The organism is Paenibacillus qinlingensis (assembly GCF_013204845.1).
GTDB lineage: Bacteria > Bacillota > Bacilli > Paenibacillales > NBRC-103111 > Paenibacillus_E > Paenibacillus_E qinlingensis.
The window spans coordinates 288,358-346,028 of record NZ_JABMKY010000007.1 but is presented as its reverse complement, the minus strand read 5'-3'; the positions used below and the strand labels follow the sequence as shown (position 1 = coordinate 346,028).

The 57,671-nt window shown below is 44.2% G+C and carries 65 protein-coding genes (1 of these 65 running past the window's edge); 7 read left to right on the top strand and 58 right to left on the bottom strand.

Going from position 1 to position 57,671, the window contains the following annotated elements; translation table 11 throughout:
• Positions 1-465 precede the first annotated feature (465 nt).
• The 4 genes from HQN88_RS16275 to HQN88_RS16260 all read right to left on the bottom strand — a co-directional run bounded on the left by HQN88_RS16275 (position 466) and on the right by HQN88_RS16260 (position 3,693).
• Positions 466-699 carry a DUF1128 domain-containing protein gene (locus tag HQN88_RS16275; RefSeq protein WP_420794129.1) on the bottom strand — a complete coding sequence of 78 codons (234 nt, stop codon included), beginning with the start codon at positions 697-699 and terminating at the stop codon, positions 466-468.
• Positions 700-814: 115 nt separating this feature from the next.
• A complete protein-coding gene (locus HQN88_RS16270; protein WP_173113932.1) occupies positions 815-1,471 on the bottom strand; it encodes a TetR/AcrR family transcriptional regulator in 657 nt (218 codons plus the stop codon).
• 59 nt (positions 1,472-1,530) lie between these two features.
• The gene (locus HQN88_RS16265) at positions 1,531-2,172 is read right to left on the bottom strand and encodes a YigZ family protein (protein ID WP_173113930.1); all 642 of its coding nucleotides are present in this window, start codon (positions 2,170-2,172) and stop codon (positions 1,531-1,533) included.
• A gap of 165 nt (positions 2,173-2,337) precedes the next feature.
• Positions 2,338-3,693: a glucose-6-phosphate isomerase gene (locus HQN88_RS16260; RefSeq protein ID WP_173113927.1), complete on the bottom strand. Its 1,356-nt coding sequence runs from the start codon at positions 3,691-3,693 to the stop codon at positions 2,338-2,340.
• A gap of 123 nt (positions 3,694-3,816) precedes the next feature.
• On the opposite strand from HQN88_RS16260, the gene HQN88_RS16255 reads away from it, so the two are divergent.
• Positions 3,817-5,103: an NAD(P)-binding domain-containing protein gene (locus HQN88_RS16255; RefSeq protein WP_173113924.1), complete on the top strand. Its 1,287-nt coding sequence runs from the start codon at positions 3,817-3,819 to the stop codon at positions 5,101-5,103.
• A gap of 83 nt (positions 5,104-5,186) precedes the next feature.
• Here HQN88_RS16255 and HQN88_RS16250 read toward each other — a convergent pair whose 3' ends face one another.
• From HQN88_RS16250 to HQN88_RS16165, 18 genes are all read right to left on the bottom strand, one after another.
• Positions 5,187-5,768: a glycoside hydrolase family 73 protein gene (locus HQN88_RS16250; RefSeq protein ID WP_173113921.1), complete on the bottom strand. Its 582-nt coding sequence runs from the start codon at positions 5,766-5,768 to the stop codon at positions 5,187-5,189.
• Complete coding sequence (locus HQN88_RS16245) at positions 5,765-6,163, bottom strand: phage holin family protein (protein WP_173113918.1); 399 nt, start codon at positions 6,161-6,163, stop codon at positions 5,765-5,767. Before HQN88_RS16245 ends, HQN88_RS16250 begins: the two co-directional genes overlap by 4 nt.
• Before the next feature lie 72 nt (positions 6,164-6,235).
• On the bottom strand, positions 6,236-6,772 hold the full coding sequence (locus HQN88_RS16240; RefSeq protein ID WP_173113915.1) for an XkdW family protein: 537 nt from the start codon (positions 6,770-6,772) through the stop codon (positions 6,236-6,238).
• Between the two features lie 13 nt (positions 6,773-6,785).
• Entirely contained in the window at positions 6,786-10,100 is a 3,315-nt protein-coding gene (locus tag HQN88_RS16235; RefSeq protein ID WP_173113911.1) for a pectinesterase, read from the bottom strand.
• A gap of 17 nt (positions 10,101-10,117) precedes the next feature.
• A complete protein-coding gene (locus HQN88_RS16230; RefSeq protein ID WP_173113908.1) occupies positions 10,118-10,684 on the bottom strand; it encodes a YmfQ family protein in 567 nt (188 codons plus the stop codon).
• The gene (locus tag HQN88_RS16225) at positions 10,681-11,790 is read right to left on the bottom strand and encodes a baseplate J/gp47 family protein (protein WP_173113904.1); all 1,110 of its coding nucleotides are present in this window, start codon (positions 11,788-11,790) and stop codon (positions 10,681-10,683) included. Before HQN88_RS16225 ends, HQN88_RS16230 begins: the two co-directional genes overlap by 4 nt.
• Before the next feature lies 1 nt (position 11,791).
• Positions 11,792-12,277, bottom strand: coding sequence for a DUF2634 domain-containing protein (locus HQN88_RS16220; RefSeq protein WP_173113901.1), 486 nt, complete (start codon positions 12,275-12,277; stop codon positions 11,792-11,794).
• Positions 12,278-12,667 (bottom strand): hypothetical protein, encoded by a 390-nt coding sequence (locus HQN88_RS16215; protein ID WP_173113897.1) that lies wholly within the window; start codon positions 12,665-12,667, stop codon positions 12,278-12,280. It abuts the gene before it with no gap.
• Positions 12,654-13,667: an XkdQ/YqbQ family protein gene (locus tag HQN88_RS16210; RefSeq protein ID WP_173113894.1), complete on the bottom strand. Its 1,014-nt coding sequence runs from the start codon at positions 13,665-13,667 to the stop codon at positions 12,654-12,656. Before HQN88_RS16210 ends, HQN88_RS16215 begins: the two co-directional genes overlap by 14 nt.
• Entirely contained in the window at positions 13,667-14,299 is a 633-nt protein-coding gene (locus HQN88_RS16205) for a LysM peptidoglycan-binding domain-containing protein (RefSeq protein WP_173114051.1), read from the bottom strand. Before HQN88_RS16205 ends, HQN88_RS16210 begins: the two co-directional genes overlap by 1 nt.
• Before the next feature lie 7 nt (positions 14,300-14,306).
• A complete protein-coding gene (locus HQN88_RS16200; RefSeq protein WP_173113891.1) occupies positions 14,307-16,412 on the bottom strand; it encodes a hypothetical protein in 2,106 nt (701 codons plus the stop codon).
• 5 nt (positions 16,413-16,417) lie between these two features.
• Positions 16,418-16,570, bottom strand: coding sequence for a hypothetical protein (locus tag HQN88_RS16195; protein ID WP_173113888.1), 153 nt, complete (start codon positions 16,568-16,570; stop codon positions 16,418-16,420).
• A 23-nt stretch (positions 16,571-16,593) separates the two neighbouring features.
• Positions 16,594-16,986 (bottom strand): phage tail assembly chaperone, encoded by a 393-nt coding sequence (locus tag HQN88_RS16190; RefSeq protein ID WP_065857630.1) that lies wholly within the window; start codon positions 16,984-16,986, stop codon positions 16,594-16,596.
• A gap of 34 nt (positions 16,987-17,020) precedes the next feature.
• Positions 17,021-17,431, bottom strand: a complete 411-nt coding sequence (locus HQN88_RS16185) for a phage tail tube protein (protein WP_173113883.1) — start codon at positions 17,429-17,431, stop codon at positions 17,021-17,023.
• 13 nt (positions 17,432-17,444) lie between these two features.
• Positions 17,445-18,908, bottom strand: a complete 1,464-nt coding sequence (locus HQN88_RS16180) for a phage tail sheath subtilisin-like domain-containing protein (RefSeq protein WP_173113879.1) — start codon at positions 18,906-18,908, stop codon at positions 17,445-17,447.
• The gene (locus HQN88_RS16175) at positions 18,908-19,129 is read right to left on the bottom strand and encodes a YqzN/YkzM domain-containing protein (protein WP_173113148.1); all 222 of its coding nucleotides are present in this window, start codon (positions 19,127-19,129) and stop codon (positions 18,908-18,910) included. Before HQN88_RS16175 ends, HQN88_RS16180 begins: the two co-directional genes overlap by 1 nt.
• Positions 19,130-19,139: 10 nt before the next feature.
• Entirely contained in the window at positions 19,140-19,964 is an 825-nt protein-coding gene (locus tag HQN88_RS16170; protein ID WP_173113876.1) for a minor capsid protein, read from the bottom strand.
• A 203-nt stretch (positions 19,965-20,167) separates the two neighbouring features.
• Entirely contained in the window at positions 20,168-20,596 is a 429-nt protein-coding gene (locus tag HQN88_RS16165) for an ArpU family phage packaging/lysis transcriptional regulator (RefSeq protein WP_173113873.1), read from the bottom strand.
• Between the two features lie 165 nt (positions 20,597-20,761).
• On the opposite strand from HQN88_RS16165, the gene HQN88_RS16160 reads away from it, so the two are divergent.
• The 3 genes from HQN88_RS16160 to HQN88_RS16150 all read left to right on the top strand — a co-directional run bounded on the left by HQN88_RS16160 (position 20,762) and on the right by HQN88_RS16150 (position 22,236).
• A complete protein-coding gene (locus HQN88_RS16160; RefSeq protein ID WP_173113870.1) occupies positions 20,762-21,166 on the top strand; it encodes a helix-turn-helix domain-containing protein in 405 nt (134 codons plus the stop codon).
• 19 nt (positions 21,167-21,185) lie between these two features.
• The gene (locus tag HQN88_RS16155; protein ID WP_337995156.1) at positions 21,186-21,887 is read left to right on the top strand and encodes an ImmA/IrrE family metallo-endopeptidase; all 702 of its coding nucleotides are present in this window, start codon (positions 21,186-21,188) and stop codon (positions 21,885-21,887) included.
• Positions 21,888-22,041: 154 nt separating this feature from the next.
• A complete protein-coding gene (locus tag HQN88_RS16150; RefSeq protein WP_173113864.1) occupies positions 22,042-22,236 on the top strand; it encodes a hypothetical protein in 195 nt (64 codons plus the stop codon).
• A gap of 500 nt (positions 22,237-22,736) precedes the next feature.
• Here the strand turns inward: HQN88_RS16150 and ppnP are convergent, their stop codons facing one another.
• The 4 genes from ppnP to HQN88_RS16130 all read right to left on the bottom strand — a co-directional run bounded on the left by ppnP (position 22,737) and on the right by HQN88_RS16130 (position 27,401).
• Entirely contained in the window at positions 22,737-23,054 is a 318-nt protein-coding gene (ppnP, locus tag HQN88_RS16145) for a pyrimidine/purine nucleoside phosphorylase (RefSeq protein WP_173113861.1), read from the bottom strand.
• Positions 23,055-23,132: 78 nt separating this feature from the next.
• Positions 23,133-25,154: a transketolase gene (tkt, locus tag HQN88_RS16140; protein WP_173113859.1), complete on the bottom strand. Its 2,022-nt coding sequence runs from the start codon at positions 25,152-25,154 to the stop codon at positions 23,133-23,135.
• Between the two features lie 184 nt (positions 25,155-25,338).
• Entirely contained in the window at positions 25,339-26,238 is a 900-nt protein-coding gene (gene purU / locus HQN88_RS16135; RefSeq protein ID WP_173113856.1) for a formyltetrahydrofolate deformylase, read from the bottom strand.
• 35 nt (positions 26,239-26,273) lie between these two features.
• Positions 26,274-27,401 (bottom strand): deoxyribonuclease IV, encoded by a 1,128-nt coding sequence (locus HQN88_RS16130; protein WP_173113853.1) that lies wholly within the window; start codon positions 27,399-27,401, stop codon positions 26,274-26,276.
• Positions 27,402-27,525: 124 nt separating this feature from the next.
• Between HQN88_RS16130 and HQN88_RS16125 the strand changes: the two genes are divergently transcribed.
• Entirely contained in the window at positions 27,526-27,954 is a 429-nt protein-coding gene (locus tag HQN88_RS16125; RefSeq protein ID WP_173113850.1) for a DUF2621 domain-containing protein, read from the top strand.
• 54 nt (positions 27,955-28,008) lie between these two features.
• Here HQN88_RS16125 and HQN88_RS16120 read toward each other — a convergent pair whose 3' ends face one another.
• The 16 genes from HQN88_RS16120 to HQN88_RS16045 all read right to left on the bottom strand — a co-directional run bounded on the left by HQN88_RS16120 (position 28,009) and on the right by HQN88_RS16045 (position 41,107).
• On the bottom strand, positions 28,009-28,563 hold the full coding sequence (locus HQN88_RS16120) for a serine O-acetyltransferase (protein WP_246320270.1): 555 nt from the start codon (positions 28,561-28,563) through the stop codon (positions 28,009-28,011).
• Positions 28,564-28,603: 40 nt separating this feature from the next.
• Complete coding sequence (locus HQN88_RS16115) at positions 28,604-29,812, bottom strand: polysaccharide pyruvyl transferase family protein (RefSeq protein WP_173113847.1); 1,209 nt, start codon at positions 29,810-29,812, stop codon at positions 28,604-28,606.
• Complete coding sequence (gene murJ / locus HQN88_RS16110) at positions 29,809-31,365, bottom strand: murein biosynthesis integral membrane protein MurJ (protein ID WP_173113844.1); 1,557 nt, start codon at positions 31,363-31,365, stop codon at positions 29,809-29,811. The genes HQN88_RS16115 and murJ overlap by 4 nt, the downstream gene beginning before the upstream one ends.
• Positions 31,346-32,536 carry a hypothetical protein gene (locus tag HQN88_RS16105; RefSeq protein WP_173113841.1) on the bottom strand — a complete coding sequence of 397 codons (1,191 nt, stop codon included), beginning with the start codon at positions 32,534-32,536 and terminating at the stop codon, positions 31,346-31,348. Before HQN88_RS16105 ends, murJ begins: the two co-directional genes overlap by 20 nt.
• 173 nt (positions 32,537-32,709) lie before the next feature.
• Positions 32,710-33,768: a glycosyltransferase family 4 protein gene (locus HQN88_RS16100; RefSeq protein WP_173113838.1), complete on the bottom strand. Its 1,059-nt coding sequence runs from the start codon at positions 33,766-33,768 to the stop codon at positions 32,710-32,712.
• Positions 33,769-33,779: 11 nt separating this feature from the next.
• Positions 33,780-34,262, bottom strand: coding sequence for a PssE/Cps14G family polysaccharide biosynthesis glycosyltransferase (pssE, locus tag HQN88_RS16095; RefSeq protein WP_173113835.1), 483 nt, complete (start codon positions 34,260-34,262; stop codon positions 33,780-33,782).
• Positions 34,262-34,717 (bottom strand): PssD/Cps14F family polysaccharide biosynthesis glycosyltransferase, encoded by a 456-nt coding sequence (gene pssD / locus HQN88_RS16090; protein WP_173113833.1) that lies wholly within the window; start codon positions 34,715-34,717, stop codon positions 34,262-34,264. The genes pssE and pssD overlap by 1 nt, the downstream gene beginning before the upstream one ends.
• 85 nt (positions 34,718-34,802) lie before the next feature.
• A complete protein-coding gene (locus HQN88_RS16085) occupies positions 34,803-35,495 on the bottom strand; it encodes a sugar transferase (protein ID WP_173113830.1) in 693 nt (230 codons plus the stop codon).
• Positions 35,496-35,507: 12 nt separating this feature from the next.
• Positions 35,508-36,401 carry a UTP--glucose-1-phosphate uridylyltransferase GalU gene (galU, locus tag HQN88_RS16080; RefSeq protein WP_173113827.1) on the bottom strand — a complete coding sequence of 298 codons (894 nt, stop codon included), beginning with the start codon at positions 36,399-36,401 and terminating at the stop codon, positions 35,508-35,510.
• Positions 36,402-36,451: 50 nt separating this feature from the next.
• Entirely contained in the window at positions 36,452-37,141 is a 690-nt protein-coding gene (locus HQN88_RS16075) for a CpsD/CapB family tyrosine-protein kinase (protein WP_173113824.1), read from the bottom strand.
• Positions 37,122-37,877: a YveK family protein gene (locus HQN88_RS16070; protein ID WP_173113821.1), complete on the bottom strand. Its 756-nt coding sequence runs from the start codon at positions 37,875-37,877 to the stop codon at positions 37,122-37,124. The genes HQN88_RS16075 and HQN88_RS16070 overlap by 20 nt, the downstream gene beginning before the upstream one ends.
• Positions 37,878-37,893: 16 nt before the next feature.
• Positions 37,894-38,661 (bottom strand): tyrosine-protein phosphatase, encoded by a 768-nt coding sequence (locus HQN88_RS16065; RefSeq protein ID WP_173113818.1) that lies wholly within the window; start codon positions 38,659-38,661, stop codon positions 37,894-37,896.
• A complete protein-coding gene (locus tag HQN88_RS16060; RefSeq protein WP_173113815.1) occupies positions 38,655-39,095 on the bottom strand; it encodes a hypothetical protein in 441 nt (146 codons plus the stop codon). The genes HQN88_RS16065 and HQN88_RS16060 overlap by 7 nt, the downstream gene beginning before the upstream one ends.
• 131 nt (positions 39,096-39,226) lie before the next feature.
• On the bottom strand, positions 39,227-39,379 hold the full coding sequence (locus tag HQN88_RS16055; RefSeq protein ID WP_173113812.1) for a hypothetical protein: 153 nt from the start codon (positions 39,377-39,379) through the stop codon (positions 39,227-39,229).
• A gap of 362 nt (positions 39,380-39,741) precedes the next feature.
• Positions 39,742-40,740, bottom strand: coding sequence for an LCP family protein (locus HQN88_RS16050; protein WP_173113809.1), 999 nt, complete (start codon positions 40,738-40,740; stop codon positions 39,742-39,744).
• A gap of 175 nt (positions 40,741-40,915) precedes the next feature.
• Positions 40,916-41,107 (bottom strand): hypothetical protein, encoded by a 192-nt coding sequence (locus HQN88_RS16045; protein ID WP_173113806.1) that lies wholly within the window; start codon positions 41,105-41,107, stop codon positions 40,916-40,918.
• A 230-nt stretch (positions 41,108-41,337) separates the two neighbouring features.
• Here HQN88_RS16045 and HQN88_RS16040 point away from each other — a divergent pair, with 230 nt between their 5' ends.
• Positions 41,338-41,706, top strand: coding sequence for a helix-turn-helix domain-containing protein (locus HQN88_RS16040; RefSeq protein ID WP_082595196.1), 369 nt, complete (start codon positions 41,338-41,340; stop codon positions 41,704-41,706).
• A gap of 31 nt (positions 41,707-41,737) precedes the next feature.
• Here the strand turns inward: HQN88_RS16040 and HQN88_RS16035 are convergent, their stop codons facing one another.
• Positions 41,738-42,244 carry a tyrosine-type recombinase/integrase gene (locus HQN88_RS16035; protein ID WP_068666583.1) on the bottom strand — a complete coding sequence of 169 codons (507 nt, stop codon included), beginning with the start codon at positions 42,242-42,244 and terminating at the stop codon, positions 41,738-41,740.
• Positions 42,245-42,821: 577 nt separating this feature from the next.
• Positions 42,822-43,688: a metallophosphoesterase gene (locus tag HQN88_RS16030; RefSeq protein ID WP_173113803.1), complete on the bottom strand. Its 867-nt coding sequence runs from the start codon at positions 43,686-43,688 to the stop codon at positions 42,822-42,824.
• Between the two features lie 197 nt (positions 43,689-43,885).
• Here HQN88_RS16030 and HQN88_RS16025 point away from each other — a divergent pair, with 197 nt between their 5' ends.
• Positions 43,886-44,059 (top strand): anti-repressor SinI family protein, encoded by a 174-nt coding sequence (locus HQN88_RS16025; RefSeq protein ID WP_173114045.1) that lies wholly within the window; start codon positions 43,886-43,888, stop codon positions 44,057-44,059.
• Between the two features lie 19 nt (positions 44,060-44,078).
• Here the strand turns inward: HQN88_RS16025 and HQN88_RS16020 are convergent, their stop codons facing one another.
• The 14 genes from HQN88_RS16020 to HQN88_RS15955 all read right to left on the bottom strand — a co-directional run.
• Positions 44,079-44,420: a helix-turn-helix domain-containing protein gene (locus HQN88_RS16020; RefSeq protein ID WP_056608967.1), complete on the bottom strand. Its 342-nt coding sequence runs from the start codon at positions 44,418-44,420 to the stop codon at positions 44,079-44,081.
• Between the two features lie 153 nt (positions 44,421-44,573).
• On the bottom strand, positions 44,574-44,921 hold the full coding sequence (locus HQN88_RS16015) for a helix-turn-helix domain-containing protein (protein WP_056608965.1): 348 nt from the start codon (positions 44,919-44,921) through the stop codon (positions 44,574-44,576).
• Positions 44,922-44,929: 8 nt separating this feature from the next.
• On the bottom strand, positions 44,930-46,738 hold the full coding sequence (gene glmS, locus HQN88_RS16010) for a glutamine--fructose-6-phosphate transaminase (isomerizing) (protein ID WP_173113800.1): 1,809 nt from the start codon (positions 46,736-46,738) through the stop codon (positions 44,930-44,932).
• Positions 46,739-47,034: 296 nt separating this feature from the next.
• Positions 47,035-48,204, bottom strand: coding sequence for a DegT/DnrJ/EryC1/StrS family aminotransferase (locus HQN88_RS16005; RefSeq protein WP_173113797.1), 1,170 nt, complete (start codon positions 48,202-48,204; stop codon positions 47,035-47,037).
• Positions 48,205-48,225: 21 nt separating this feature from the next.
• The gene (locus HQN88_RS16000; protein ID WP_173113794.1) at positions 48,226-48,858 is read right to left on the bottom strand and encodes an acetyltransferase; all 633 of its coding nucleotides are present in this window, start codon (positions 48,856-48,858) and stop codon (positions 48,226-48,228) included.
• 16 nt (positions 48,859-48,874) lie between these two features.
• Positions 48,875-49,471: a sugar transferase gene (locus HQN88_RS15995; protein WP_173113791.1), complete on the bottom strand. Its 597-nt coding sequence runs from the start codon at positions 49,469-49,471 to the stop codon at positions 48,875-48,877.
• 16 nt (positions 49,472-49,487) lie between these two features.
• On the bottom strand, positions 49,488-50,459 hold the full coding sequence (locus HQN88_RS15990) for a glucosamine inositolphosphorylceramide transferase family protein (protein WP_173113788.1): 972 nt from the start codon (positions 50,457-50,459) through the stop codon (positions 49,488-49,490).
• Positions 50,460-50,544: 85 nt separating this feature from the next.
• On the bottom strand, positions 50,545-51,582 hold the full coding sequence (gene galE, locus HQN88_RS15985; RefSeq protein ID WP_173113785.1) for a UDP-glucose 4-epimerase GalE: 1,038 nt from the start codon (positions 51,580-51,582) through the stop codon (positions 50,545-50,547).
• Between the two features lie 23 nt (positions 51,583-51,605).
• Positions 51,606-52,679 carry an EpsG family protein gene (locus tag HQN88_RS15980; RefSeq protein ID WP_173113782.1) on the bottom strand — a complete coding sequence of 358 codons (1,074 nt, stop codon included), beginning with the start codon at positions 52,677-52,679 and terminating at the stop codon, positions 51,606-51,608.
• Between the two features lie 19 nt (positions 52,680-52,698).
• Positions 52,699-53,583 (bottom strand): glycosyltransferase family 2 protein, encoded by an 885-nt coding sequence (locus HQN88_RS15975; protein WP_173113779.1) that lies wholly within the window; start codon positions 53,581-53,583, stop codon positions 52,699-52,701.
• Positions 53,584-53,587: 4 nt separating this feature from the next.
• Positions 53,588-54,697 (bottom strand): glycosyltransferase family 1 protein, encoded by a 1,110-nt coding sequence (locus HQN88_RS15970; RefSeq protein WP_173113776.1) that lies wholly within the window; start codon positions 54,695-54,697, stop codon positions 53,588-53,590.
• A complete protein-coding gene (locus tag HQN88_RS15965; protein WP_173113773.1) occupies positions 54,682-55,836 on the bottom strand; it encodes a glycosyltransferase family 4 protein in 1,155 nt (384 codons plus the stop codon). Before HQN88_RS15965 ends, HQN88_RS15970 begins: the two co-directional genes overlap by 16 nt.
• Before the next feature lie 11 nt (positions 55,837-55,847).
• Entirely contained in the window at positions 55,848-56,723 is an 876-nt protein-coding gene (gene galU / locus HQN88_RS15960; protein ID WP_056608942.1) for a UTP--glucose-1-phosphate uridylyltransferase GalU, read from the bottom strand.
• A 16-nt stretch (positions 56,724-56,739) separates the two neighbouring features.
• On the bottom strand, positions 56,740-57,671 hold the 3' portion of the coding sequence (locus tag HQN88_RS15955) for a polysaccharide biosynthesis protein (protein WP_173113770.1). Its footprint extends 895 nt past the window's final position; the window shows 932 of its 1,827 coding nt (coding positions 896-1,827); its start codon lies off the right edge, out of view; its stop codon occupies positions 56,740-56,742.

Here is a 57,671-nt window from a genome sequence, read left to right as displayed (position 1 = left end):
AAGATCCCTATATGGTTTTATCGCCAAATAGAAAGATGTTTTCGGGATCCGAAAACTTATACTTTCTATTGTGGTCAGAAATGCAAAAGAGCACTTTTCGAATGGGTGCCCCCCACCGTTATTGGAAATTGATGCGAATAGGCATCAATTTGGACTGATTTCAAAAGATTATCCTTAAATACACTAAAAAGGTTGCCTTTTTGCACGTATTTATCAATTTCAACCCTAATTTAGTGAGAAAGGTTGTATTTTTGCATTTTTGAGGAAGGGGAGCAATGAGCGAGAGTGATCCATCCAGCCCCCGCGCTGTCCCCCGTAGTTCCACGTTCGGGCTTCGAGCTTCGAGCTTGTGGGTCGGCTATCGAGGCGAATACACAATAAAAAACCGCTCTTCCAACACAAGGTCAGAAACAGCGGCAAGCTTATGAGGTGAGGCGGTCTGCTTTTAGAATAAGTATGAGTCTACTATGCTTTACGAATTTTTCCAAGCTCGGTCGTGATCGCATCAATCTCGCTAATGCTGAAACGATCCTTGCTCGTAACCATATCATAAAGATCTTTCAAATCCTCGTACTTTTCTTCTTTCACGTTAGAGGCTTTAATGGATCCTCCTGTTGCCATACGCAGCTTTCTTGTAATACCTTCAAACATAAATTCAACGTTCGCTTCCGACCATATATTCAAATCCAATGTAATCATCCTTCCATCGCTGTCTTTTCATCATTTTAAAGCACATACAGGGTATTGTAAAATACAGTTTGTCTCATTATGCAAAAAAGAAGCAAAGACAGAACGTCTCGCTTCCATATTTCTTCTATATCACGATTGATTTAAGTACATTCGGCCCAACCATTTTGACTAACGGACGTTGCAATTCAGCGGAATCGACATCCAGACTAACACAGATAAGGCGAATATGCTCGTCAGCCAATTTGCGTGCATCCTCGTAGGATAGCTTAAACTGAATACAATAGGAGATAAAGCCATGTAAAGACATAAACAAATTCCAAGGAAGTGTAAACTTCCGACTCTCAGCTCCTGGCTGATCTACCATCACTTCACGAATCACAATGGCAAACATGTCCAAGCACTGCGCTTGTTCGGTACGCGAGTACTGCTGTAGTTCTGGCTCGTTAATCATAAACATCATTTCGTAGTGATTCGGATTACTTAACCCAAACCAAACGAATTCCATCATTAACTTTTGGAGCAAATTCACGCTAAACCCATGCTCACGAATAATCATTTCCCGCTGACGCTGCAGCAGTAAGGCGAAATCGTCTTTAATTAGTGCATAAAATAATTCAGCTTTCTCATTAAAATGGTAATATAACGCACCATGACTGTACCCCATTGCTTTAGCAATGCTTCGCATCGTTAAAGCGCGATAGCCGAAAGTAGCGAATAATTCCCGCGCCTCTGTAAGAATTCGTTCTCTGCTAAGCTCTTGCGCGACTGCTTTCCTAGCCATTCCTATCCCTCCGCATCCTCAGCTCATATGAAATTTGTTGGGTCTTCTGGGGAGCCTGCCTATTCAGGCAAGCTCTCATGAACGATATATTCGTTCCTACCCGCGACGATCAAGCTTTGACCTTGTGTAACATCAGTTGCCCAATTCATGAATGCTTCCGCTTCAGCTGCTAAGGGGTAACAAGGAACGGTTACTTTGTCCGTAAATCCAATATCCCCTAACAGCATCCCTTGATTTCTCAGTTCATTTTCCAGCTTGCCATACCATGTATAATCGACTTCAATCAGCACGAGCTGATGATTTACTTTATAAATCGGCTTTCCTGCTTCTATGCCTGCCACAGCCCCATCCGTATAAGCACGAATAAGTCCGCCAGCACCTAACATGATGCCACCAAAATAACGAGTAACAGCGACAACGGTATTCTTGAGCCCTTGATGCTTCATCACTTCCAGAATCGGCTTCCCTGCGGTACCGCTGGGTTCTCCATCATCGGATTGCTTCTGGATTTGATCCCGCTCACCAATGATATACGCACTGCAATTATGCGTCGCCGACCTGTGTTCCTTCTTGATCGCTTCAATAAACTGGATTGCTTCTTCTTCTGACTCTACGGGTTTAGCATGACCGATGAAACGTGACTTCTTGATGATAATCTCAGACGAACCATACGAATGGATTGTGCGATAATGTGCTAGCATAGCCAACCTTTCTCGGTAGAAGGAAACAACTGTTTCACTATATTCTACACACAACGTTAGACTTCGACAATATAGAAAGAAAATTTACCACATAAATAATGGAAAAAAAGGTGCAAAAAAACGACCTATCCGATAGGATTGATCGTTTTTTTTGTGAGATGCTAATTACTGCTGCAAACGAGCTTCAAGTTCTGCTTTTTCTTTCTCATAGCCAGGCTTGCCTAAGAGAGCAAACATGTTCTTTTTGTACGCTTCAACACCCGGTTGATCGAACGGATTCACACCCATCAAGTAACCGCTGATGCCGCATGCTTTTTCAAAGAAATAGACCATGTATCCGAAAGAGTAAGGCGTCATATCCGGCAATGTTACGATCAGGTTCGGTACTTGACCGTCTGTATGCGCAAGCATCGTGCCTTGGAATGCCTTCTTGTTTACGAAATCCATGGTTTTGCCGCTAAGGAAATTCAGACCATCCAGATCATCTGCATCTGTACCGATCGTGATATGATCAGCCACTTGATCAACTTGGATAACCGTTTCGAACAAAATGCGATTACCATCTTGAACGAATTGTCCCATGGAATGAAGATCCGTTGAGAAGTCTACGGAAGCAGGATAAATCCCTTTGTAGTCCTTCCCTTCGCTCTCACCGAACAATTGCTTCCACCACTCCGAAACGAAATGCAGGGATGGCTCATAGTTCACGAGGATCTCAATCGTTTTGCCTTTACGATACAAGGAGTTACGAACAGCTGCATATTGGTAGGCTTGGTTTTCGCTCAGTTTCGGATTCGAGAATTCTTGCTGCGCATCTGCCGCACCTTTCATGATTGCTTCAACGTCAATGCCAGCTGTCGCAATAGGAAGCAATCCAACCGCGGTTAACACGGAGTATCGTCCACCAACATCATCCGGAATAACGAACGTTTCGTAGCCTTCTGCTGTTGCTAAAGTTTTGAGCGCGCCCTTCTCTTGATCCGTTGTTGCGTAGATACGTTTGCGAGCGGCTTCCTTGCCGTACTTCTTCTCCAATAGTTCGCGGAAAATACGGAAAGCAATCGCTGGCTCCGTTGTTGTACCGGATTTGGAGATCACGTTCACGGAGAAATCTTTGCCTTCAAGCAATTGAAGCAAGTGTGTGACATATGTAGAAGAGATGTTATTTCCTACGAAATAAATCTCAGGTGTTTTACGTTTATCTTTTGGCAAAATGTTATAAAAAGAATGAGACAACATTTCTAGTGCCGCACGTGCGCCTAGATAGGAGCCACCAATACCGATCACAACAAGAACGTCGGAATCCGATTGAATTTGCTTCGCAGATGTTTGAATGCGGGCAAACTCTTCACGATTGTAGTTCTCAGGAAGATCTACCCATCCTAAATAGTCAGAACCTGCGCCTGTTTTGTTATGCAGTTGATCATGGGCTAGCTCCACTTGAGCCGACAAATAATCGACCTCATGCTGGGACAAAAAAGATAATGCCTTGCTGTAATCAAATTGTAATTTTTTACTCAATAGGTTCGCCTCCATCTCTATTTTTACCTTTTCCTAGCATACTTATTTGCTTGTCCAAAAGCAAGCGAGAAAGGAATTCACAGGTATTAATTCCCATGCTAAAATGAAGTCAGAGGTGAGGACATGAAACGTATCGGCTTTATTGGACTTGGCACAATGGGTAGGCCCATGGCTGCTAACCTTATTCAAAAAGGTTTTATGGTAACTGTATATAATCGTACTGCTGGAAAAGCGGACGAGCTTGGGCGATTAGGGGCTGAAGTTAGCCTCACACCTGCCGAAGTCGCTCGCAACTCCGATGTCCTATTTACGATGCTCAGCAACGATGCTGCGCTTCTCGAAACATTTTACAGTGAGCAAGGTATTCTGAGCGGAATTCATCCGGCACTCACCATTATTGACACCAGCACCGTATCTCCCCAAACAAGTCAAAAGCTCGCGGAAGAGCTCGCAGCACATTTCGTCGACTTCCTCGACGCGCCTGTTACAGGTACGAAGCCCGCTGCTGAAGCTGCTACGCTTACGTTCATGGTTGGCGGCAGCCGAGAAGTATTCGAGGAGCAGCAAGAATTGTTCCACGTACTTGGCAGCAAAGCTCTTTACCTAGGGCCGAGCGGTTCTGGTTCTTATGCGAAGCTCGCTCACAATACAATGGTCGGAATTAATCTTGCAGGACTTGCCGAAGGCTTGTCTATCGCAACGAAGGCTGGCATTCATCCTAGCCAATTCTTAGAAATCGTCCGCTCCGGCGGAGCCAATAGCAAGCAAGTCGAGCTCAAAGGCGATAAAATTCTCGATCGCGATTTCAGCAATCAATTCTCCTTGAAGTTGATGCTAAAAGATTTGCAGCTCGCACAAGAAATAACTGGTAAATTTCAATTGCCGACGCCAATGCTGCAATCTGCCACCAATCTATTCCAGATCGGCCTAAGCAAAGGCTTAGGTGAAGAAGATCTTAGCGCTGTCATTAAGTGCTATGAGGAATGGATGGGGCAAGAGGTTGTAAAGCCAAGTGAGCCTATTGCTACGGAACCGGTGAAAGTTGCTTCTCCGCTCTCGGGTCGCGAACGTCGTAAGAATACACGGGTACAGCTGGATATTAACTTGAAGCTGTCCATTTATCAGTGGGAGCAAGAAGGCTCTTTTTCCGGACAAAATATTGACGGAACTCTCTTCGATTTATCCGAGAGCGGACTGCAGATCACAACCGATGTGCTGCTTGCGCCGGATATGTTCGTCGTCATCCACTTCCCTCAGGAAGCTGGATTACCTCCAATCACGGGTCGCGTCATTCGCATCGTGACCGAAGGTCGCAGCTTCCGCTATGGTTGTATGCTGTCTGGTTTGCCGCCGTATGTGCGGATTAAGTTGGAGCAGTATATTGAGGATCATATTACGAGTGCGGTGTAGTATATTCTAATAGAAAAAGAACACTGTGTCTTCCTTCAATGGAAGAGGCGGTGTTCTTTTTAAGTTTCATTGCAATTGGTGGTTCACATCTGCCCTGACACTTTACGAAGCTCATTGGCTAGACGGTGAAACTCTTCCCTAGCTTCAACATCCTCCGTGCTCATCCAAGCAGCGGATAAAAAGTTAATAATTTTATTGGCATCATCCGAACTCATCATATACTCCCTTTCCTCTTCAACTTGATCAAAACGTGTCAGATCACTTCCCTCAATAATAGTAATTAGCTTGTCCGCATAGTGTGGATCTGTCGCATATCCTGCTTGCTGAAGTCCCCGACTAGCTTTTCGGTAGTCTTGTTCATTTACTATCTTGGCGTACCGTGGATTGTTCGTAAGTAGGATAGCGTGATCGCGTATACTGTCACTCCAACTTTCATATACACGGAACCCATCTACAATTTGCATCCACTTGCCGTTAATGAATTCCTGCGTAGTCTGCTGTTGCCCGCTCCCTTTAATCCCAAATAAATTATTGCCTGGGGCATATCGTCCCCAACCACTTTCCAGAATAGCCTGTGCTATCGTCACACTAGCCAAAATACCAAATGCCAGCATATTTGCTTGTGCGGCAGGTGCAATTTGCACAATAAATGCTTCCTTGTTCATAACCCTTCCCCCTTGCTTCGCAAAACTTGAATCATTTGCTTCAAAAAGACAGGAAGGGGCAGACCTAAACGTCCGTAATTTTCAGTAATTGAAATAAACTCATTGGCCAAGTAAAAATAGATCGCGCCTGTCATCATTAAGTCTGTGTCCAAGAGAATATCCATGCGATGAGCCAGCATAATGACAAGCAGCATCAGCCCTTTGCGTGCCAGGCCCCAAAAACCAACTTGACTGTTGAGGCCCTGCTGCTCTTTGATCGAAGCCGCAATACCTGTCACATAATCGACGAGTATCGCCATAAGGAAGAGGCTTATAAGTTCGTTCCATCCGCCGAAGGTGTAGGTTATAATGGCTCCGAAAGTTGCTGTAAGCAGGTTAAAACTGATTTGGTTCATGTTTTTGCTCCTTTCTTGAGGGGTGGGGGGGCTACCTGGATTATTGCTTCCTGGTAGCCCCAATATTGGGTTTCACCACGATATTGATGCGATATCCTCAGCATGAGTCGCGGATAGGACAGCGTCTTTTAGCTCCCAATACTTGCTTATGTTCGCGGTTTTATGAGCGATCCCGTCGGCGTACAGCACCTTGAATTGTTCGAACGTATGAGGCTGCGGAACGCCTGATGCTTTCCACATGACGTTTCCGGTAATAATCCCCGCTAAGATTGCATTAAATGTGCTTCCGAGATTAATCTGATCATTGTACCCAAAGTCATACGTGATATCTGTGCCGAGGGCGTCAGATGTGAATCCTGCGAGGATTGATTCATTACAAGCGGTGTTGAGTAGGTTAATTTTAGCGGTTCGGGCGTCGTTCAATGACTGTTCTGGCGTAGGTTGCATAGCGTTCCAGGTAGATTGAAGGACTTCTAGAGACGGCTGTTCCTCATCCATGTTCCATTGTGCGATGTACGGGCCGTTGCCGTCTGAATCGTCTTGGACAATGAAGTCGGTCATGGGTATGGATTGTGGGTAAAGATGCTTGATTGCTAGTGCTATGTTCATGTGGGTTCCTCCTTTAGGCGATTCTTGTAATGTCTAAGTATGCGGCTGTTGTCAAGACTGTAGTCGAACTTGTGATAATGTAAATTTCTAGGTAGTCGTTGGCTAGTAAATCGAAAGTGGCGTTAAATGGTATCGTCGGTGCCGCAAGTGATGTACCGTTGTTTATGCTTATAAACCTTGATGGCGAACCATTTTTATAGACAATAACGGATAGTGTATTGCTTGTACTCATGCCCGAACTGAATGCTAATGCACCTTTAATGTCGTAAGTCCCCGCATTTTTAGCTGTAAATCGACTAGATGAGAATTCCGCTAGATTGTCTATACTTACCGATTGAAATAGCACCTTTGTGTTAGTTCCCGCTGATATATTCTGCGTAGCATTAGGTACATAATATATACGGCTTCTACTTGCTTGTGTGTTATCTCCCCAAGGGTTAAGTACGCCACCTGAAGGAATGTTGATTCCTCCGTTTTGAGCAACGTCCGTCCCTCCTATCGGTTGTGTCCCATATCGAGAAATCATCCCACCATTTTGCGCTACCGTTGAAAATATATTACCTGTCCCTGAATTAGATTCAGACATAATCCTTCCGTTATTAGCTAAGAGTGAATATGCCCTGTTAGAAATTACCGAACTATTGATATATAAGTTAGATGTTTCTGAAACCACCCCTAAATACCCTGTCGCTGATGCTACTATATTCATGTACGAAGCCACAACCCTTGTACTACTAAATACATTCATAGCTGTATTTGTTGTGATTGTAAGATTAAATCCTCTCACTACAATGTTCGCTGAATTAGTAGATACTAATATTGAACTCAATGTTACATTTGTACTAACTACCGTATCGCCGTATAAATTAACCGTAGATTTCCCGCTAAATCCGTTTATTCTAATATCTTCCGCATACGTAGCTGACGCTACGTTTATCGTAACCAAATGATTGACAATTTGAGGAATACTATCAATTGCCCGTTGAATCGTCTTAAACGGCCTCCCAGCGCTACCATCGTTATTGTCCGAACCGTTTGTCCCGTCTACGTATAACGTCATTGCGGCACTTGTCTTTTGCGGGACGTTGTAAATTTGTCGCGCTAGAATTTCCGCAGCGCTGATACGTGCGTCCTGGTCTGCGCTGTTCGTTGCCAGTGTATCGACCACCGTTTTAAGGTTACTAGCTACTTCGCCAGCTACAGCCTGTACTGGGGTTGATAGTAGATATTGGTCTAGTGCAATATACGAGACTTCGTACGTTGCTGTTAGGTCGTAGTTTGACGAGTGTATGAGTGCCTTTGTTTTTCCATATACATTACTTGACCCTGTGTAAATATTCCATTTGTTATCAAGTTTACCGTTCTTGTAGATTACTAGTATTCTATCGGCTCTGTTTTTGAAAAGTGTAACAAGTACACCACTAACTAATAAGGCACTATCATTCACGTAATAGTAACTATCAGGGGTGTTAAAAGCAGGGTTCGCCTTCTCTCGAATTACTACCCCTTGTCCCACTTCAATCTGATTCAATCCCTCATGTAAACTCATACCTGCGTCTACTTGGATTTCCTCAAATACTGGTGTAGCTAGTTGATAGGTTAGTTTGTAAGGTGTCCACCCTCCCTGTCTGTTTGAGGTAGTCGGAAGTGTAGTGGTCGGTCCTGTTGGGGCTACTTTTTTCCCTGTTGGAAAAGTTGTATTACCACCACTTGCCCCGCACCATACTTCTGTCCAGTATTTTGTTCCTGAAGTGTAAAGCGCCCCAGTTACATCGCTCATAACCCAACCATAGAAATATGCTTGTATCTCTTGTGCTGTAGGTGTGTATGTCTCACCCCAACCACTGTCCGTGTCGGCAATAGATACGTAAAAATAGTTATCTGCACTGTTTGTTGCTTGTTCTGCCGCGTTAAGTCCAAGTAGATTACGTAATATCTTTCCATCATATTTTGTAGTTACCGAGGTATTGTTTGACCACAAAGGTAAGCCTGCAAGGGCTACTAATTTGTATCCGCTAGCTTCAACGGAAAAAATCCATGGTAAACTCCCGTCTAACAACACATCCTTAAAACGCTTCTCAACACAGTATTTCCCATCACGCTTAAACAACGTGTCATATACTGTCCCATCGACGGATGATGCTAATTGTACGTTAGGGAATGCAAGCATATCGTCGTTACGTGGCTTGAATGGTTTGGCGGTTGTGCCAAGGTTGAGCATGGGGTTAGTGAATGTGAATGTTCCTGCTCCCGCGCTCAAATTACCAACGTACACACTTATTTGCGTGTTATTTCCACTGTTGAATGTTCGATTGGCAGAACCCCAAGTCAACAATGTTCCACTGCTAGCTATAACCGCATAACCTGCCCCCGGAGATAACGTAGCACTGAAAGTGTAGTCTTGATTAGGTAAAACGGGAACCGTTAAATACATTTGTTCACCACTCGCCAATGCCCCAGACAATGTTATAAGTGTCGTGATGTACGGGGAATTAATAACCCATGAACCATTAGCTGTGACATTCTGTGTCCACTCGTTAGACGTAGGATGTAAGTTTTCCCCATACTTAATTACATAAGGTGCATTCACATGTTTTACATCGTCTACGTATGGATATTTAGCGGCGATTTGTGCGGCTGTCATACTGTCGATTGCGTTGTACTCTGACAATCCAGATAATTCGTAGACTCGAATACCATCTACAAAAGCATATTGACCTGCAACACCACCAACTAAATGTTGAATACTTAAAGTCGTGTCAGATCCTTTGGTTGTCTTAAAATACGACAGATTAAACTTGGTTGTATCTGTTACACTATTCCCTGAAACAGATATGTCTGATAATCGTATACTTGTGCTTGTAGCGTTTCCGTTCTTTACTTCTCCAAGAACAATATAATATTTACCTGCTTGGAAGGTTATTTGTGTGGTTGTTTGGGCTACTCCCGCGACAAATGTAGCAGAGATAGTAGATTTTATGGCGTTGTTTCCGTACTGCTTATTACTAGAGTCTAAGGCAATAGTTACTTGGGACGCTATAAATTTGCTCGCCCCCTCACAATTCCCATCCCTCCCCAACAAATTAACCAACGTACGCCCCTTAATACTCAAGTTGTTCAATGGCGAACTCTGTGGAACATTAACAACCTGCATCCCATTAACCAAATTAACAGCCGTTGGCGGTGGACTCACGCCAACTTGCGAACCAAGCTGCGCATCTATCCTATCCCAGTTATCATTCAACATGGTGTTAATATCGAATGTATCATTGCCGTCTGTGGACGGATTTTTCTTATACAGTCCTATATTCGTGGTGGTGCTGGACATATGTTTTTCCCTCCATTTTAAACGGGGATGAATGGCGCGAAGTCGGTCATTTTCCTCGTTTGAATTTCACTAATTTTTATCGTTTGGTGCAACTGGCTGAGTAAGAAATATTTGTACTTATAGATCACCTGTAAATGGGCTGGCTTGATTTCCTCGATAGCTGCTTGCAGGTCGTTTAGGTTCGGCGGCGTCCCCAACGTATCCACGAACCTCACCGTAAACTGGTACGAACCCGGCTGCTGCGTAACCTCCACCGCACCGCGGTCATAAGCCTCGGCCACGCTCTGAATCAAATCCACGGTGACGGTTCCGACACCGCGCAGCTTAGCATTGATCACCGACCGACGCTGATCGTCGGGCTTGGCCGGCACCGGCGCGATGCCGAGCTCGGCTTCCCACGCGTCCAGCCCCCACGTCGCGGAGCCCACGAAAAATTGCGCCAATGTCTCCTCCAAGGAGACACGCAGTTGATCGAGCTCCGCCCCTTGGGCTTGCAGGATAGAGCCCATGACGCGCGATGTCTCGTAGTAATCCGGCAAGTAGCCGAGCATCCGGTTGCCGCTTGTTGAAGTCACTTGCGTCATACTAGTGACACCGTCCCCACAACGGCAACTTGCCCAACGTTGATTGCGATGTTGGAGCTGCCGCCATTAATCAGCAGGTTGGCATAATCCTGCACGCCAGGCGTGTCGAGCAACAAGGAGCCGATGCGCACATAGCGTACCGCTGGATCACTAGAGAACGCCAGTTCGGATAAATAGGCGCGAACGGCCCCGGTGAAATCATTTTTCACCTGTGTCAACGTTCTTGATCCATTCAATGTCAGCACGGCTTGAACGCCAATTGCGACTTCCGCAGCGGCCACGACGGATACAACCGCCCCAATCGGAGCTTTTCCCACCAAGGGTGGAGCAGGGTAGATGTACTGCTGCGCGGCTGTAACGATAGGAGCAGCAACGCTCCTTTTATCCGTGCCAATGATGACGACTTTGACTGTACCAGGACCCTGCCATAACGGCACCACCTGTGCTGCTCCAACTCCCGCAACATCGAGCGCCCAGTTCAGATAGTCGGCTTTATTGCCACTTGTGCCAGGAGAACGGACTTTGGCGTAATAACGATTGAGCAACGCATCATCTTTCTCAACTTCCGCTCCACCTGTCATGGGCGCTGTATTCGTCACGCTCATAATTCCTGCAATTGGCGTGATCAAAAGACTGATCGCCCCGCTCGGCACATTGCCCTTACTCCCACCTTCCACTGCCGAAACGGACACCATGACATATCCCGAACTATCCACTACAGCCGCAGCCAATGTCTCAAACATCATGGATGAAGTCCCCAGAAGAGTATCTGCCAATGTACCAACACGCGTTCCTTGAGGGACGACCGTCCCAACAACGCCTGTGAACTTCACTTGACCGACAGCTTTCATCGCCTCTTTGCGAGTAACGCCTCTCTCCGCACACCGTAAGTCCAGATACGAACCAAAGGTCGTTCCCGCGAATCCCCGCCGCAAAACCTCCTGTGCTTGCAACGCCGCAAGTGCCAACTCAATCGAAGCTGGAGCCACTGCATCCCAGACATAAGAACCTTCTGACTTGTCCAAATCGGAAGGCAAGCTGCTTAACATCCGGCTCCGGATCGCTTCCTCGGTCTGTTCTACCAAATAATCGGGTAAACTTGCCATATTAACTGATCACCACACTTCCTTTTAAGTTTTTTTGCTCGCCTCGCACGTTCACGATTTCACATTGAAACGAACACCGATCTTTTTCCCATTCAAATGTAAAATGGCGAACGTCCGCTGTACGCGGGTCGACCTTCAAGGTCTCCGTCGTAATACGCAAAATCTCCATTTCATTCGCTTGACGCGACAAATGCCGGGCAATCAAATCATCGTACTCCTGGCCGTATGCCCGGGAATACACCAGATGTGTGTAGCGCCGCGAACGCAGCGCCTTTTGGCACCATTCGAGCCATGCGTCGGTGCTCACGCATTCCGCGATTTTACCAGTCGGGGTTGTTACAAACTCGCCCGCGGAATGGTCAAACTTCGGACTGCGTCCGAAGGGGATCGCCCCCTTTTTGCCAGCTGCCAAAAATGCCTCTGTTCTTGTTCCAACTCCAACCCCTGTCCCAGAAATCGCGCCCACTAACGGAAATAAATTCGGCATCTATTTCACCACCTTACACAGAATTACGGCATCGTTGCCGTCATCGATCGGAATCGCGAGCACGCGGTCCCCAGGCTTCAAACCATGCTGAAACTCCATCCGTACATCCTCGACGCCTGACTCTGCAAAAGCAAATGTGCCTTGCCCCGATACGGGAACTCCGCCGCTGTTCAAACCCGAAACCGTGCCCGTCAGGGAAAAATTAGGAAAATGTAGCTTAGCCATCCAATCGGCCACATAGTAATCAGCAATTTCATGTTTAAAACGATCCAACTTCAGCCCACCAGCCGTCATCGTACCTAGTTCCGCAGGCAAACCGGAAACCGCGGAAGCGGCATGCCCTGACATCCGACTATCCAAAAGTGAAGCCAGCTTGTTATACGGATTCATTCATGTAATACCTCCTTCTGACGAGCTCGGGACTGCCTAGTTCCAGCACCATTTTGCCAGGGTCACCCAACTCGTGTCTGACCGACATCGCAATGAGCTCCATCCCGCTTCCCGCCAAATCTACTTTATCTCCGGCGCGAATGGTGTTAATATCCAGCGATGTGACACTGATCGTCTCCTGCATACCCGAGAGCAGGGCATGCGCAGCCTCTTTGGCTTCGGAAACGGATTGGAAACTGCTGTCTTGGACAATTTTTTGCAGCGTGCCTAACTCCGCAATCTCCCCTTCTTCTACAGCCAACACCTGCGCTGCTTCGCCATCTCCTGCTGATTTCGTGCCGAGCACCTTCACCTTAGTCACGGCCCCTTCGAGTGTCCTCTTTTGCATAATGTTCATCACATTCTCACTCGGCTCCAAAGACCATACGGTTGCATTACTGCCTATTTCCACAAGCTCCAACCCATTGATTGTCATGCGCGGACGGTACATCGGGCCGCCTTTCTTGGCCGTTTCTTTGAGATCCTTCATCATCATCGCGTACATTGTGTCGGAGCGGTACATCGCTTTGACAAGCTTGACACCTGTATCCGGCAAATGGCCAAGAGGGATGTTCCAATCCTCTGCATACCTGCGTATGCGCTCATTCGCCGTCATTCCGCCCGAAAATACATACTCATCTTCCGATTTGGCCAAATAAATCGTACAATCATACATCGTTACCGTTAGCCGATCCATCCGTTCATAACTGTTTTCGCACTGCCACACAACAGCTGGATGCAGTAGATCCACTGGCTCTGTCCCGCCAAAAGGCGTGCCAATCACACGAACACCTTGACCCGGCTTCATCCCCGGAAAATCCGACGTCACCACGATCGTCGCTTGCGCCCGATAGGAAATTTCGTCGAGCGATTCCTCCAGCGTCATTTCATATATCAAATCCCGCAAAGCATATTGCTCATCCAGCCAAATATCATAAGATCCACTAACCCAGGCCGCCATTAGGGCATCACCAGCTCTTGTCCGACCTGGATAACATCGGAATTATCACCGATTAATTCACGATTCATATCATAAATTTCCCGCCAACGGTTGCCGGAACCGAGATTCATTTTCGCAATCGCCCAAAGAGAATCCCCCGACTTGACCGTGTATGTAGCAGATACAGGTTTAATATCAGGCCGTGCCTCTCCGACAGAAGTGCCTATGCGCTCCGCCAGTGTCCTCACTTTATAGTCCTGCCAAGTACGAAAAGTCACATCGAAATACACATCTCCAGGCTCACCGCCTTTGAAACTGCTGTTATGCGCCGAAAGCATGACAAGCACATTCACATCCGTCCCCGTAATTCTCAGGCGGAGCGGCTCACGACTTTCCATCCATGTATTCAGCTGGTTCATCGCTGTTTGCGGATTGGGCAACGGCTGGTACTTACAGTAACTAGCGTCATATTGCGCTGGAAAAAAGGAAGAGAAGGCAATTTCCTTCACCTTCACACCTTGCGGCACATCCAGTTCGCCTCCACTAATAAGCGTAATCGTTTCAAAGCTTTTGTCTCGGCGAATGTTCACTTCTGTCGGATTGACGGGGAAGTGTAGCAACAAACTGTTCGGATCTTCTAGTGTAAAATCCATAGCTTGATTAAGCATTAGCGCTGCCCCCGTTCACTGAGCGGTTTTGCATGGCTGCGTTCATTTGCGACACAATTTGATGCCCGATCGTGAAAGCTAGCTTCTCCTTATCAACTTCCTCTTTCGGAAAATGAACCGCTACGCCATCCACTTTGACTTCATACTGGTTCGGAGGGGCAGTTTGCGTTGCCGAAGACTTCATCGCAGAAACAGCTTGAGCGGGATCAGCTGCCAAGGACTCGCGCCCCTGAGGTACTAGCGAGGTTTTGGACTCTGTTTCCTCCACAGGCTTCTTTTTCCCTGAAAACCATTTATTCGCAATAAATGATCCTGCTTTATCCCCAAGCCATCCTCCCACCATTCCACCTAATGCCGTTCCTAATCCCGGCAAAACGACCGAGCCCAGCGCAGCACCTAGCGCAGCGCCACCCGCACCTGCGCCTGCTTGAATCGCCGCTCCCGCTTTGTTCTCGGAAGTAAGTACATCCACAGCTGCCATTCCAATGCCAAGCGGTGCTGCCACTCTGCCCGCTCCTTTCAGCAGCTTGGAGCCACCTTTAAGCAGTTTGGACAGTCGTCCCTTTGTGGAAGACGGTGGATGTCCGTCAGGTTGTCCCTGTACAGCGACTCTCCCTGAATTACTATCATCTTGCGTAACCTCTGCAGCAATGGGTCTCGTCCTCCTGTTACCTACTGGTTGTGTACGATCGGATTGCAAATTGGTTGTCGTACCCGTGTTGGACTCCGTTTTCTTGCCTGCATTAGATTTCGTCTTCGAACTCGCATTCGGGCAGCATTTCGTACCGTTCCCTTCGAGCTTGCCTTTTCCCGAGGATAGCCCCTTCAAAGATTTAATGCTTTCGACCATCGTTTTAACGCTAGTTGCAACTGATTTGAAGCTCTCTGAAATAGACTTGAAAATTGAATTCAAACTTTGCGGGATCGATTTGAAACTTTCAACGAAGCTTTTACATCCCTCGCCTACTGCTTTGATTCCGTCGCCGAAGTTTCTAATCCCATCGCCTATCCCCTTGATTCCGTCGCCAATGCTACTTAATCCCGTACCTATTCCTTTGATTCCGTCACCGATGCTTGTAATTCCGGCACCGATGCTAACAATTCCATCGCCGATATTTTTGAGTCCATCACCTATGCCTGTGCCGATGCTTTTGATTCCATCGCCGATACTGCCAATTCCCGCGCCTATTCCTTTGAGTCCGTCACGGATGCTGCCAATTCCCGCACCTATTCCTTTAATTCCATCTCCGATGCTGCCAATTCCTGCGCCTATTCCTTTGAATCCGTCGCCTATGCTGCCAATTCCTGCGCCTATTCCTTTGAATCCGTCGCCTATGCTGCCAATTCCTGCGCCTATTCCTTTGATTCCGTCGCCGATACTGCCAATTCCTGCGCCTATTCCTTTGAATCCGTCGCCTATGCTGCCAATTCCGTCACCGATGCCGCTAAATCCCGCGCCGATATTTTTGAGTCCGTCACCTATGCCTGCGCCGATGCTTTTAATTCCATCGCCTATGCCTGCACCTATGCCTTTGAAAGCATCGCCTATCCCTTGAAGTCCTTCACTTATACCTTTGAATCCATCACCGAAACCTTTAAAAGCTTCGCCAAATAGCTTCAGCGCCTCACCTATTCTAGCTAAGCGGTCAATCCAAACATCGATCGGACTTTTCTTCTCAGGCGCTGACTTCACAGTAACCATCGACACGGAAGCTGAGGCAGATGCTTTCGCTACTGCCGATCCCCCGCCGCCCTGTATGCCTACAGATAACGTGCCGCCAAGCCCTTGCAGCAATTGCCGCAGCTGTTTCGCTGCACCAATCACCTGATCGTTGATGATCAGCTTCACATCGACTTTCGTGTGACCCAAATCCGCCAGCTGCAGCAGCAGCCGGTCAATCACAAAGGAAAAATAATCCCGCACCGCAATCGTCGGTCTCGCTGTCACTTGACTGAGTCTTGCACCAGCTTCCCCAGCCTTATCAAATAAACCTGACAGCCGCCCTACAGCTGAACTAGTCCGATCCACAGCTCTTCGCAATCCATCTTGCGCAGCTGTCACTCTTGCTAAATTGCCTGCCATCGCCATGTCATTCATGGCTCTCACCTCCTTGCGCGTTCACGCTCTCGCTGCAGCGCTTGTTCCTGCTCCAGCTCAAGTTCCAAGCTGGCCAGCAGGAATAGCTGCTCCCCGCGAGGCAGCTTCCAGAATGCTCCGGGGCGCAAATGATGACGCGTCCACATCGCATGGAGCATCGCCGGGAGCCCCCCGGAGGCAATTAGTTTTTTACTTCATCCAGCGTTGTGTTGAAGCCGCTCAGATCAAGTACTTCGTCCCCCAGCGCTGACAGCTCGCCAGCAAGCAAAATTCGCTTGATCACTTCCTCGCCAGAGCTAGCTTGATACTTCGTCAGCAACCGGGAGTCCCCCCAATTGGGGGACACAGTTGCGGCTGCAATGAGTGCGACATTGAACTGCTCTTCGTCGAGCCGATCGGTTTGGACGCCTCGGCGATCCGATCTTTCCGTGCAGCGCTCACGCAGTGCAAACACTTGTTTACCTGTTAATCCACGCAGAATAATGGGGACGCCAACCCGGGAAAGGGTTAACGTCTTTTCTGGCAATTGATCCGCTTCAAGCAGTTTTTGCAAAATTTGTTCATCAGTCAACATTAGGTATGTCCTCCTTTAAAATGGTTAAGTCAGGTTAAATCGCCTTAATGGGGTCATTCAATGTGTAGCCTTCGAACGTAAACGAAACTTCTTCTTTCACTTCCTCACCAGCTGTCCAGTTCGCTAGTTGAAGCTTGTCCAGCATCACATTGTTCAGCGTAATCCGCTCAAAGCCATAGGCATCCGGATCACCAAGTTTGGAAACAAGACTAAATTTATCGAATCCACGAGCAATCATATCGCTTGTTACTTTGAAACCGCTAAGTGTACCCGTCCCTTTCATAGCACCTTTCTTATGGCGAACCCACGGATCACCAGCTAGGTTAAGCTCTTTCTTTTGAACCTCAACATTTGCTTCTAGATGGTTGAAATTCGTTTGCCAAACACCACCAATAAATACACTTCCATATGTGCCTAAAATAACTCTACTCGCATCTAAACTCATTATTATGCCTCCCTTAATTTACGATAAATGTTCCGAAAATTTGTTCCATGACATCCGTCAATTGCGCTTCCCACTTGATGTACACTTGGTCAGGGGCAGGTGTGAGTACAGATCCTTGGCCGTAATAGGCAGGGTTCAGATACACATCGAAGCCCTGTGTTTCAATGACGCCAGCTTGCGCCAGTGCCTGCATATATTGCTTGGCTGCTTCCACGAGCGCGAGACGGCCCTCTTCTGTGTTGTTCACTTTCCCGATGTAGTTATCTTCCGCTGTACGCAGCAAATCGTTATTGATCGTGTCCATGACGCGAATTGTACGGATTTTCTTCCAAGCCGCGTTCTGGCCTTGGCGCATAGAGATTAGAGCGTTCATACCGCGAAGTACCTTCACTTTCTGGCCGTCGTGAACCAGCAGGAACACGCCATTCTTTACGGCACTTTCTTGCTCGCTCCGAGTAGAGCGGCGCGTCACATCACTGAATGGCGAGACCGCGTAAGTCGTCGATTCGCTTAGCTTCTGACCCGCGATGAGGCCCGCCACATACGCGGAAATATATGCCGAGCTGTAGCTCGTGCCCGCTAGGACTGCTCCTGTTCCAACATTCACAATCGCTTCGTGATTGTATAACGCACTCCTCGTCGCAGCTCGGCTGATGCTATCTGCCGCCGTATCGTCGGCGGATGAACCACCGAGCACGGTCACAATCCCTTTGCCTTCGCTGCGCAATCTCGCTGTCCAAGCGACGACAGACGCTTGAATGCTCGTATCTGTAACGCCATCCAGCGCCAGCACGTGAAACTCCTTCGTTTCCATTGCACTCAAAGCATTTACATAATCGGTTGCGGCAATGCCGCTAACACCGGAATTCCCTCCCACAAGCGCGCTGCCTGCGACAGCAGCTAGAGTGCCATTACCTGGAGCAAGCACAGTTGCCGTCAACCAAGTGTTACTGGTATCTTGATTAATCGCATCAGCAGCAGCTTGAATCGTAGTGCCTGAGAAAGTAAATGTGCGCAGCACTGCTGTGCCTTCGAGCAGTTTTAGATCCTTTTTCGCGGAGTCCACGGCGTTCGTTTGTACAATAACAGAGAAGCTATTTCCTCGTGTTCCTTCATATTTCGCATCGAGCTTCAGCACATTCGCTGATGCCGAATCTTTCAGTGTTACACTCGCTTTAGCCACTGTTGCATCAGCGATGCGATACGCCAACACCTTCTTCGGCTTACCCAGCAAAGCCAGTTTAAGCACAGCTGGAGCTGTCGCCGCACCACTTTGATCCAAACCGAAATTATCGTAGATGCCCTGCTCGCTCGTAATTTCCACAAACTGCCGCACAACTCCCCAATTCGCCTTCACTGGAACGATTACTGTCCCTTGGCTGCCAGGCTCAATCGCGCTTAATGCAGCCGCCTCAAAATTCATATAAAAGCCCGGCAATACCGGACGATCCGTCCCACTCCAAGTTCCACCCGCCATTATTCCTGCACCTTCCTTTGTAAAAAGTTTTGAATGAATTGTTTCGCTTCAGCAATTGTGAAGGCTGTTTCCGTCTTACCGTGCAATGCCCCAATGAGCACTTCCGACGGGCAAGCGAACAGCACCTGTGAATGGCTGATTAGCTCTTCCTTTGCGTAACTCACAGCTTCCGCTGTGTTTTCTTCTGTTTGATTCTTTGCAGTACTTGTACTCTGTTTCAAAATAATCACCTCAGATATGAATTTGTGTTTCTGTGTGTAGAGCTTCTATCAGTGGGAACACACTTTGGGGAGCCGTAACGACGCCAGTTAAAGTAACCGTCAGCAAACCTGTAGATAAATCTCCTGAACGCATCGCAATATTTGAATTAACGACTGTCAACCATCTGCCATCCGCACCTTCGACCGGCAATTTAACTTGTTCGGCCAGCCCAACTAATAACGTTTGAGCAGCTAACTGATACTCGCTTGCCGAGCTTGCAGCAATTTGTCCAACGAATTGTTTGGTAAGCTTAGCCATACCTTGGGACGTTGACGCACTCTGGCAGCTCGTACACTGCCAAGAAACGGCAGGTCGACATGTGCCATTGAATCCTCGATATACCAACCATGACGGTCCGAGTGCGGTTTCCGTGAAAAGGGATAGTGCATCTAACCACGACTCTACAACGGGCAGTACTTGCCGAAAGATCATGCTAGATTTCAGGAGGTATTTGCCTGTTGCATCCCTATCTTGCAAAGCGGGCAAAGACGTAATTTGTACCGTGTACAACTTATCATCGACCTCGATGATGCCGCTATCTGGTTCAAGCAGCTTCGTAATCACGCGCCATATTCGCTCATGTGCTCCTTCCGCTGTCACGCTCCTGACTTGCAAGCTTACCTTCCGCCAGCTATCTGGCCCATCCAGCTTGAACTCTGCACTACCACCGATATGGGTAAACCAGATTGCTTCATCTGGTGTTGTCGGCACACTGTCAATGAAGAGGTCCGTCCCGACAGTTCCTTCAGCTTTCGACTGGAGAAATAGGGCTAGTTGATGCGCCAAATTCATCATTCACTTCTCTCACCTCCTTTCCAGGTTTATATTTGTTTTGAAATTCAAAACATTTTTTTCTTTTCAAAACATATCTTCACTCCTTACACCTCCGCCGGAACGGTTTCTTGTGCATCTGCTTGGCAACATCGCCTCCCTTGCTTGGCTACACACCGATCTTAACATGCCATATTTTAGGCGAACTGCCAATAAACGGCCAATTCTCAGTCACCCTTTTGTAGCTTCACTTCCAACCGCAGCATGTAAGCTAGCTTCTCAATTGCTCTAGCCTTTATCCGTCGATACGTTCGCTCACTCAAATTAAGCTCATGAAACAACAGAAAATCGAATGTCTTGTCCCTTTTTAGATACCGTTCCCGGATAATTTCCTGCTCCTGTTCGTCCAGCCCATAGATCGCTTGCTCAACTTCACCGCACTCACCTAACAAGTGATCCTCTGAACTCATAGGGTAAGCAGCCCCATGCTCCGCCACTTTGAACAACTCATTCCTACTCGAAATGGATCCATTTTCTCTTCGCAAACAGCCTATTGTTCGATACTTACGCACGGCTTCAAGCACACCTTCCACCCTTTTGCGTGTTGCTCGGCGATCAATCTGTTCTTGCTCTATATTTAAAATACGTTCTACCATCCCTTGGTCATCTCCTAAAATTTGTCGTTTTGAAATTCTAAACACATCATACGTTGTCTTGTTTAAAATTTCAACACAAAAAGTTTTGACATTCAAAACTTTTTGATGATCTCCCCTTGTTTTTTGTACCGCTCACCATTTACAATAGAATCAGGTGATCAAACGATGAAAGATATGGTGCAATTTGGCATCCGAATCCGGGATCTGCGAAAGATGAATAATTATTCCCTCAGAGAGCTTGGCGAACGGTCCGGTGTTAGTTATTCATTTATTAACTCCATAGAAAATAACCGCTTCAATCCCTCAAGGGAAACGGTTATTGCCTTAGCGGATGCGCTTCGAATAGCTGAGAAGGACGAGCTTCTGCTGCTTGCTGGATTTGCTCCAACGGAAGAGGAGTCACTCGATAGCTTATCTGGAGACGGTCTTGACGAAGTCGATGACCCTGATGTGAGCTTATTTTTTAAAGACTTCAAGAATGCCCCTAAAGAGCGCCGCGACGAGATGCTTCGTTTCTGGAACTTCATCAAAGAGCAGCAACAGAACCGAACACCTGACAGCAAGCAGTAATTCATGAAGCCAAGCCCATATGGGCTTTTCTTTAACCCAAACAAGCGAACATATATTCTATTTTCCAAAAAAAGCGAGGTGTATTCACCTGTTCACTCATTACCAACCAACCTCTCTTGAACAGTGGGTAGAGGCTTTATATAATCAACTTGACATCACATCACCAGCTCACCTGAGTATGACAAACTTAGCTGCTAAACTGCAAATTTGGGTTTATACGATGGATATGAACAGCATGGCCATCGAAAAAAACGGCCTATTCAGCATCAATGTTGACCGCCGCTTATCCGTCAAAGAACAGTGGGAAGACTTCCTGCATGAGCTATGTCATGTGCTTCGCCATTCCGGCAACCAGATGGTGATGCCTGATCGCTATGTCGATTGGCAAGAGCAGGATGCATCAGCGTTCCAACTCTACGCGGCTATTCCCATATCCATGCTGAAGAAACTATCGCTGCCTGAACAAAAGAACGAAATGGTCGCCTTTCTTTCTGAAGAGTTCCAGGTTACCTATCGACTAGCCAATGAACGGATCGAACAAATCCAGCGGCGCGTCTTGCAAGGGATTCTGGATCATGAATACCATCAATTTACACAGAGTCAAGTGAGGACGTACGATTCAGCCAATTGGTCTGATGCAACTCGCGCCATCATGAACAAACTAGAGTATTTAAAGCGAAAAGGGGGAATGGCAGATCACCAAGCTAGCCGTCTATTATGACTTTCATGAAGAGCGTATACAACCACTACTCATGGCGCTGCATTTTCAGCCTAACGAGTTAGACTTTAGCAAGTCCACCCTTTATATTCCCATTCGTGCTCCCTTTCAGCAGCTTCATTTCGAAGAAATCCTCGATTTAGAGGCCGGAATCACCGTGCTGCTTGAAGACCTCATCGTCAATCCTGCACGCCCTGCTTCTATTGGCATCAGCCTCTCTGGAATCAAACAACGACATCAGCTTCTACGCCAAGAGCACCCTTCAATTCAGAAGTTATGGATTCGCATGACCGACATCGAAGAAGTTCTGCAGATGGAGATCCGATCCCTATATAGCTGGTCTTCCAAATGAGAAAGGACCTGTAGCTCTGCCTCAGGTCCTTTCTTTATCGCATACTGTGCGCTAGCATCCGTCGGACGACGGAGGTACACCCCTTGCGCACAATATTTGTGCGCTAGCACCCATCGGACGACGGAGGTACCTCCCTTGCGCACAATATTTGTGCGCTAGCCCCCGCCTGACGACGGAGATACCTCACTTGCACACAATATTTGTGCGCTAGCGCCCGTCGGACGACGGAGGTACCTCCCTTGCGCACAATATTTGTGCGCTAGCGCCCGTCGGACGACGGAGGTACCCTCTTGCGCACAATATTTGTGCGCTAGCGCCCGTCGGACGACGGAGGTACCTCCCTTGCGCACAATATTTGTGCGCTAACGCCCGTCGGACGACGGAGGTACCCGGAAACTCATACTTGCTAATATGTTGAAAAAAAACCATACATCCATTGAACATATCGTTCAATTCCGATGTATGGTTTTTTGCTTTAAAACGTTAGACGCCCCGCGTGATTACTCAGCGATATACGAACAAATATAGTCGCTCACTGTTTTCACTTCAAGCTTGAATTTCGCGTTAGCTGGGACAGTGAACTCACCTTGACCGCTGATTGTGATCCATTCGCTGCTGCCTGGTAGCAATACGTTCAGCTCACCAGCTTGGATTTCCATGATTTCTTTCACATCTGTTCCGAATTCATATTCACCTGGAAGCAAGATGCCTAGTGTTTTCTTCGTGCCGTCTGCAAATTGCACAGTGCGGCTTGTTACTTTGCCATCGAAATAAACATTGGCTTTCGTAAGTACAGTTACATTTTCAAAGCTAGACATGATTAAAAGTTCCCCCTCTAAAATGGCTATGAATACATGCAAGCTGAGGCCCAGACAAGCTGAGCCCCTGCCATTATATTAACCTAACAAAGCTTTTACGCGTGCTGCAACGTTCTCTGGTGAGAAGCCGTATTCTCTAAGAACTGTATCCCCTGGTGCGGATGCTCCGAAAGTGGAAATTCCAAGGATTGAACCTTCGTCGCCTGTGTAACGCTCCCAGCCAAGTGGGTACGCCATCTCAACAGCAAGACGCTTCTTCACGCCTGGTAAGATAACGGAATCTTTGTATTCTTTGGATTGCTTCTCGAACAACTCCAAGCTCGGTAGGCTGACAACGCGGACGTTGATGCCCTCGGCTTGCAGCAATTTTTGCGCCGCGACAGCCAGTTGAACTTCGGAACCTGTTGCTAGGATTTGTGCATCTGGTTGACCGTTTGCAGCATCGGATACCACGTATCCGCCTTTGCTTAGGTTCGCTTTAGCTCCTTCAACCGTACCTGGAAGGATCGGCAGGTTTTGACGAGTCAAGACAAGCGCAACTGGACCTTTCGCTTCGGAGATCGCATAGCGCCAAGCTTCGGATGTTTCGTTACCATCAGCAGGACGGATAACTGTGATGCCTGGAATTACGCGAAGTGCCGGAAGTTGTTCGATCGGCTCATGCGTCGGTCCATCTTCACCAACAGCGATACTGTCATGCGTTAGCACGTAGATCACTGGCAATTGCATCAAAGCTGCAAGACGAATGGATGCACGCAGGTAATCCGAGAATACGAAGAATGTTGCTCCGTATACTTTAACTCCACCGTGAAGCGCCATACCGTTCATCGCTGTACCCATACCGAACTCACGAACACCGAACCATACATTGCGTCCAGCATAGTTGCTAGCGCTGTAGTTGGATTCGCCTTTGATCATCGTGTTGTTGGAGCTCGCTAGATCCGCGGAACCACCAATCAATTGCGGCAATTTGCCTGCAACAGCATTGATCGCATTACCGGAAGCAACACGTGTAGCCATAGGCTTGTCTTCTGTCGTGTACGTAGGAAGTTCAGCATCCCAACCAGCTGGCAATTCGCCATTCACAGCAGCGTTGAATTGGTTGCCAAGCTCTGGATAAGCTTTAACGTAATCGTTCAACAGGTTGCTCCAAGCTTCTTCAGCTGCAGTACCTTCTTTTTGAATCTCCGCATAGTGTGCGCGAACTTCATCCGGAACGTAGAAATCCGGTTCTTCTGGCCAGCCGTATGCTTGTTTCGTCAATTTCACTTCGTCGCCGCCAAGTGGGGATCCGTGAGGTCCAACGTGACCACCTTTACCACCTTTGTTCGGGGAACCGAAACCGATTGTCGTTTTCACTTCAATCAATGTAGGACGAGTTGTATCAGCTTTCGCTTCTGCAATTGCTTTGGAGATTGCAGCAAGATCATTCTGCTCTTCAACGCGAATAACTTGCCAGCCGTATGCTTCGAAACGTGCTTGCACGTTTTCTGAAAACGCCATATTCAATTCGCCATCAAGCGAAATATCGTTAGAATCGTACATCATGATCAATTTGCCCAATTTCAAATGAGCTGCAAGGGATACTGCTTCAGAGGAAACGCCTTCCATCATATCGCCATCGCCGCAAATTGCGTACGTGTAATGGTCGATAACTGGGAAGTTTTCTTTGTTGTAAGTCTCTCTCAAGTGAGCTTCAGCCATCGCCATACCGACAGCCATACCAACACCTTGTCCAAGTGGACCTGTCGTTGCATCAACACCTGCTGTGTGACCGTACTCTGGGTGACCAGGGGTTTTGCTTCCCCATTGACGGAAGTTCTTGATCTCTTCCATTGGCAGATCATAGCCACATAGGTGAAGCAAGCTGTATAGAAGCATGGATCCGTGTCCTGCAGATAGAACGAAACGGTCACGGTTGACCCATTTAGGATTCGATGGATTGTGTTTCATATGCTGTTTCCACAGCACGTAAGCCATTGGGGCAGCTCCCATTACCATACCTGGGTGACCTGATTTGGCTTTCTCAACAGCGTCTATACCAAGTGTACGGATCGTGTCGACGGCTAATTGTTCAATTGTTTTTGTCGTTGCAGTCATTCGAGAATTCCCTCCATTATTTCTGTATTTTCGGCGTCATTAAACTTGTACATACAAGTGACTTTTCTCGCTTGCATTATTGTACCATTTGCTTTAAGGCTTTGCCACAATAACCCGTTAAAAGGCTTAGAGTTTTAACCTATATATAAATAGGCTGTACCCATAAATGGGTACAACCTGACTTTTAGTTAAAAACAACCGTTTTATTATTGTGGACGATAATCCGATCCTCAACATGCCAAGCTACTGCACGTGCAAGAACGATTCGTTCGATGTGACGACCGATTCTTTTCAAATCCTCGACATTATCTCGGTGACTTACCCGCTGAACATCCTGTTCAATAATCGGTCCAGCGTCTAGCTCGTCCGTCACATAATGCGCTGTCGCACCAATAATCTTGACTCCGCGGTTATGCGCTTGCGCATAAGGCTTACCGCCTACAAAAGCAGGTAAGAAGGAGTGATGAATATTGATGATGCGATTTGCGTAATTTTGGATAAATGAAGGGGAAACGATCTGCATATAGCGAGCAAGTACAATCGCATCGACGCCATCACCAATGACTTCAAGCTGGCGCTGTTCGGCCTCTGCTTTCGTAGCCGCGGTAACCGGAATATGATGAAACGGAATCCCGAATGGCTCCACCAGTGAGCGCATATCATTATGGTTCGAGATCACCATCGCGATATCCGCGTTGAGATCCCCTGCACGCCAATGCCATAACAGTTCGAGCAAGGCATGGTCTTCCTTCGAAACGAAAATCGCAATTCGCTTCTTCTGACTTGCCAGGGCAAGGCTCCAGTCCATCGAGAACTTCTCAGCAACGGTGGAGAAATCCGCTCTTAATGTCTCTACGCGATTCGCCAATTCTGTTAAATCAAATTCAATTCGGATGAAGAACATCCCACCCTCTGGATCCATCGTGTACTGATCCGATTGCACAATGTTCGCACCGTATTCAAATAAAAATTGCGATACGGCTGCTACAATACCCGGCTGATCCGGACAAGATATTAGCATTCTTGCTCTATTCACCAAATCGCTCTCCCGGCGATTGGAGCTATTCGTAGTTCCCGCTTCCATGTGTATCCCCCTAGCGATATCTGTCTCTGTGAAGCTTAAGCCCTCTTCAAGATGTCATTTCCAGCAAGCCAAACAATCAATCGTTGATTGATTTGTTCTTCGCTAAGATCTGCGAAAAGGCGTTCCTCATGAAGAATATCATATAAACGCTCCAGCGGCTCGCGTCCATCCGCTTTCTTCGCTTTTGCATCATTTTTGAGCAATTCCCATGTTTTAAGAACGAAGTCACGGTAGTGAATATCTTTCTTGTTCATCAAGTAGTCAATGCGCTCCACTTGGTCCAGGAACTCGCCGCCAAAACGACCACTTAAGTTACCGGAAAGCAACGCAATTTCCGCTTCGTACATCGGACGTTGTGTCTTGTCTTCTTTGCCAATCCAAGGCGTCTCTAGGATCATCGGCAAATGCTGCAGCTTCTCATGGTTCGCAATATTGTTCATCGCTTGGAAGCCAATCCAACCTGAACCTAGCGGTGCGTGGCGATCCTTGCTCGCTCCGCGTGGATTCTTACTGTCATTCAAATGAATGACCCCAAGTTTCTCAAGCCCAATCGTGCGATCGAAATGGTGCAGAACGCCGTCCAAATCGTTCACGATGTCATACCCCGCATCATGAATATGGCAAGTGTCCATACAGACCGTCAACTTATTGTTGAACTCCACGCGCTCCATGATTTCCGCGATTTCTTCAAAGCTGCGACCGATTTCGGTTCCTTTGCCAGCCATCGTTTCCAGCGCAATGTTAACGTTCGTATCTTTGACCCCAGCAAGCACTTCATTCAGGCCATCTGCAATTCTGGCAATCCCATAGTCTGCATCTTTGTCCGTATAAGCACCTGGATGAAGCACGATATTGCGAACGCCAATGTAATCCGTCCGGCGGATTTCTTCCTGAAGGAAACGTACGGCAAGCTCGAAAGTATCTTCCTTATAAGAGCCCAAGTTGATAATGTAAGGTGCATGAACGACGATTTCATTCATCGCATGCTTGTCCATCACAGCTTTGCCTTCTTCAATATACTGCTCTTCAATCGGTTTACGACGCGTATTTTGCGGTGCTCCCGTGTATATCATAAACGTGGATGATCCGTAGGAAACGGCTTCTTCTGCTGCATTGAGTAAGCCTTTATCTGAGAACGAAACGTGTGATCCAATTTTCGGCATAGTCCATAACTCCTTTATTAGTAGCTGCTACCCTCCTATTTTACTCGTATTGTCGCAAGAAATCTAGAAATAAGGTATAATTCTTACTATCTTTATTGAAGACAATTAGTGAGGTGACAAATAAATGGCGAACGATTTCTTTATGTATTTCATTATTTTCTGGGTATGCGTGTTGCTTGCATTCATGTCCATCGGCGGGTTCTTCATGTTCCGCAAGTTTATTAAGGTCCTTCCCAAAGAGGACGGCAAGTCCAAACTCGATTGGCAGAATCATTACGTAGACACTTCTCGACATCTATGGACAGCGGACTCCAAAGCATTTCTCGATCAATTAGTATCACCTGTCCCGACGGCGTTCCGTGATATTGCCAAGCATTCCATCGCCGCGCGTATCGGTCAAGTTGCCCTAGAGGCCAATGCAAATGAGGTCACAAGAGATCACTGTATCGAAGGTTACATACTTGCAACGCCTAAGCGGGATTATCGGAGCTTAACGAGCTTTCTCGAAAAGCAAAAGATTGATTACAGCGCGTACAAGCATTTATTAAGTTAGTAGAAAAAACGCCCTCTTATTATCAAGAGGGCGTTTTTTGATTCATAAAGGCGTCTATTCCCATCCCTTGTAACTAATAATTTTGGCTGGCACACCTGCAACAACAGCGTTATCTGGCACATCTTTCGTTACGACCGAATTCGCACCAATCATCACATTATTACCTATTATTATCTTCCCGATAATTTTGGCGCCAGGTGCGATATATACCTTATTTCCGATTTGTGGAACCCCCTTCTTCTCCCCTCTGCCGGCAATCCCGATCGTAACGCCTTGTCCAATATTGCAGTTCTCACCAATGATGGTATCCCGATGAACCACGATCGTGCCATAATGAGGCAAATAGACCCCTTTGCCAATTTTGGTTCCGAGCGGAATTTGAATGCCCATCACGATTGAAACGAATTTATGGAGGATAAATAGGATGATATATAACAATTGTTTAATAACTGGTATCCTAACATGATCTTTCACATAACTCCCTGCCCGATAGATGACGAGATACCACATGGGCTCATGCAGAAGTAGCATTTTCATTTTGGATAATAAACTAACGTGGTTTCCTACTTTTACATACCGATGAATGTCAGCTCTTAGATAAGTAATCAAGGCATCTCACCCCCTTATAAATCCATTTGGTTAAGCTCATTTATAGAACTTTGAGAATTTGAGCCGGCAACTCTGCTTCTTCCACCACAAAAGGAATTTCTTTCGCAAGTTTAACCCTTAATTCCTGCCTATTCAGCCAACAATTGTCGATCATCTGTATGAAAGAGTCGGGTTCAATATCCGAGATATCCACCACATAATCATGTAAACCAAGCATCTCCATAATACCTCTCGTTTTGTGTTCGTAATTGATGGCAACAGTGGGGATATGATTGGACAGCGCAAAAATATTGGAATGCATTCTAGTCCCAACAAACATATCCATTTTAGAATATAAGTATTTCAATTCGCGAGGGTGAAAATCAAACGCCAATAACTCAGCATGTCGAGTATCTATTCCTTCTAGCACTTCTCTGCTGATAATCCTATCATCATTAAAGGCATTGGGCCCCAGCACTTGCGGCATTAACAATACCTTCCCCTTATAGTTCTGGTGAATATGCTGAATCGCATATCGGATACTTGCTATATACTTGGATCTATACAAGTGCGTATCCTTCACCTCCGGAAAATTCCAGTCCCTAACCGTGAACCCGATAATGGGGCCATCATGTAATTCCTTAATATCCTCCATCATGCTATCTATCCGTGGAGAAATGACTTCCTGCATAGAAAAAGCGGAGTCAGGAACTAATACCACGTTCTCATTGCTACACCCGATTTTCTCAAGCCACCGTTTGGAAACAGCTTCTCTCAGAAAAATGCGATCTACCTGATCGAGAATCTCCTTTGCCAACTTTTGCATATAGGTATTATAAAAAGGCCCAATGGATTGCGAATAAATAACAACGGGTTTGCCATAGTTAAAAGCGGTTTTAATTTGAACCAAATGCTGCATAAGCGCTACACTAAATCGATGTGAAAGTAAAAATCCCCCTCCGCAACTGACTACTACATCCGCCCATTCATAATCATCGGATTTTATTTTTCTTAGATTCTTCAAATAAGGCAATAGTCTCAATACCGATCCAATCTTTTCTATTTTCGAAGTATCGGGGTCAATCGAAACATTATCCACACAAGAAGTAACCTGTTCTTCATAAAATTCATTGTCAATCTCCGGGAATCTACTATGAATGCGAATACTGCAATCGATATTGTGTTTTTTGATAGCATCGATCATCGAAAGAACAATGCCTGCATCTCCTTTATTCTTGGAGGAATGGGCATTAATAATTAAGATATTCATCCTAGCTTCATCTCCTTTTTTCTACGAAAGATTAGCTTCTTCATGAAGAGGATAAGGTCATCTTCCTTCATTGCGAGTAATAGAACAATAAAAATGAAGTAGGTCAACAGCGTGTATACACTCAATCCAAGTACAGCGTAATATCTGTTCACTGCGATTAAGCTTCCGAACAAAGGAACCAACTTTAGAAAATAGATGGCTAAACCGCATCCACCCATAGCGACGGTTAGTTTTATCATTTTTCGAATAAAATCTTTCGACCATACGGAAGCTTGTTTCTTTTTGAGTAAAATAGCGGTTATAACAGCTGTGAGGATAAATGAAATGCTTGCTGATAATCCGAGCCCCCTAACTCCCATGCTTTTCACAAGAATATAACTGAGAACAATGTTCACCAATGTGCCTGTAATCATCACAAACGTTGGTGTTTTCGTATCTCCGAAACTATAGAAAGCTCTCAATGTGACCTCTCTGAACCCAATGGCAATAATCCCTATCGAATAAGCCCAAAAAATAGCAGAAGTCATTGCTGTGGCTTGCGCATCAAAACTTCCTCTTTCTAAAAGTGTTTGAACGATGATATGACTAAATGACATAAATATCACGGTTAAAGGCATGAGGAGGATGAATAGTGCAAATAAACTATTATGCGTAAGTGTGCTCACTTTTTCATAATCTTCGTTATGCGAAAGCCGCGATAGTTCGGGGAATGTAAGTGTAATGACGGGAGTAATACAAATGCCTGTCGCTATCCCCCTTAAATTAAAGGCATACGACAGTGCAGCAATAGCCCCCTCTGAAATGCCTGAAGCCAATATCCGGTCCACAACAGAATTCCATTGATTGAAGCCAGAGCTAATCATGATTGGGTACAGCAATAGCAAAAATTTTTTGGAGTTTGAATTCCAAAGCTCTACATTTCTAACAACTTTATATTGATGACCTTTAAGTAATAAATAAATTATGACAAGCTGTAGAAGGTAAGCGACTAGTGTTGTAACAGCGACACCCACAATACCGTACTTATCCGCGAATAACCAAAGATAGGCAATAATCATAAGGTTATTGGGAAGGATGCTAGCTGCTGAAGCCATATAATCATGAAATGTATTTAACATTAAGGTATAGATCTGAATAGCTATGACAATAAATACGAGAGGGAATAATATTCTCACGAGCGTTACGGCCATCCGTTCCGCTTCCTCTGTTAATCCAGGTGCAAGAATGTGAATGACATGATATGTAAACACGATCACAAACGCATAGGCAACAATAAAAATAGCAAAAAATAAGAATAAGACATTGTTCGTAAATATATTTGACTTTTTTTTATCCGAAGCGAAATTAACAAATAAGGGAAGAAACACGCTGCTAAGTGTGAAGGAGAATGTGATGGCCAACATCGTTGGCGTTAACGCAACGTAATAAGCATCTGCCAGTGAAGACGTCCCGTAATTTCTAGCAATTAGTATCTCTCTTGTAAATCCCAGTAACTTACTTATGATTGTGATCAAAAATAAGACTAACCCTGTTTTAAACAGGACTCGAGTCATAGGAATACTTCCTTTTCGCATATAGTTGTACGCTTCCATGGCTACTTAGTAAGTGATCTCCTTTTTCTATTTGAGAGGCTGCCATGCCCATGACCGCAAAAATAAAAATATACTGTGGAGATCCATTAAATATTTGTTCCCCCAACGATTCAACCAAGCTCTGAATGATGATAAATAACGAGAAGAGGAGAAATACTTTCCCATTCTTGCTAACTCTTGCATCTTGTAATTTGACATAAATCCCTCTCATGACATAGAGAAAGAAAGAAATAAATAGAATGGTTCCCAAGATGCCAACCTCGCCAATAATCGATGGCCAGTACGTATCGGTTGCCCACTTCGGATCATCAGGGCTCAAACCGTATACGCTTTGTAAACCATATTCATAATAAACAGGACTGTAATCGACTCTGGCCATCCAACTCCCAAATCTCCCGAATCCTTCCCCTAGCGGAAAATCATGAAGGCCAATTGTTAACCCTGTGTGATACAAAGCCTTACGAGCTGAGTCCATATAATCTACGGAAATGTATCGATCAATGGTTAATATAGTCAGATTGTGTATCATGTCTCCAAAAAACAAATAGATGAGGATGGCTACGCATGCAAGTCCTGCCGTGTATATGCGCTTCTTCATGGCAACTAAAGTTAAGATTACGACTATCGCCAACAACACCTTAAATCGCAGCGAAAGAAAAGCAAGTGCAAAGAAAACAATCGTAAAGATGAGTGATTTTTTTTGCTTCTGAACGAGATAATTCGATAAATAGTACAAACCTACAAAGACCATAAACCAACCATAGGTGCCTGGATGAATAAAAAAGGATTGCACACTGACTAAATTGGATCTCGCATCTACAAGATTATTCGTGTGTAGGAAATTTCGAAACTGCTCATGAAACAAGAAATCAACAAGCGCAAAAACAGCCGCCATGCCACCAAGAACCTTAAAAAAACGTATCAAATGCCGAAGGTTATTTTCGTTAATCGTTAGATTTTTAAAAATAAAAAATAATAAAAACCCTTTAATCGTTAATAATCCACCTGCTAATGTCGTACTTATGGACACTTGATTAATGGCGCTTGATAGCAGCCCGAAAAACAAAACCCCGATCGTGATTAGCGACAAAATCAATGTGCTTTTCTTCATTCTAAAATTGGATTTAACCATGATGATACCAATGCTTCCTATAATGAAGAATTCGTCCACGTAAGATAAATAGCTGCCTAACCTGCCCTTCATATGGATGGTTATTAAATCCTGAGCAAACATGAATAAGAAAAAGCACAAGATACATCTCATCGTTAGGCTCATTATGAATCATTCCTTTTAGATGCTATTTGTCATTTCAAAATGAGTCTTTGATACATGTGTGATAATTCGTTCATCAACATATTGATATCAAATTGAGTATGAATTAATGTCCTGTTCTTCTCTCCCATGGTAACAATCGTGTTCTGGTCATGAATGAGCAGCTCCAAGGATTGGATTAGCCCCTCGATGTCACCAGGCGCAATGAGATAACCATTTTCCCCATGTTTAATAAGCTCAGGTATTCCTCCTACGTAAGTTGAAATAACCGGCAATGAAAAATTCATAGCTTCTAAGATGGCCATTGGCAACCCTTCATTGTAGGAGGGCAGTACTAGCATATCTACTTTTCTTAGCAATTCTTCCTTATCTTCTACGCTAATCCAACCTAGTACTTCAACCCTATCCTCGATATGATATTCTCTAATTAACTGTTTTACTTCCGTAATCTCCCCATCACCAGCTAGTAAAAACTTACTTTGAACTCCTTTTTCTTTTAAGTTTTTAATCGCTAGAAGCAGATCATAAGTTCCTTTGCGCTCTCCTAATCTCCCCAGAAAAAGGCAAGTTGGTGTCGAATTCGACCGGCTAATGTGTTCCTCCATTTTAAAAACTCCGTTATAAAGAATCTCTATTTTTCGATTAGGGACAATTGTAGAGAAATAGTTTTTCCATTCTTGCGATAAAACCACTACTAAATCAACACGATTTAGGATGAACTGACAATACCTCTTTTGAAACCTATTGTGATTGTAAAAATCATCAAAACTCGCTGCATGTATATGCAGGATAATGGGCATTCTGACTATTTTCCCAATCATCACCAGAATGGATTTCCTGTAAAAGCTTCCACCATTGGACATGTGAATGTGCACGATATCTGGCCGATGCCATAACAACTGATAGAGGTAGCGAAACAGCCCTATTATAAAAATGTATAATCGAGCCATGACGCTCCCCGTAATGTAAGTCTCCACTCTAGTTAGCTCGTAGCTTTCCGTGAGATTCGATTGTTCCATGTTTCTAATGACCGTAACAATTCCACCCATATCCTTTAACGATGAACCTACGACAAGTATCTTAGATTTCATCTGGCTCCCTCCTATTCCAAGGTTTGAATATAAGCCTTAATTGCGTCAAGGAGGTTGGATTCCTCTTGTATGTATGTATTGAATGGGAGATCATCGATCCCCGAAATAAGAAACCGTAATTGATCCACACTTTCTGCGACCTGAATGTACCCTTTTTCTTGAAAGGCAGCTGAAATTTCAGATTGATGATCATCTACGTGTTCGCCCAATATTCGCTTTCTAGGCATGACAATTACTTTCTTCTCATATTTGAGCGCATTAAGAATAGAACCGATTCCACCATGCGTAATGCATACGTCGCATTCTCTTGTTAATTGATCTATATCTTCAAGTTTGTAAAAGTCCGAATATATATAATGTCTAGGTTTATAATCCGAATAACCGATCTGAGCGATAACGGAATCTGTCAGCACGCCTTCTTCTACTAATTGATCTACGGAACGTAATAATCGATTGAATTGAAATCTCTGCGTACCTACCGTTATAAGGATCATTATAAGCTCCCCCTGTACGTCCCATCCGGATAAACTTCTCTCAATTGCTCCCATTGAATATAAAATTGATCTGCAATGTGATAAATCAGCCTACCGGTTACACTCGCTGTATACACTTTAGCAAAGCTTTCAATGTACACAATTTTCGACCCGAATATTTTCCCTAGCAAGCAGAGTCCAAGTACAGCGCCCGCTCCGGTAGTTATAATGACCTTTGGCCTCTCCTTCATTAAGATATACACGGACAACAACAAATTAAGGAGTAAATGGATGATGAGAAGTAGATTTTTTCTTTCCTGCTGCGCCAAGAAATAGACCCTTTCCTGGTCTTTCAGAGTCCGACTCATCTCACTTTGCTCTGTAATAATAAAGTAATTATGCTCATTAACTGCTGGAATAATCTTCTTCAATTCACCCAAGTGCCCACCAGTAGAACTAGCTAAACAAATCTTCATCTAAGCTCTCTCCTTTTTGGGATAACTGGGAAATGCAAGGCACACCCCAGCTATCCTCATTCAAATGGACGAAGTCAGACTTCAATCAATACGCATTTTTGGAGCCGAGCAGGGCGCTAAATGTTCTGAGAATGATTTTTAATTCAAATGAAATTTTCCGCTCACGAATATACGTCAGGTCCAATTCCACCATTTCCTCAAACCCAATGTCGTTTCGACCACTAACCTGCCATAACCCTGTACACCCAGGAGTAACTTGCAACCGTTGTTTATGGTAGGAGCTGTATTGCTCAACCTCACGAAGGAGTGGGGGCCTAGGCCCTACTAAACTCATATCACCTTTCAACACATTCCATAATTGCGGAAGTTCATCCATACTGGTTTTTCGCATGAATTTGCCGACTTTGGTAATACGAGGGTCTTCTTTCATTTTAAACATATGGCCTTCCATTTCATTCTGATCGAGCAGATCCGCAAGAAGTTCTTCTGCATTCGATACCATCGATCTAAACTTGTACATGTTGAATACCTTTTCGTCTTTACCTACTCGCTGCTGATAAAAGAATATGTGTCCCTTCGGATCTTCTATCTTCATACGTATAGCCAGCACAATGAACAAGGGCAAGCAACAAAGCAGTCCAAAACATGCACCTAGAATATCCAAAACCCGTTTAGCAATTAAATAGTAAACCATCGAACTATCTGCGTTTTTCCATCTTGTTCTAGGATAGTATTGGTTTGCCTCGATCACCGATGAATCGTTGGATAATTTAGACATTCGCTTCCCTCCCTAACCAATCGCACGAGGTGACTTTTCACGTTTCAGCACTTCATTGAGCGCCTGTAGTAGTGGCATTCTAAGCTCATTATTCCGAAGAGCGAAATCTAACGAAGTAAGGATAAACCCAAGCTTTTCACCCACATCATACCTAATCCCATTAAAATGATAGGCATACACATTCTGTATCTCATTCAGTTTCGAAATGGCATCCGTCAGTTGGATCTCTCCTCCTGCTCCACGTTCCTGAAGGTCGAGAAATTCAAATATTTCTGGCGTAAGAATGTATCGTCCCATAATAGCAAGCTTGGAAGGCGCAGTCCCTGGTTGTGGTTTTTCCACAAGATTGCGAACTTGATACAATTTTCCATTCCTATTCACAGGATCAATGATGCCATAACGTTTGGTTTCTTCTTCAGAAACAGGCTGCACGCCTATTACGGAACATTGCGTTCGTTCATATTGATTCATCAATTGCTTCAAGCAAGGTACATCCGCCGTTACAATATCATCACCTAGCAACACAGCGAATGGTTCGTTACCAATAAAGCGACGCGCACACCAAACGGCATGACCGAGTCCTTTCGCTTCCTTTTGCCGAATATAATGAATGTCTACTTTGGCGGGCCTCAGAATTTCCTCAAGAAGCTCCAACTTCCCTTTCTCCGCTAAGCTGTATTCTAATTCAAAAGCATTGTCGAAATGGTCCTCGATGGCACGCTTTCCTTTACCCGTCACAATGATGATGTCTTCAATTCCTGATTCAACAGCCTCTTCCACGATGTATTGAATGGTTGGCTTATCGACAATGGGCAGCATTTCTTTCGGCATCGCTTTTGTTGCGGGTAAAAAGCGGGTCCCTAAACCAGCTGCAGGAATAATTGCTTTCCTTACGGTTCTCTCCATCCCATACTCCTCCTAATATCTCTTCTCTATTTAGCTATATCTAAGGCTATTCATTCCTTATTGCCATAATAGTCGTAATAAGCAGCATCACTTTTCTTATGGCGCTTGTTGTTGAGGACGACACCTAGCATCTTCGCCTGAACTCTTTCTAAGTTATGAATAGCCTTTCTAGCCATATCTCGCTTGACTTTCCCATCACTAATGACCATGACAACACCATCACATTTCGTTGCTAAAATTTGTGCGTCAGCCACAGCTAAGGTTGGTGGCGAATCAATAATAATGACATCAAATCTGGCAGCCATTTCCTCTAGAAACGCGGTCATTTTCTGCGACATTAGCAATTCGGATGGGTTTGGAGGAATTGGACCTGAGGTAATAAGTGATAAATTCTCGATTGACGTCTCACTGATAAACTCATCAAACTGAGTACGGTTCACAATGGCGCTAGTCAAACCATACCGATTCGACACACCAAAATAATGATGAATGGTTGGCTTGCGTAAATCGGCATCAACAATGAGTACCTTTTTCCCTTCTTGTGCGTAGGCAACGGATAAGTTAGCAGCTGTCGTTGATTTTCCTTCGCCAGGCTGCGCCGATGTAACTAAAATGGTCTTCATGATCCGATCTATCGATGAGAACTGAATGTTTGTTCTTAAGGTTCGATAAGATTCGGATACTTGCGATTTCGGATGCAACTCTGTAATGAGCTGATGCTTATTGATTAGCGTTCGCATAGACCGTATCGCCTACCTTTCTATGGGATTTTGAAGGTGCTTTGCTTTGCATATCTTCTGGTTTTACTTTAGAAATGGTGGCAAGTGTAGGTAAACCTAGGTATTGTTCAATGTCGACTTCCGACTGGATGGAATCGTCCAAATAATCTAAGAGAAACACGAGGGCAACCGCAAACATGAGGGATACGACGAATGCGATCGCTACATTCATGATCATATGGGGTGAAACTGGTCCTTGATTATCCTCGGGCTTTGCTTCACTCAAAATGACAACATTATCTACCTTCATAATAGAAGGAATTGTATTCTTAAAAACTTCTGAGACGGCATTCACTGTCTTAGCTGCTTTCTCTGCCGATAAACTTCTAATGGATATCGTCATCACTTGCGTATCCACCGTTGAGCTAACCAGAATCATGTCCATGAGGTCAGCGCTTGTCAAACCAAGATCAGGATACTTCGTAACAACACTGTCGAGTATGGCAGGGGTTAAAATAATCTCCTTATACGTCTTAATCAACAATGCGTTCGTCCGTATGGAATCGTAATCGAGATTCTCCCTGCCTGGGATGTCCGTCGATTTATTGACGATGATCTTAGAGCTCGCTTCATAAAGAGGAGCAATCAAATAGTAGCTCACAAGTCCAGTAACTACACTTGCCAGAAGCACAATGCTTGCAATCAACCCTATCTTTTTTTGAACAATGGTCAAATATTGTCTGAGTTCGATTTCCATTGTGACCCTCCAATAGTTAATGTAATGGTAGACACCACAATCTTCGTTTATACGGATAGGTCTCCGTCACAATCCTTTCATTTCGTACAACACATGCCGCGTTCAACGAATATTGCTCCAGAGCTTTACGACCCTGAACCTTTTCTATATACGAAAAAGCTTCTGCTAAATTACTCCTCCTACTAGCCAAATTATGCGCATCCGAGGCGATCAAATGAGCCAAATGTGATTGGCAAATATACATGGCGAACTTTTGAATTTTGCGGCCAAATTGTCCCATTAAGGACTGCGAAGTAATCTGGCACAGGCATCCCTGTTCCACGTAGCTGTGAAGCAAGCGAGGATTTGCTATAAAATCAAGCTGCCGTTCCGGATGTGCGAGAATGACCGTTAAGCCAAGTACCCGCAATTCATACAAGACCTCGTCAAAATAATTAGGAATACCTGTTGGAGGTAGCTCTAGCAAGATATACTGGCTATGATTCAGTGTTCGAATACGCTTCGCATCCAAGTCAAGAAGGAGCCCCTTAGAGACTCTAACTTCTTGGCCTGAGAGGATACGGACGAAAATATGGCGCTTTTCAAGCTCATCGCTCAGCTCTTGTACAGCAAGATCAACCTTCTCGGCCTGATTATCGTGTCTCCCATCACCATGGTGAGGCGTCGCCACGATAGTATGAATACCTTGGCTAGAAGCGTATTGAGCCATTTCAATGGCTTCATCCCATGTTCTAGCCCCATCATCCAGACCAGGTAAGATATGACAATGTGTATCAATCAGCATGAAACATCCATTGTTGTCTTATTGGCTAACTCCATTGCATTAACATAGCCTCGTACAGCTTTCCCAAATTCATTCTTGAATTGATGCTCCCAGAAACGAAGGGTTTGCAACACAACGTCGCCGGTTGATGTTTCTTCCTTCAACCACTCCACGGCATAGACATAGCCATTCTCATACTGGCTTTTTTCACGGAGCACGCCGCATAACGATATGTCTTCGTTATGAAACTTAAATTGGAAACACCAAATCACATTTTCATTTATGGGCAGACTTAAATAAGAAGTGAAGCCCATTCTTGAAGGACTAATGTCGATCACTTTGAACGGCGTATACTTGGAATCCAATAGTCGTCCGTCGATCTGCTTAATATTCATCAAACCATAACAGGGATATTTCAAAACTATTTCTGATCCTTCAGCAAAAGATGTAGTCATCTATTCCCCTCCTTAATGTTACGATATGTATCATCTTGAGCCTGACTACAACAGGTGCTGACTTGCATGTGCGATAAGTGTGGCGTACGTAAACGCGTATTTAGGGGATTGTTTGGACGATGCGACGTGTGTTATCGCTCGTGAGTGAGGGGAGCCTTGTTTGGATTTACTTGGAGGTTTTTCTTCGACTGGCTTTCTTTCCACAACAGAAACTGCTGCAAATCCAGTCCCAAATGTCTTAAAACATCTTTAATCTCAAGTGTAACTGGCTTATCTTTTTCCATAAAAGAGCACCACTCCTGATCATGTTATGTTTTATGACATTTCGCTTTAAATCTGCTTTCAATTTATGATACATCTCGTATCTTGTCAAGAGGATTTCACAAAATAAGAAAGATCGATAGATCCTCAAAGACTTGTATAGCACGTGTGAAAATTACATCATCTGTTTTCAAAGTTATGCCCGCAAATCCTCAGATATGATTAGAATTCCCCACGGATTTCTGCAAGAAATCTTGTAAGCGCACCCATGTCTGATAGAATCAGCGGCTCTTGTCATATGACATTTTCAAAAAAAATAATTCCGTTTTCCCAGATACATAGTGTATCCAAACTGCGAAAGTTGGTTCTTTTTCGGCTGCAAAGTTTAATCCTTAAATAACGTAGAGCTGATTTCCTTCACCTTCACCATATCCGGAATCCAATAATATAACCTTGAATGGACCAACGGATCCATCTCATAGCCACTTTGGCCAGGAACTTGCTTGGTTGTAAAATCATCCGCTGTCATTCCTTTAAATAGCCAAGCTAAACTGATGATATCGCTATCCTGGAAATTGGTATCCACGATATCTTTCTTGACTTTTGCTAGCAAACCTGCGATTTCCCCCATATGCTCTGGCCTCAAGATTTCTGTAGCAACCGTTTTTAATAGCTGTGTTTGCTCGCTTTGCCTGTCGAAATCCCCATTCGCAAAGGCATATCGTTCTCTTGCCAGACTCAGCGCCAACTTGCCATCAATATGCTGCTTGCCTTGGGGAAGTGTCACCCCAGCATGTAGTAAATAAATATCATTTTTAACCTCTACATTCACACCGCCAATGGTATCGATGAAATCCTCAAATCCTTTAAAATTAGTCTTCATGTAATAATTGATGGGTACATCCAGAAAATTGGAAACCGTTTGAAGAGCTTCCTTCGTCCCGGCCTCGTTACCTCCCCTCATCTCACCAAGGATATGCGCATGGTTTATTTTGGTGTATCCCACACCATCTATGTAGACGCGACTGTCTCTGGGGATGGAAATCATATTGATTTTACGAGTACTGGGAATAATGTGTAAAACAATAACAACATCCGATCTTGAATTCTCGGTACCCCTGGCGTCCGTCCCAAGAAGAAGCACATTGAATGACTTTACCGGTTTAGCCGATGCTTGCTGCGTGAATTGAGGCGTTGCTTCTACAGCAACTTTCGACTGAATGACCGTCACTCCTTCCTCAATAGGAACCTTTGGTCTGCTTAGAACTGGCACATCTACTTGCTCAAAGTGATGAACGGGCTCATATTTCCAATAAACACCTAATCCCCCCCCAATGATTCCAACAAAGAGACAGCCTGCAGTGTACACTACCCAACGACGCATGTAGTCACTCCTTTAACTTATCCTTTTATTAGATACGTATTGTATCATCGAGGTTGTAGATTTACAAGTGAGAAAACAAATAATAAACCACGTCTCTTATACAACTAAGAGAACGTGGCTTATTGGTGCTGACAAGTCCATTTCGTGTCTCTCATGTTGCTCCCGCCTTATCTGATCAAATCCAACTCGCAACAGCCATGCCCTCAACGTAGCTTGGAATGTAAATGGCATGCATCGTCTCACATTTCATGCAATGGGCTAATGGAATTGTGGTATGGTAGTAGCCTGTCTTAAAAATCTTTCTAGCATAACACTTATCCATCATTTCATTGCATTCGACACAAAATACTTTTTCAAAATTAATCATCTATTATCCCCCTTAGATGTATGACTAAATGTCGTAACCTGTTACAATATGTATATAATATTCATTATATGATACATTTCGTAACTTATCAAGGGTTTATTGATTATTTCAAATACATTTTGTATCTAGTCAAATGAATCTCTGCTTTGTTATAATTATCTTCTGGTATATTTCGTTAATGATAGTGGATATAATAATTGAATGATTATGAACAGTGAGGACTGATCAAGCTGAAATATGGAGATCGCATTGCACTCTTGCGTGAAAAAAGAGGACTAACCCAAGAGGACTTATCCGTCAAAATAGGTATTTCCCGAGCATCCCTGTCTCATTATGAGACCAATCGCCGCGAACCTGATTATGAAACTATTAATAAGATTGCAAACTTTTTCAATGTTTCTATTGATTATTTGCTAGGACGTACGAACCATCAACAAACTGTTTTGGATGAGGATGTACGAGACTTTGTCGAAAATTTGGATTTAACTGACGAGGGTATTCTACAGAAGTTTTCATTAACCGTGGATGGGAAACGATTATCAGCCGAGGAAGCAAGAAGGTTTATTGCTTTTGTTAGGGCTGAGCGTTCATTAGAGTAATTACTAGCTTCTCTCAACGCTCAGCCTTCCATTAATTGTTGACACCAATATACTTTAAAGTCACGGATGGTGCTGACTGATTAAACAAATCTCTAAGTACAGAGACATTTCTTGTTTTGAGGTAGTAATGATAGCCATAGGTCTTACGAAGGGTATGCGTACCTATATCTGTTAAGCCTACCTGCTTTGCAGCCTGATTAAGAATCCGATACACACGTATTCGCTTAATGGGGTGACCCGTACGCTGGGAAGGAAATAAGTAATTGTCTTCATCCATATATTGGACATATTCCTTAATATAAGCCTTCAGCTGCGAAGAAAGCTGGAATGTCTTTACTTTCCCCGTTTTTTCCTCTCTTACACTCACAGTATTTCGATCCGTTACATCTTTTACTTTTAAATAGAGAATATCGCTAAGATGGAGTCCTGAATTAATTCCAATTGTGAAAAGCAGCCAGTCACGAACCGATTGTTCTTTCAACACTTCCTGAATTTGCTCAATCTTCTCTTGTTCTCTAATTGGTTGAACAACTTGCATGAATAGCACCTCACATGACCTTAATTAGTTTCATAGGATATGTTACGATATGTATCTATTGATAGGTGAAGAAATCATTATATTGGCATACCACTCCCTTTTCAACTATTATGTTACATATTGTATCATAAATATAAGAAATGATCTATGCTTTCACCGTTCTCAAAACCTATTATTTGCTGTATAATTCTTAATAAAGAACAATTTCCAGTTACTATTCAAGAAGGGAGGTCGTAAAAATGTTTAAATTTCTAAAACTACCTTTTATTCTTCTACTCTCTAGCGCAATTATGTTTCCTGCCTATTCGTCAGCATCATCAAGTATCAGTTACTCCGACAATTATTCGCAAAGTAAGTCACATAGTTTTTATCACTATTTCACTAATTTTTTCAACAATCCCACAGAAATAAATACCGAATTAAATGATTTTATGACAAACTCGAATCAGCAAGATTTTAATGATGTAGACTGGGAATCGGACGAAGCTGTTAGTTCGCTAGATATTTGGAAGAAATGGTTCTGCTATTAATCAAATAAAACCTCCGTTGCTTCTCTTAGCAGCGGAGGTTTTTACGTTTATATGGAATTCGTCTCGAGCACGAATACAGTGATCTCAGGCCGGCAATTAAATCGAATCGGTAATAAGGTCGTACCAATACCGCGATTAGTGTACACATGGAACTCAGTTCCGTCAAAGTTATACAAGCCTATCGAGTACTTCTGACCAAGATCTGGTGTGAATACACTTCCATAGAAAGGAATCCGAATTTGTCCACCATGACTGTGCCCAGAAAGCTGTAAATCAATAGGATATTTCCAAGCCGTGTCGGCAAAATCAGGCTCATGTGCAAGCAAGAGGACGAATTCATCTTCCCTAATACCTTGTAGCGCACGAGGCAAATTGGGCTTACCGTGGAACATCTCATCCACACCGACGATATGAATACTTTCTTCTCCTCGGCTGATTCTTTGGCTTTCATTGACGAGTACTTTAAATCCAGATTGCTCCAATACTTCCGTTATTCGTTTCGCATCCATACGCAGATCATGATTGCCTAATACCGCATATTTCCCATACGTCGCTTTAAGCTGAGAGAGAATGGGGATCACGTCATTGGATATTTCGCCTTGTCTGGAATCAAATAAATCGCCAGTAAAAACAAGGATGTCGGGTTCTTGTCGCTGCAGCAACTTAGCCAATCTAGTTAAATGAGATAAGCCATAATACTTGCTAATATGTGTATCACTAAATTGCACGATTCGCATACCTGCGAACGAAGCTGGATAACGCTTGTATGATAGTTTGACCGTCGTGGTCTGGATCCAATTTGGCTCACCGAAAATACCATATGCACCACTCATCCCCGCTAATAACCCTAAAGAACCAACCGCCAATAGACTATGCTTGAGGAATGACCTGCGACTTAAGGGGGTATCGTCCATGCTGCATCCGCCTCCTAACTAGGTCCAAAGACTTATCTCCCCTACAAAATAATACATAATCCCCTTCTCGATCTATGATACAGTTTGTATAATTTTAATGTTAACGGGATTGATTTCGGAGAAAAAACATGCGATAATACATATAACGATACAAAGCGTATCTTACACAGAAAGTTTTGGAGGGGTCGGTAGTGAATATGCTAAAACAAACGGATATAGAAGAGTATGATGCAGAGTGGATCAATCTAATTATGAGCGCTCGGAAAATGGGACTTACCATGGAAGATATCCGCGCATTCTTAAGAAGCCCCTTCCAACCCATGAAACTAACACAAAACGCAAATGAAAATGATCCCTGTATGTCCCCATAAACTTACATAGCAAAGCTAGCTATTCATCGTTAGGCCGTTTCATTCTCCATTTATTGAAATCCAAAAACTCCCGAAATTGCTGCTTATCTACGCCAGAGGTCATAGCTTCTTTAATGATTTCATACCATTCCTCATCCAACTCTCGCTCACCTACAGCTATCTCTTCTTGATCATCAATAAGCCGGTCGACAGGCACCTTTAATACAGCTGCAATCTTCTCTAGAAACTGGATAGAAGGATTCTTTTGGATGTCTCGCTCTAGGCTGCTAATATACGATTTGGCCACACCTGCTCGCTCAGCTAATTCTGTGAGGGACAGGCCCTTCTCTTTCCTTAATTGTTGTACGCGTTTACCAATCATATGAGATCTTCCCTTTTAAAATGTAGTAGTTGCTCCTATTAGTATAACAGAATTCCTATTAAAGAACAAATATCGTTCCCAATAAAGAACAATACTAGCCCCCTAAGGGGCTAGTATTTACTTTCTACCATCCATAAGTTATCCAAGATCTCATCATACACTCGTTATTTTGTCATTATGCCATTTCATAAACTCGATCAATATTTTCAACTCATGAATCCGTTCTTTTTTGATTCCTGACTTTTTTAGATCCGCAATAAAATCCATCCACTCCTGATCTAACTGTTGGTTTGTTTCCACTTCTACAGCAATTTTCAAAAGTATTTTCAGATCAACCTTGAGAACCAAAGCAATTTTTTCGATAACATGAATAGAAGGATTTTGTTTCAAATTTCTCTCAATGTTGCTTAAATACGACTTGGAAATACCCGTCCGTTCCGAGAGCTCGGACAAGGTATACCCCCTTTGCTTACGAATGCTCGATATATTGTGACCAATCATCGTTATCATCACTCCACAGTGACACTTTTGGCAAGATTTCTAGGCTTATCAATATCACAGCCTCGATATTTGGCTGCATAATAAGAGATTAATTGTAACGGAATAACAGAAACTAGCGGAGTTAGCAGCTCATGTACGGCAGGCAGCACAATCTGATCGCCGCCCTCCTCTGATCCTTCCATGGTAATCATGCACACATGGGCTCCGCGTGCCATGATTTCTTGCACATTGCTTCGAACATTCGCACGAATATGTGACTGTGTAATGAGAGCAATGGCTGGTGTCCCCTCCTCAACTAAAGCAATTGTGCCATGCTTGAGTTCTCCGCCTGCGAACCCTTCTGCTTGGATGTAGGAAATCTCCTTCAGCTTTAACGCGCCTTCTAATGCAACATAATAATCTACTCCTCGACCGATAAAAAAGCAATTCCGTGAGGAAGTGAGATATTGCCACACAACCTCTTCCATCATCTCTTTCTTATGAATAAGAATTTCCATAGCGTTCGCGGCGATACTCAGCTCATGGAACGGATTAATGGACGAATGTTGCCCGACTCTATTCTCTCTTACGCTATCGAAGGCAAGTAACGCTAGTACAGCAATTTGTGCCGTGTAAGCTTTCGTTGAAGCTACGGCGATCTCTGGCCCTGCATACGTCAGTAACGTATAATCCGCTTCCCGGGATAACGTTGATCCTGGTACGTTTGTTATCGTGACGGTCGAATAGCCCATCTGTTTAATCGTAACCAATACGCCTCGACTATCTGCCGTTTCGCCGCTCTGCGAAATAAAGATAAACAGTGGATTCGCGGACAATATCGGCCTATTATACAGAAACTCGCTGGCAATATGTGCTTCAACTGGGATGTTCGCAATCTTCTCAATCAGTTGCTTACCCACTAATCCAGCGTGATAACTGGTTCCACAGGCGATTATGTAGATGCGATCTGCCAACGCCACGCGTTCATGCAACTGCGGATCAATCGCAATCCCCCCTTGGCCATCCTGATATTTGGAGATCACTTTGCGAATAACCACGGGTTGCTCGTCAATCTCCTTGAGCATATAGTGCGGGTATACCCCCTTCTCTATATCGCTGGCGTCCAGCTTTACTTGAAAGGGTCTTCTTTGAACAGTTTCACCATCTAGATTTTTAATGAGCTTGGTATGCTGGCGAAGAATAACCATCTCTTCATCCATCAATTCGACGAATTGATTCGTAAGCTGCAACATCGCCATCGCATCGCTTGCAATAACATGGAAATCGGAGCCAAGCCCGATGAGTAAGGGACTTTTATTTTTACCAACATAAATGGTTTCTGTATCCTGACTATCTAATACAGCAACAGCGTATGAACCTTTAATGGCTAGAAGTAACTGCCGAAAAGCATCCTCGACAGATAATCCACTTTCCACAAGCTGCTCCATCTTCTGGACAATAACTTCCGTATCCGTATCACTGGAGAATGGAATATGAGCAAGGGACTGCTCCTTCAACTCTTGATAATTCTCAATTACACCATTATGTACGACCGTGAATCTACCATGGTGACTTTGGTGAGGATGTGCATTGCGCTTACTTGGTTTGCCATGTGTCGCCCATCTTGTGTGACCAATTCCCACCTGTGCCCCTTGCCCCGGATCAATCACTTCACGAAGCGCTGCAATCCGACCTTTTTCCTTATACAGATGTAGGCCGCTGTCATTTAGAATAGCAATACCCGAGGAATCATACCCTCGATATTCTAGCTTTTCTAATCCCTTAACCAGTATTTCCTTCGCATCCTGACTGCCGATATATCCTACAATTCCGCACATTTGCATGACCTCCCCAATCTAAATTCTTAATAAAGAACAATAAGTCAGTATTTAGGAATAACTGAATAGATTTGTCTATTTATTCATACGTTTGTACAGAAGGGAGGAATTCATGCCATGACTTCATTTTGGATAAACGTATGGAGAAAGGTGATACGTAGGTACCATAAATTCATGCATGACTACAACTATATCCTCTATCGCGACTGTCTAGACATTCAAATGAAAATAACTTTATTCCAGAAAATGATTCATCATCGGTTAAAAATGGACCGAAATTCATAGGCCAACTCTAGCTAAGCACTGATACTCTTCGCTTTAAGGATGGATTTCTGAATACAGGTAATAACGCGATCTTGCTCTTCTTCTGTCATACTCGAACCCGAAGGCAGGCATAAACCTGATTGGAATAATCGCTCTGATACATTATCGTTGTCACTATGCGGATAATAGGCAATCCCTTCAAATAGAGGCTGCATATGCAGCGGCTTCCATACGAGACGAGCCTCAATATTCTCTTCCGCTAAGCGTTCTATTAATGTCTCCACGGATACGCCAGCTTCTTTCGCATCGACTGTTAACGCTGTCAACCAACGATTCGATCGCGTATTCGGTAGCTCCGGCATAAATTGAATGCCTGGCAAATGGGCTAACTCGTGATAATAGCGTTCGAATACAACCCGTCTAGCGATCACTCTTTCTTCCAAAACCGCAAGCTGAGCACGGCCGACCCCCGCTAATATATTACTCATCCGATAGTTGTATCCCATTTGACTATGTTGATAATGAAGGGCATAATCACGTGCTTGTGTAGCTAGAAAGCGTGCTTTATTCAGCCCATCCACATCATTAGATACCAACATGCCTCCGCCTGATGTGGAAATAATCTTATTCCCATTGAAGGAATAGACGCCAAACTTGCCAAATGAACCGCTTGCTCTTCCTTTATAGGTCGATCCCAAAGATTCTGCCGCGTCTTCAATAATCGGGACATGAAATAATTTACACAAAGCCACGATTTCGTCCATTTTGGCACTTTGACCATATAGATTAACAACGATGATCGCTTTGGGCAATTTTCCATTACGGGCTGCTTCATACAATGCACGTTCTAGTGCTTGTGGAGACATGTTCCATGTTTCTGGCTCTGAATCAATGAATACAGGTGTTGCCCCCAAGTAAACAATCGGATTAGCGCTAGCAACAAACGTTAGACTTGAACAGAAGACGGTATCTCCTTCAGCAACATCTAATAGTCGCAAGGCTAAGTGTATGGCTGCTGTCCCCGAACTAACTGCTGCCGCATCAACAAGGCCGACATGGCTTGCAATCTCTTTCTCGAAGGCATCGACATGCGGGCCTAGCGGAGCGATCCAATTTGTATCAAAAGCCTCCTGGATAAACGCCATTTCATTACCACTCATATGTGGGGGAGAAAGATAGATTCTTTTTGTGTTGGTAAACATAAATTCAACCACACCTTTCATTCACTCTTTTTTAGAAATAAGTATTGCTGGGGTTCCAACCGCTGTTCGAAAGGAGGGAATATCATGGATAACCGTAGCTCCGGCTCCAACTGTAGCCCATTCGCCAACCTGTTTCCCAGGGATAATTGTTGCTCCTGCTCCTACCATGCTTCCTTCTTGGATCACAACAGCACCTGTTAATGTTGCCTTAGGTGCAAGATGAACATAGTCCGCAATCTGACAATCATGCTCAACGATGGATCCCGTATTTATAATGGTATGGTGACCAACATGAGCATCTGCATTAATAACCGTATTCGCCATAATGACGGAGCCATGACCTAGAGAAGCACTTGGACTAATGACGGCTGTCTCGTGGACAATAGTTATGTAGTCCTCATGAGGTAGGTCTAATTTCGTGAAAATCGACTTTCTTCGTTCGTTATTGCCTATGGCAATCACCCATTTCAACTCAAAACCGAGTTCAAGCAATTGATGCGCTGAGGAGATTGGCCCCTGATACAGGCCATCTTTGGAAAAGAGTTCCGAATACTTATCATCTAGTATTGCTACAATTTGATTTTCTTTTTTTGATCGAATGATTTCCCTGATAACCTTGCTATGACCACCCTCGCCAATCACAACAATATTCACACATGTCCACATCGCTTCATGACAAATTTGATCCTGAAAATTTCTCCATGGTTACATGGTTTCCATGACTAACGCCTTCTGATTTCAAGACTTTGCCCACCGTTAACAGCAATATTTTGAGGTCCAGCATAAAACTTCTATTCTCTACATACCAAATATCTAGCTTAAATTTCTCTTCCCACGAAATCGCATTTCTGCCGTGCACCTGCGCCCACCCCGTAATGCCGGGTCGGACAAGATGTCTCTTCGCCTGTTCTTCGGAATACAGGGATAAATAATCCATCAATAATGGCCTTGGCCCAACTAGACTTAAATCACCTTTGATCACATTGATCAATTGTAACAATTCATCCAGACTGAATCTTCGAAGAAAGCTGCCAAACGGAGTCAATCGTACCGCATCCGGTAATAGATTCCCCTCTGTGTCCCTAGCATCCGTCATGGTTCGCAGCTTTAAGATGTTGATTGGCTTTTCATGTAAGCCTGGTCTTTGCTGCTTAAAGATGATCGGCGAGCCGAGTTTCAGCTTAATTAGAAGGGCAACGAATCCGATAATTGGTAGAAATAGCACTAATAATGATATCGCAACAGTCACATCAAATACTCTTTTCATAATGGTTCTACTCCTATTAAACTTGACTAAAAAGCTTTGATTTCATTCGATCCAGCTTCCAAAGGATATAATTCATATTTTTAAACGTATGGCCATCCACCGCAATTAGCCATTGATTATCCTTACACAGAAGTTGGTCAATGTGATGCATGCCATCCTTACGCCAATCTTTCTCTTCCTTCGAGCCGCTTAAAATAAGAGAAACTTCTTCTTCCACATATTCCTGTTCAGTTAACTTATTTACTTTAAATACTCGGACTGACTCCCCATAATGTGGATAATCCGCTTGCGTATATCGATGTACGCATCCATCCGAAATAATCAGTCTTCCTCCTGGCCGACTAATCTTATCGTTATTTGAAATAATTGGACTTTGAGGATGTTCGGTCCAGGTTCCTTCTAAATCATCTGAATAGAACACATGAAAATTATCCTCTTCCGTTCCTGTAAACATCCACCACTTGCCATTAAATTGCACAATGGATGGATCCAAGTAATTACCCTTCAACAGATCGCAATGTACCTCCCATTCAAATGGGAAATTCTTGGCTTTATATAAAATTACCCGATCCGATTCGGCAGTTTCAGGCAGCATGAAGTATTCGTTATTATGTTTAAATACTTGCGGATAAGATAAATGGAATTTCTCACGCAGCACGACTCGACCATATTTCCATGTCATGCCATCTGCACTCGTGGCAACGCCAATTTCCCCTTGGCCAGATGCCTTATTCAAAATTTCAAAGAAAAGAAAATAGTCCGATTCGTGCTGGATAATGAATGGATCAGCAACAAATTCCGCGGGCACATCAGTTACATCAGAAGCTTGTAAACTAGGAATGGTTAATTGTTGATACTGCGGCTCTGTTGATATAAAATGGTCTGATCGAAATACCTTTATTGACCACGTAGATACAACCATGCCTTGGCGCAACAGAGCCATCCAACTCTGAAATCTCTTTAGATTCCATGCACTAACGATTGACAAAACTGTTCCTCCTTAAGATCATCCCCATGTAGCGGATATGACAGAATTGATGGGTAGTTTGGTTCGTAATCTGAATCTGCTTTATTCATAGATTTGCTGCCACTTCATTCGCCGCTAGATAGCCCTGTGGATTGTAAGTTTGCCAACGCCACGAATCCAGACACATCTCATCAATACCCTTGTAGGCAATCCATCCTAACTCTCGTTCTGCTTTGGTTGGATCTGAATAACATACACCGATGTCGCCAGTCCTGCGTGAAGTTATTTTATAGGGAACGTGTCTTCCCGTTACACGTTCAAAAGCATTGACCATTTCCAATACACTATATCCTTGTCCCGTTCCCAGATTGTACGCTTCAACCCCTGTGGTTGCGATGACCTTCTCTAGTGCTTTCAAGTGTCCGCGGGCTAGATCTACCACATGGAGATAATCCCTTACTCCTGTACCATCTGGTGTTGCGTAATCATTGCCATACACCTGTAGTTCCTTCAGCGCACCTACGGCTACTTGCGTGATATAGGGCATCAGATTATTCGGGATTCCGTTAGGATCTTCACCTAATCGGCCGCTGCTATGCGCCCCAATCGGGTTAAAATAGCGCAGGAGTGCGATACTCCAAGTTGGATCTGATACATGAAGATCTCTCATCATCTCTTCGATCATCAGTTTTGTTCGCCCATAGGCATTCGTTGCGCCTAGAGGAGAGTCTTCAGTAATTGGAACACTTTCAGACATCCCATACACAGTAGCCGAAGAACTAAATACAATGTTCTTCACACCATGCTCCTGCATAAGCTCGTAAAGCACAATGGAACCAGAGATATTATTATGGTAATAGCGTAATGGCAAGGAAACCGACTCACCAACTGCCTTCAGTCCAGCTAAATGAATCACGGCTTCTATCGAATGACGCTTAAACACGCTCTCCAAGTCCTGTCGATGCAACAAATTAATCGGATAGAACTCAAAGTCTTTTCCCGTGAGTTCCTTTACTCGACTTAATGATTCCGAACTGCTATTGCTAAGATTATCAACAACCACGATTTCGTACCCCGCATTCAATAACTCCACACACGTGTGACTACCAATATAGCCAGCTCCACCTGTTACTAGAATCGACATTCGGATTCCCTCCTACTAGATACTTAGAATTTTAGAAAATCACTTTTGTAAATAATGTCCAAGGTAACCACATTTTCATAATAGAAGTAGATAAGGTAAAAGCCGATGATCAAGTAATAGACTAATTTCTGTTGTTTCTTAGCAAACAAACTAATTACCCATGACATTAAGATCACATTGTATAAGCCAAAATAGATCGTAAAACGCGCAAAAATCCAATTTTGTGTTGCGATAGCCATGACAACGAAATTTAATAGCGACATGTTAACAACATAATCACCATATGGAAATATCTCTCTAAGCTTGTGTCTTCCTAAAAAGGCAAATATCAAGGGTACCGCACTTATGGCTACCCGGATGATGTTGGCGCCGCCTTCTTGGAAATTCTGATACTCACTATAATGGGTATCTGCAATGGCCGAGAAAATAGCATTCGAAATCACACTGTACCCAACTATCAAAATGACTGAACCTGCGAGAAGCACGATGGTGGAAGATGTCCAAGCCTTTCTTCTGACAATGTAATAAATGGGTATCAGGATGAGGGCACTTCCATGAAAAAAAGAGGCAAACACTACAACTAGGAAATACTTTTTCCAATTTCCTTCGAATAAATATTTAGTCGCTGCGAATACAATAGCCGAAGCCAAAAATTGCCGAATTCCATTCATCGAAACGATATAGAGACCTGATGTTATGTAAATATACACACTTAATTCAAAAAGTTTAGAATACTTGTACAAGACATAGACAATAAGTACGTTAGTTACTAATGCCGTAATAAAAATGAGCGGTTGGGGATTATCTGTGATTGATTTCAAGATCATTTGTAAAATACCGAAGCCAATATCCTTCTCAGCCATGACTTCTGCCCAAGTAAAATTACTAATCCTATAAGAGTGAATATAAAAAACCGTATCGCCGATATTATTACGAAGTCCCGCTATCAATGCGAACGTGACCATCACAATAGCCGTCAGCCATTGATTAGGCTTCATCCATAACTGGCCATACCCTGTAGGCACAGGCTTGGCTATGTGTCTGGAAAAGTAAGATGCAATATAGACAACGACTAAGTTAAGCCAAATAATTGCCATGAGAGGTTCCTTTCGAATCTTATGAGATCCTAGTTTTCCTGCTTACATACCAATAAAGTAAAATGCCAAAAGGGATAGCCAGCAATGTGAGGAGTTTAGCGGGTGTTTCCATCATGAATCTGCGATTACCTGCCATTATGCTGCTGGATACAAAGTGTATGGATTGTTTAAATTTAAACATTACACTTGCTAAGGGGAGTTTCATAAGCTCTTTCCGATAAAAGGCGAAGCCCTTTGGATTTTTAAGATACTGCCTCAACATGTTCATCGAGGACCCATCAGGCAAATATTCAACGCAACAAAGAACTTCGTTTAAGAGGAGCATTTCATACTGTTGATCCAATTTATAATATTTGTACGCTAGACCCACGTATTTCTCATTTTCGAAAATAGGATACGGATACGCTCGCGTTAACTCGCTTCGATACACCAGCTTCTTATCGCCCGTCACGCCATGCTTACTATACAATTCAAAAAGCGTCGATCGCTTAAGCGATTCTGGCAATTTACTGCCGATAATCCGCCCATCTGTAAAGGAATCAAGCCCGATCATACCGCTAACCTGCTCGCTGCCGTGTTTCTTCCAGAAAGTAAGAATGTGTTCTACCGCATTCGGTGGCATATAGTCATCTGAATCAATACATACATTTAGTTCTGTATCTATTAATTGATAGGCTGTATTGTGCGCGCCATGCATACCTTGATTATTCTGATGGTGGTATCGGATCTGAATGACGTTCTCAGCAATCCAGCCAGCTACTACCTGCTGTGTATCATCTGTAGAGCCATCGTCAATGATGAGCCACACGAAGTCTTTCGAGGTTTGCTTTTTCAAGTGCTCATAACAAACCGGCAGACAATACGCACGATTATACGTTGGTGTAAAAACAGTAAGCTTGGTCATCTCATCACCTCGATATACCTAGATAAAAACCTTCAGTCCAAGCAGCTGTATTCCGGATATCATACCCCTGGTTAGATAAGGATGAAGCGGGTATGTGCCTAGATTTATTTCTCGCCATCACAACCTTCATATGATGAACCCAAATTTCTTTATCCGCTAGCGGCAACCGCTCTACTAATCGAATGCCCATATCCACTTCCTGTGTGATCTCATCCGAGATCATGCAAGGTAGTCCCGCACCTTGTGCCTCAATAAGCGTCACCGGCAAACCTTCATGTAAGGAGGGAAATACAAACATATCTAGTCCCTGGAGTACATGTGCAATATCACTGCGCACACCAACGAATTTGACTTTATGCTGCAAATGAAGAGACTTCACTTTGCTCTCCATCTCTTCACGGAGTGGTCCATCTCCTGCTAGTACAAGCATCGTATTAGGTTTCTCTCGATTCAATTGGGCAAATAAGTCGATGAGAAAGGTGTGGTTCTTCTGATGGTTGAATCGGCCAACATGACCGAGTACGAAAGCCTCAGGCGGAAGCTGCAGCTCACGTCTTATTTGCTCTCTTATTAATGGCGAGTAGGCAAATTGCTCACTCTCGATTCCATTCTTCATCAGCACCACTTTGCTCCGCTGATTAGTGAATAGCCACTGTGCTGCCATATTAGAGCAAGCGAGAAAATGAGTAGCACAGGAAGCGATGAAGGTACCTGCAAACCATTTATAAACTTTAGCCGCTACACCGCCTTCACTGCTTGTATTATGACTATGTGCAATGCGAATCGGGATGCCAGCCTTCTTGGCTGAACGTAGGACAAAACCACTCATCTTATCCATATGAGCGTGAACGATTCGGTAAGTCGCATGACTAACAAAGAATTGATCTAATCCTTGGATATACTTCGCGTGTCCAATGTCAGACACATAGGGGATTCTATGAATAATCCCTCCCATCTCGGTAATCTCCGAATCAAAGGCTCCTGCTTTGGAAGTTAGAAAGTCGAATTGAACTTTCGTTCGATCTACATTTCGATATAAATTCATAAGAAGGGTCTCTGCTCCCCCTCTATTCATATTGACAACGACATGCAGAATTCTTATTGGATCGCCCACATGACCTCCTCCTTTTCATCCATAAATCGGGAATATATCGCGCTTTTCTGATGCAATACTTGCTCAATCGCATATTTGGCTTCAACGATCTGTCTCCCATTCAAGCCTAATTGGGTTCGCAATTCCCTATCACCAGCTAAGAGCAGAAGCTTCTCTGCCATTCCTATATGATCATGAGGAGAAGTCAGCCAACCGTTATTGCCGTCGTGCACAAGTTCTCTATGCCCCCTGTTGTCACTTGCAACGATAGGGAGTCCGCAAGCCATTGCTTCCATCATGTTCACGGGCAAGCCTTCACGTAGACTGGATGCAACAGCGATATCGCACATAGGTAGCAAGTGATCAATATCTTTTCGATAGCCCAGAAAATCCACTTGCTGCGCAACATGAAGCTCCTTAGCGAGTTCCTGACATTCCACTTGTAGTGCTCCTTCTCCAGCAAGTAACAGTTTGACATGAGGCGCTTCGTTTCGAATAAGTGCTAATGCTCGTATGAGCTGCTGCTGATTCTTATTCTGATTAAATTCTGCCGCATAAAATAAAAGAATATCCGTTGGTTGATAGCCCATGGATATTTTTCTTTCAACTCTATGCAGTTCGTTGATCTGTTGAAACCGTGTTGTATTCACGCCAACTCCATGCACATGTTCGATCTGGTTCGCACGGAACCCGCGTTTCTTAGCAAGCGTGTAATCTTCCTCATTAATCGTAATCAGACAATCCGTAAAATAAGATAAGAATTTCTCTAATGGATAATAAGCTAGCCAATGAAACAAAGGGGCACCTTGGCAAAAATGAAAGCCATGCGCGGTATAAATAACCTTCGTTCCTTGTTTACGGGCCGATCGTGCAGCTAAACGAGCCAGCACACCACCCATTGGTGTATGGCAATGGATAATATCATACTTGTTTGCAGCAAGGATGGACTTCAGTGCTGCATAAGCATCCAGATTCGTACGATGAAGAGGCGACCTCTGAATCGGAATATCAAATTTCGTATCGACATAGGGGAGCTCAATATTCCCACTTGCAGCAACATGAACCTCGAAGCCCTGCTCCTTGAACCATTTCAAGTAAGGCAGGTGAAAAGCACGAAAGTGATAATCAACCGTTGCGCAAAACAATACTTTTCTAGACATCGTCGCATCACCTATTTAATTAATTCTTTCTCCATAAGTTCGGAAAGATATTTCAATAGACCGTATCTTAACTCTTTACGCTGCAACGCATATTCAATCGTCGTTTGAATGAAGCCCATTTTCTCCCCGACATCGTAACGGGTACCTTCAAATTCGTAGGCATACACCGATTCAATCCGATTCAGTTGTGCGATCGCATCCGTTAACTGGATCTCGCCACCAGCACCTGGCTGCTGATTATTGAGAATCTCAAAAATCTTAGGTGTTAGAATATATCGCCCCATGATCGCTAAATTGGAAGGCGCTAATTCTTTGAGCGGTTTCTCAACAAGATGATTGACGCTATGTAAGCGGTTCTCCAGCTCAAATCCATCCACAATTCCGTATCGCGACACCTCTTCGTCTGGTACGTGCTTCACGCCAATAATGGATGCGTCGTGGTACTCATATTGTTCCATCAATTGTTGCAAGCATGGCTTATCCGCACGAACAATGTCATCCCCAAGCAATACCGCGAATGGCTCATTGCCAATAAATTTACGTGCACACCAAATCGCATGCCCTAAGCCCTTAGGCTCCTTCTGGCGAATGTAATGAATGTCTACATTTGAAGACTTTTTCACTTCCGATAGCAGCTCGAACTTCTGCTTTTCTAATAAATTCTGCTCAAGCTCGAAGGAGTTATCGAAGTGATCTTCGATGGCTCTTTTCCCTTTACCCGTGACTATAATAATATCTTCGATGCCCGATTCAATAGCTTCCTCAACGATATATTGAATGGTCGGTTTATCCACAATGGGCAGCATTTCCTTGGGCATTGCTTTTGTTGCTGGTAGGAATCTTGTCCCCAGACCAGCTGCTGGAATAATTGCTTTTCTAACTTTCATAATCGATTTCTCCTTTTTAGCCTACAGATGATAGTTTCTTGGATAAAAGAAGGACATTGCTGTTTCCAATATTAAGCAAATGTTCCCTCAAGCTATCCTTATCTAATGTGTTGTACATAGAAATGGTCTCTTTGATTTCCTCCATAAATAAATCTGCCGTTTTCCCGATATAAATCTTCGGATATACTTGTTGTTCTTCGATTTCGTCTGCTTTCAAAAGCTCCTCATACAGCTTTTCTCCTGGTCTCATGCCAGTAAATTCAATGCCGATATCTTCTACCGAGTTGCCTGAAAGCTTTATTAGATTTTTGGCTAGATCGACAATTTTCACAGGCTCACCCATATCAAGGACAAAAATCTCTCCACCCTTGGCTAGAGCGCCAGCCTGCATAACGAGCCGAGAGGCTTCCGGAATCGTCATAAAGTAGCGAATCATATCTGGATGGGTGACCGATACGGGACCACCTTTTTCAATTTGATGCTTGAACCTTGGAATGACACTGCCTCTGCTTCCCAAGACATTGCCGAATCGAACAGCTACGAACTTCGTACTACTGCTTTTATCCATGTCTTGAATAATCATTTCGGCCATTCGTTTCGTGGCCCCCATGACACTCGTTGGATTCACTGCTTTATCCGTGGAGATCATGACGAAAGTATTCACTTCATACTTGCTTGCTGCAATCGCAACGTTCATCGTACCAATCACGTTGTTCTTAACCGCCTCTTCCGGATTACGTTCCATCAGCGGTACATGCTTATGAGCTGCCGCATGATACACGACATCAGGGCGATGTCGATTCATAACGGCCATCATTTTGCGTGAGTCCTGAATATCAGCAATTTCTGTAATGAATTCCGTTTGGTCGTATTCACAAATGTCCTTCAATTCCATTTCGATGGAATAAATACTGTTCTCGCCATGCCCTAGTAAGATGAGCTTGCTAG

Coding starts and splice junctions, on each gene's coding strand:
- HQN88_RS16275 (WP_420794129.1), bottom strand. CDS start 699: ATGATTACATTGGATTTGAATATATGGTCGGAAGCGAACGTTGAATTT.
- HQN88_RS16270 (WP_173113932.1), bottom strand. CDS start 1,471: ATGGCTAGGAAAGCAGTCGCGCAAGAGCTTAGCAGAGAACGAATTCTT.
- HQN88_RS16265 (WP_173113930.1), bottom strand. CDS start 2,172: ATGCTAGCACATTATCGCACAATCCATTCGTATGGTTCGTCTGAGATT.
- HQN88_RS16255 (WP_173113924.1), top strand. CDS start 3,817: ATGAAACGTATCGGCTTTATTGGACTTGGCACAATGGGTAGGCCCATG.
- HQN88_RS16250 (WP_173113921.1), bottom strand. CDS start 5,768: ATGAACAAGGAAGCATTTATTGTGCAAATTGCACCTGCCGCACAAGCA.
- HQN88_RS16245 (WP_173113918.1), bottom strand. CDS start 6,163: ATGAACCAAATCAGTTTTAACCTGCTTACAGCAACTTTCGGAGCCATT.
- HQN88_RS16240 (WP_173113915.1), bottom strand. CDS start 6,772: ATGAACATAGCACTAGCAATCAAGCATCTTTACCCACAATCCATACCC.
- HQN88_RS16235 (WP_173113911.1), bottom strand. CDS start 10,100: ATGTCCAGCACCACCACGAATATAGGACTGTATAAGAAAAATCCGTCC.
- HQN88_RS16230 (WP_173113908.1), bottom strand. CDS start 10,684: ATGACGCAAGTGACTTCAACAAGCGGCAACCGGATGCTCGGCTACTTG.
- HQN88_RS16225 (WP_173113904.1), bottom strand. CDS start 11,790: ATGGCAAGTTTACCCGATTATTTGGTAGAACAGACCGAGGAAGCGATC.
- HQN88_RS16220 (WP_173113901.1), bottom strand. CDS start 12,277: ATGCCGAATTTATTTCCGTTAGTGGGCGCGATTTCTGGGACAGGGGTT.
- HQN88_RS16215 (WP_173113897.1), bottom strand. CDS start 12,667: ATGAATCCGTATAACAAGCTGGCTTCACTTTTGGATAGTCGGATGTCA.
- HQN88_RS16210 (WP_173113894.1), bottom strand. CDS start 13,667: ATGGCGGCCTGGGTTAGTGGATCTTATGATATTTGGCTGGATGAGCAA.
- HQN88_RS16205 (WP_173114051.1), bottom strand. CDS start 14,299: ATGGATTTTACACTAGAAGATCCGAACAGTTTGTTGCTACACTTCCCC.
- HQN88_RS16200 (WP_173113891.1), bottom strand. CDS start 16,412: ATGAATGACATGGCGATGGCAGGCAATTTAGCAAGAGTGACAGCTGCG.
- HQN88_RS16195 (WP_173113888.1), bottom strand. CDS start 16,570: ATGCTCCATGCGATGTGGACGCGTCATCATTTGCGCCCCGGAGCATTC.
- HQN88_RS16190 (WP_065857630.1), bottom strand. CDS start 16,986: ATGTTGACTGATGAACAAATTTTGCAAAAACTGCTTGAAGCGGATCAA.
- HQN88_RS16185 (WP_173113883.1), bottom strand. CDS start 17,431: ATGAGTTTAGATGCGAGTAGAGTTATTTTAGGCACATATGGAAGTGTA.
- HQN88_RS16180 (WP_173113879.1), bottom strand. CDS start 18,908: ATGGCGGGTGGAACTTGGAGTGGGACGGATCGTCCGGTATTGCCGGGC.
- HQN88_RS16170 (WP_173113876.1), bottom strand. CDS start 19,964: ATGATGAATTTGGCGCATCAACTAGCCCTATTTCTCCAGTCGAAAGCT.
- HQN88_RS16165 (WP_173113873.1), bottom strand. CDS start 20,596: ATGGTAGAACGTATTTTAAATATAGAGCAAGAACAGATTGATCGCCGA.
- HQN88_RS16160 (WP_173113870.1), top strand. CDS start 20,762: ATGAAAGATATGGTGCAATTTGGCATCCGAATCCGGGATCTGCGAAAG.
- HQN88_RS16155 (WP_337995156.1), top strand. CDS start 21,186: ATGGGCTTTTCTTTAACCCAAACAAGCGAACATATATTCTATTTTCCA.
- ppnP (WP_173113861.1), bottom strand. CDS start 23,054: ATGTCTAGCTTTGAAAATGTAACTGTACTTACGAAAGCCAATGTTTAT.
- tkt (WP_173113859.1), bottom strand. CDS start 25,154: ATGACTGCAACGACAAAAACAATTGAACAATTAGCCGTCGACACGATC.
- purU (WP_173113856.1), bottom strand. CDS start 26,238: ATGGAAGCGGGAACTACGAATAGCTCCAATCGCCGGGAGAGCGATTTG.
- HQN88_RS16130 (WP_173113853.1), bottom strand. CDS start 27,401: ATGCCGAAAATTGGATCACACGTTTCGTTCTCAGATAAAGGCTTACTC.
- HQN88_RS16125 (WP_173113850.1), top strand. CDS start 27,526: ATGGCGAACGATTTCTTTATGTATTTCATTATTTTCTGGGTATGCGTG.
- HQN88_RS16115 (WP_173113847.1), bottom strand. CDS start 29,812: ATGAATATCTTAATTATTAATGCCCATTCCTCCAAGAATAAAGGAGAT.
- murJ (WP_173113844.1), bottom strand. CDS start 31,365: ATGACTCGAGTCCTGTTTAAAACAGGGTTAGTCTTATTTTTGATCACA.
- HQN88_RS16105 (WP_173113841.1), bottom strand. CDS start 32,536: ATGGTTAAATCCAATTTTAGAATGAAGAAAAGCACATTGATTTTGTCG.
- HQN88_RS16100 (WP_173113838.1), bottom strand. CDS start 33,768: ATGAAATCTAAGATACTTGTCGTAGGTTCATCGTTAAAGGATATGGGT.
- pssE (WP_173113835.1), bottom strand. CDS start 34,262: ATGATCCTTATAACGGTAGGTACGCAGAGATTTCAATTCAATCGATTA.
- pssD (WP_173113833.1), bottom strand. CDS start 34,717: ATGAAGATTTGTTTAGCTAGTTCTACTGGTGGGCACTTGGGTGAATTG.
- HQN88_RS16085 (WP_173113830.1), bottom strand. CDS start 35,495: ATGTCTAAATTATCCAACGATTCATCGGTGATCGAGGCAAACCAATAC.
- galU (WP_173113827.1), bottom strand. CDS start 36,401: ATGGAGAGAACCGTAAGGAAAGCAATTATTCCTGCAGCTGGTTTAGGG.
- HQN88_RS16075 (WP_173113824.1), bottom strand. CDS start 37,141: ATGCGAACGCTAATCAATAAGCATCAGCTCATTACAGAGTTGCATCCG.
- HQN88_RS16070 (WP_173113821.1), bottom strand. CDS start 37,877: ATGGAAATCGAACTCAGACAATATTTGACCATTGTTCAAAAAAAGATA.
- HQN88_RS16065 (WP_173113818.1), bottom strand. CDS start 38,661: ATGCTGATTGATACACATTGTCATATCTTACCTGGTCTGGATGATGGG.
- HQN88_RS16060 (WP_173113815.1), bottom strand. CDS start 39,095: ATGACTACATCTTTTGCTGAAGGATCAGAAATAGTTTTGAAATATCCC.
- HQN88_RS16055 (WP_173113812.1), bottom strand. CDS start 39,379: ATGGAAAAAGATAAGCCAGTTACACTTGAGATTAAAGATGTTTTAAGA.
- HQN88_RS16050 (WP_173113809.1), bottom strand. CDS start 40,740: ATGCGTCGTTGGGTAGTGTACACTGCAGGCTGTCTCTTTGTTGGAATC.
- HQN88_RS16045 (WP_173113806.1), bottom strand. CDS start 41,107: ATGATTAATTTTGAAAAAGTATTTTGTGTCGAATGCAATGAAATGATG.
- HQN88_RS16035 (WP_068666583.1), bottom strand. CDS start 42,244: ATGCAAGTTGTTCAACCAATTAGAGAACAAGAGAAGATTGAGCAAATT.
- HQN88_RS16030 (WP_173113803.1), bottom strand. CDS start 43,688: ATGGACGATACCCCCTTAAGTCGCAGGTCATTCCTCAAGCATAGTCTA.
- HQN88_RS16025 (WP_173114045.1), top strand. CDS start 43,886: ATGCTAAAACAAACGGATATAGAAGAGTATGATGCAGAGTGGATCAAT.
- HQN88_RS16020 (WP_056608967.1), bottom strand. CDS start 44,420: ATGATTGGTAAACGCGTACAACAATTAAGGAAAGAGAAGGGCCTGTCC.
- HQN88_RS16015 (WP_056608965.1), bottom strand. CDS start 44,921: ATGATTGGTCACAATATATCGAGCATTCGTAAGCAAAGGGGGTATACC.
- glmS (WP_173113800.1), bottom strand. CDS start 46,738: ATGTGCGGAATTGTAGGATATATCGGCAGTCAGGATGCGAAGGAAATA.
- HQN88_RS16005 (WP_173113797.1), bottom strand. CDS start 48,204: ATGTTTACCAACACAAAAAGAATCTATCTTTCTCCCCCACATATGAGT.
- HQN88_RS15995 (WP_173113791.1), bottom strand. CDS start 49,471: ATGAAAAGAGTATTTGATGTGACTGTTGCGATATCATTATTAGTGCTA.
- galE (WP_173113785.1), bottom strand. CDS start 51,582: ATGTCGATTCTAGTAACAGGTGGAGCTGGCTATATTGGTAGTCACACG.
- HQN88_RS15980 (WP_173113782.1), bottom strand. CDS start 52,679: ATGGCAATTATTTGGCTTAACTTAGTCGTTGTCTATATTGCATCTTAC.
- HQN88_RS15975 (WP_173113779.1), bottom strand. CDS start 53,583: ATGACCAAGCTTACTGTTTTTACACCAACGTATAATCGTGCGTATTGT.
- HQN88_RS15965 (WP_173113773.1), bottom strand. CDS start 55,836: ATGTCTAGAAAAGTATTGTTTTGCGCAACGGTTGATTATCACTTTCGT.
- galU (WP_056608942.1), bottom strand. CDS start 56,723: ATGAAAGTTAGAAAAGCAATTATTCCAGCAGCTGGTCTGGGGACAAGA.